56 protein-coding genes (2 of these 56 running past the window's edge) are annotated in these 55457 nt (G+C 66.0%); 25 read left to right on the top strand and 31 right to left on the bottom strand.

Annotated features, from left to right (window positions below):
- Both KM295_RS01220 and KM295_RS01215 read left to right on the top strand, forming a co-directional pair.
- Positions 1-773, top strand: partial view of a S49 family peptidase gene (locus KM295_RS01220; protein WP_256028041.1) — the 3' portion only. The gene continues 241 nt to the left of window position 1, outside the view; only the last 773 of its 1014 coding nucleotides appear in the window; the start codon falls outside the window, past its left edge; it ends in the stop codon at positions 771-773.
- Positions 766-1857 carry a DUF4350 domain-containing protein gene (locus KM295_RS01215; RefSeq protein ID WP_256028040.1) on the top strand — a complete coding sequence of 364 codons (1092 nt, stop codon included), beginning with the start codon at positions 766-768 and terminating at the stop codon, positions 1855-1857. Before KM295_RS01220 ends, KM295_RS01215 begins: the two co-directional genes overlap by 8 nt.
- Positions 1858-1875: 18 nt before the next feature.
- On the opposite strand, the gene KM295_RS01210 is transcribed toward KM295_RS01215, so the two are convergent.
- Complete coding sequence (locus tag KM295_RS01210; protein ID WP_256028039.1) at positions 1876-2343, bottom strand: MGMT family protein; 468 nt, start codon at positions 2341-2343, stop codon at positions 1876-1878.
- 118 nt (positions 2344-2461) lie between these two features.
- Here KM295_RS01210 and hemB point away from each other — a divergent pair, with 118 nt between their 5' ends.
- From hemB to hemL, 4 genes are all read left to right on the top strand, one after another.
- Positions 2462-3442 (top strand): porphobilinogen synthase, encoded by a 981-nt coding sequence (gene hemB / locus KM295_RS01205; RefSeq protein ID WP_256028038.1) that lies wholly within the window; start codon positions 2462-2464, stop codon positions 3440-3442.
- Positions 3443-3773: 331 nt separating this feature from the next.
- Complete coding sequence (locus tag KM295_RS01200; RefSeq protein ID WP_256028037.1) at positions 3774-5477, top strand: ammonium transporter; 1704 nt, start codon at positions 3774-3776, stop codon at positions 5475-5477.
- Positions 5478-5485: 8 nt separating this feature from the next.
- Positions 5486-5932 carry an Lrp/AsnC family transcriptional regulator gene (locus KM295_RS01195; protein WP_256028036.1) on the top strand — a complete coding sequence of 149 codons (447 nt, stop codon included), beginning with the start codon at positions 5486-5488 and terminating at the stop codon, positions 5930-5932.
- A 388-nt stretch (positions 5933-6320) separates the two neighbouring features.
- Entirely contained in the window at positions 6321-7661 is a 1341-nt protein-coding gene (gene hemL, locus KM295_RS01190) for a glutamate-1-semialdehyde 2,1-aminomutase (RefSeq protein WP_256028035.1), read from the top strand.
- A gap of 39 nt (positions 7662-7700) precedes the next feature.
- Here hemL and KM295_RS01185 read toward each other — a convergent pair whose 3' ends face one another.
- From KM295_RS01185 to KM295_RS01175, 3 genes are all read right to left on the bottom strand, one after another.
- A complete protein-coding gene (locus KM295_RS01185) occupies positions 7701-8447 on the bottom strand; it encodes a fumarylacetoacetate hydrolase family protein (RefSeq protein WP_256028034.1) in 747 nt (248 codons plus the stop codon).
- 71 nt (positions 8448-8518) lie between these two features.
- On the bottom strand, positions 8519-8767 hold the full coding sequence (locus tag KM295_RS01180; RefSeq protein ID WP_256028033.1) for a glutaredoxin family protein: 249 nt from the start codon (positions 8765-8767) through the stop codon (positions 8519-8521).
- A gap of 57 nt (positions 8768-8824) precedes the next feature.
- Positions 8825-10261, bottom strand: coding sequence for an Hvo_1808 family surface protein (locus KM295_RS01175; protein WP_256028032.1), 1437 nt, complete (start codon positions 10259-10261; stop codon positions 8825-8827).
- Positions 10262-10357: 96 nt separating this feature from the next.
- Here KM295_RS01175 and KM295_RS01170 point away from each other — a divergent pair, with 96 nt between their 5' ends.
- Both KM295_RS01170 and aspS read left to right on the top strand, forming a co-directional pair.
- Positions 10358-10936 (top strand): cysteine hydrolase family protein, encoded by a 579-nt coding sequence (locus KM295_RS01170; protein ID WP_256028031.1) that lies wholly within the window; start codon positions 10358-10360, stop codon positions 10934-10936.
- Positions 10937-11008: 72 nt separating this feature from the next.
- The gene (aspS, locus tag KM295_RS01165) at positions 11009-12313 is read left to right on the top strand and encodes an aspartate--tRNA(Asn) ligase (protein WP_256028030.1); all 1305 of its coding nucleotides are present in this window, start codon (positions 11009-11011) and stop codon (positions 12311-12313) included.
- Positions 12314-12326: 13 nt separating this feature from the next.
- On the opposite strand, the gene eno is transcribed toward aspS, so the two are convergent.
- A complete protein-coding gene (gene eno, locus KM295_RS01160; protein WP_256028029.1) occupies positions 12327-13595 on the bottom strand; it encodes a phosphopyruvate hydratase in 1269 nt (422 codons plus the stop codon).
- A 211-nt stretch (positions 13596-13806) separates the two neighbouring features.
- Here eno and KM295_RS01155 point away from each other — a divergent pair, with 211 nt between their 5' ends.
- The 3 genes from KM295_RS01155 to KM295_RS01145 are packed head-to-tail and all read left to right on the top strand — an operon-like array spanning position 13807 to position 16405.
- Complete coding sequence (locus KM295_RS01155; RefSeq protein ID WP_256028028.1) at positions 13807-14997, top strand: UxaA family hydrolase; 1191 nt, start codon at positions 13807-13809, stop codon at positions 14995-14997.
- Complete coding sequence (locus tag KM295_RS01150; RefSeq protein WP_256028027.1) at positions 14994-15302, top strand: UxaA family hydrolase; 309 nt, start codon at positions 14994-14996, stop codon at positions 15300-15302. The genes KM295_RS01155 and KM295_RS01150 overlap by 4 nt, the downstream gene beginning before the upstream one ends.
- A complete protein-coding gene (locus tag KM295_RS01145; RefSeq protein ID WP_256028026.1) occupies positions 15299-16405 on the top strand; it encodes a UxaA family hydrolase in 1107 nt (368 codons plus the stop codon). The genes KM295_RS01150 and KM295_RS01145 overlap by 4 nt, the downstream gene beginning before the upstream one ends.
- A 170-nt stretch (positions 16406-16575) precedes the next feature.
- Here the strand turns inward: KM295_RS01145 and KM295_RS01140 are convergent, their stop codons facing one another.
- The 4 genes from KM295_RS01140 to KM295_RS01125 all read right to left on the bottom strand — a co-directional run bounded on the left by KM295_RS01140 (position 16576) and on the right by KM295_RS01125 (position 20147).
- Complete coding sequence (locus KM295_RS01140; protein WP_256028025.1) at positions 16576-17334, bottom strand: HpcH/HpaI aldolase family protein; 759 nt, start codon at positions 17332-17334, stop codon at positions 16576-16578.
- A gap of 82 nt (positions 17335-17416) precedes the next feature.
- On the bottom strand, positions 17417-17860 hold the full coding sequence (locus KM295_RS01135) for a universal stress protein (RefSeq protein WP_256028024.1): 444 nt from the start codon (positions 17858-17860) through the stop codon (positions 17417-17419).
- 41 nt (positions 17861-17901) lie between these two features.
- Positions 17902-18873 carry a C-terminal binding protein gene (locus KM295_RS01130; protein ID WP_256028023.1) on the bottom strand — a complete coding sequence of 324 codons (972 nt, stop codon included), beginning with the start codon at positions 18871-18873 and terminating at the stop codon, positions 17902-17904.
- A gap of 98 nt (positions 18874-18971) precedes the next feature.
- Positions 18972-20147, bottom strand: a complete 1176-nt coding sequence (locus KM295_RS01125) for an enolase C-terminal domain-like protein (RefSeq protein WP_256028022.1) — start codon at positions 20145-20147, stop codon at positions 18972-18974.
- Positions 20148-20241: 94 nt separating this feature from the next.
- On the opposite strand from KM295_RS01125, the gene KM295_RS01120 reads away from it, so the two are divergent.
- Positions 20242-20631, top strand: a complete 390-nt coding sequence (locus KM295_RS01120) for a cupin domain-containing protein (RefSeq protein ID WP_256028021.1) — start codon at positions 20242-20244, stop codon at positions 20629-20631.
- Positions 20632-20742: 111 nt separating this feature from the next.
- Positions 20743-21918, top strand: a complete 1176-nt coding sequence (locus tag KM295_RS01115; protein WP_256028020.1) for a mandelate racemase/muconate lactonizing enzyme family protein — start codon at positions 20743-20745, stop codon at positions 21916-21918.
- A 33-nt stretch (positions 21919-21951) separates the two neighbouring features.
- Here KM295_RS01115 and KM295_RS01110 read toward each other — a convergent pair whose 3' ends face one another.
- From KM295_RS01110 to KM295_RS01100, 3 genes are read right to left on the bottom strand one after another with little or no spacing between them, the layout of a single operon-like run.
- Positions 21952-22536 carry a hypothetical protein gene (locus tag KM295_RS01110; protein ID WP_256028019.1) on the bottom strand — a complete coding sequence of 195 codons (585 nt, stop codon included), beginning with the start codon at positions 22534-22536 and terminating at the stop codon, positions 21952-21954.
- Between the two features lie 55 nt (positions 22537-22591).
- Positions 22592-23269: a DsbA family protein gene (locus KM295_RS01105; RefSeq protein WP_256028018.1), complete on the bottom strand. Its 678-nt coding sequence runs from the start codon at positions 23267-23269 to the stop codon at positions 22592-22594.
- A gap of 17 nt (positions 23270-23286) precedes the next feature.
- On the bottom strand, positions 23287-24303 hold the full coding sequence (locus KM295_RS01100) for an ABC transporter substrate-binding protein (protein ID WP_256028017.1): 1017 nt from the start codon (positions 24301-24303) through the stop codon (positions 23287-23289).
- A 221-nt stretch (positions 24304-24524) separates the two neighbouring features.
- On the opposite strand from KM295_RS01100, the gene KM295_RS01095 reads away from it, so the two are divergent.
- Complete coding sequence (locus KM295_RS01095) at positions 24525-25634, top strand: mandelate racemase/muconate lactonizing enzyme family protein (protein ID WP_256028016.1); 1110 nt, start codon at positions 24525-24527, stop codon at positions 25632-25634.
- A 21-nt stretch (positions 25635-25655) separates the two neighbouring features.
- On the opposite strand, the gene KM295_RS01090 is transcribed toward KM295_RS01095, so the two are convergent.
- From KM295_RS01090 to dctP, 4 genes are all read right to left on the bottom strand, one after another.
- The gene (locus KM295_RS01090; protein WP_256028015.1) at positions 25656-27056 is read right to left on the bottom strand and encodes an FAD-binding oxidoreductase; all 1401 of its coding nucleotides are present in this window, start codon (positions 27054-27056) and stop codon (positions 25656-25658) included.
- Positions 27057-27250: 194 nt separating this feature from the next.
- Positions 27251-28549 (bottom strand): TRAP transporter large permease, encoded by a 1299-nt coding sequence (locus tag KM295_RS01085; RefSeq protein ID WP_256028014.1) that lies wholly within the window; start codon positions 28547-28549, stop codon positions 27251-27253.
- A gap of 1 nt (position 28550) precedes the next feature.
- Positions 28551-29102 (bottom strand): TRAP transporter small permease, encoded by a 552-nt coding sequence (locus KM295_RS01080; RefSeq protein ID WP_256028013.1) that lies wholly within the window; start codon positions 29100-29102, stop codon positions 28551-28553.
- Between the two features lie 195 nt (positions 29103-29297).
- Positions 29298-30494 carry a TRAP transporter substrate-binding protein DctP gene (gene dctP / locus KM295_RS01075; protein WP_256028012.1) on the bottom strand — a complete coding sequence of 399 codons (1197 nt, stop codon included), beginning with the start codon at positions 30492-30494 and terminating at the stop codon, positions 29298-29300.
- 300 nt (positions 30495-30794) lie between these two features.
- Here dctP and KM295_RS01070 point away from each other — a divergent pair, with 300 nt between their 5' ends.
- The 5 genes from KM295_RS01070 to KM295_RS01050 all read left to right on the top strand — a co-directional run bounded on the left by KM295_RS01070 (position 30795) and on the right by KM295_RS01050 (position 35222).
- Positions 30795-31892: a Gfo/Idh/MocA family protein gene (locus KM295_RS01070; protein WP_256028011.1), complete on the top strand. Its 1098-nt coding sequence runs from the start codon at positions 30795-30797 to the stop codon at positions 31890-31892.
- A gap of 16 nt (positions 31893-31908) precedes the next feature.
- Positions 31909-32682 (top strand): HpcH/HpaI aldolase family protein, encoded by a 774-nt coding sequence (locus KM295_RS01065; RefSeq protein WP_256028010.1) that lies wholly within the window; start codon positions 31909-31911, stop codon positions 32680-32682.
- 78 nt (positions 32683-32760) lie between these two features.
- Positions 32761-33810 carry an NAD(P)-dependent oxidoreductase gene (locus KM295_RS01060; protein WP_256028009.1) on the top strand — a complete coding sequence of 350 codons (1050 nt, stop codon included), beginning with the start codon at positions 32761-32763 and terminating at the stop codon, positions 33808-33810.
- Positions 33811-33915: 105 nt separating this feature from the next.
- A complete protein-coding gene (locus KM295_RS01055; RefSeq protein WP_256028008.1) occupies positions 33916-34647 on the top strand; it encodes a fumarylacetoacetate hydrolase family protein in 732 nt (243 codons plus the stop codon).
- Between the two features lie 143 nt (positions 34648-34790).
- A complete protein-coding gene (locus KM295_RS01050; RefSeq protein WP_256028007.1) occupies positions 34791-35222 on the top strand; it encodes a universal stress protein in 432 nt (143 codons plus the stop codon).
- Positions 35223-35263: 41 nt separating this feature from the next.
- On the opposite strand, the gene KM295_RS01045 is transcribed toward KM295_RS01050, so the two are convergent.
- Together KM295_RS01045 and xacF are read right to left on the bottom strand one after the other, a co-directional pair.
- Positions 35264-36481, bottom strand: a complete 1218-nt coding sequence (locus KM295_RS01045; protein WP_256028006.1) for an inorganic phosphate transporter — start codon at positions 36479-36481, stop codon at positions 35264-35266.
- A gap of 182 nt (positions 36482-36663) precedes the next feature.
- Positions 36664-38112 carry a 2,5-dioxovalerate dehydrogenase gene (xacF, locus tag KM295_RS01040; protein ID WP_256028005.1) on the bottom strand — a complete coding sequence of 483 codons (1449 nt, stop codon included), beginning with the start codon at positions 38110-38112 and terminating at the stop codon, positions 36664-36666.
- A 129-nt stretch (positions 38113-38241) separates the two neighbouring features.
- Here xacF and KM295_RS01035 point away from each other — a divergent pair, with 129 nt between their 5' ends.
- A complete protein-coding gene (locus KM295_RS01035; protein WP_256028004.1) occupies positions 38242-38421 on the top strand; it encodes a hypothetical protein in 180 nt (59 codons plus the stop codon).
- A gap of 28 nt (positions 38422-38449) precedes the next feature.
- On the opposite strand, the gene KM295_RS01030 is transcribed toward KM295_RS01035, so the two are convergent.
- Positions 38450-39313: a fumarylacetoacetate hydrolase family protein gene (locus KM295_RS01030; RefSeq protein WP_418904724.1), complete on the bottom strand. Its 864-nt coding sequence runs from the start codon at positions 39311-39313 to the stop codon at positions 38450-38452.
- A gap of 133 nt (positions 39314-39446) precedes the next feature.
- Positions 39447-40466 carry a phosphotransferase family protein gene (locus tag KM295_RS01025; protein ID WP_256028003.1) on the bottom strand — a complete coding sequence of 340 codons (1020 nt, stop codon included), beginning with the start codon at positions 40464-40466 and terminating at the stop codon, positions 39447-39449.
- 356 nt (positions 40467-40822) lie between these two features.
- Between KM295_RS01025 and KM295_RS01020 the strand changes: the two genes are divergently transcribed.
- Together KM295_RS01020 and KM295_RS01015 are read left to right on the top strand one after the other, a co-directional pair.
- The gene (locus KM295_RS01020; RefSeq protein WP_256028002.1) at positions 40823-41425 is read left to right on the top strand and encodes a hypothetical protein; all 603 of its coding nucleotides are present in this window, start codon (positions 40823-40825) and stop codon (positions 41423-41425) included.
- A 94-nt stretch (positions 41426-41519) separates the two neighbouring features.
- A complete protein-coding gene (locus KM295_RS01015; RefSeq protein ID WP_256028001.1) occupies positions 41520-42578 on the top strand; it encodes an ArsA family ATPase in 1059 nt (352 codons plus the stop codon).
- Here KM295_RS01015 and KM295_RS01010 read toward each other — a convergent pair.
- Complete coding sequence (locus KM295_RS01010; protein ID WP_256028000.1) at positions 42575-43885, bottom strand: glycerate kinase type-2 family protein; 1311 nt, start codon at positions 43883-43885, stop codon at positions 42575-42577. The genes KM295_RS01015 and KM295_RS01010 overlap by 4 nt on opposite strands.
- A gap of 1 nt (position 43886) precedes the next feature.
- The gene (locus tag KM295_RS01005; RefSeq protein WP_256027999.1) at positions 43887-44714 is read right to left on the bottom strand and encodes an SDR family oxidoreductase; all 828 of its coding nucleotides are present in this window, start codon (positions 44712-44714) and stop codon (positions 43887-43889) included.
- Between the two features lie 450 nt (positions 44715-45164).
- Here KM295_RS01005 and KM295_RS01000 point away from each other — a divergent pair, with 450 nt between their 5' ends.
- Complete coding sequence (locus tag KM295_RS01000; protein ID WP_256027998.1) at positions 45165-45839, top strand: HAD family hydrolase; 675 nt, start codon at positions 45165-45167, stop codon at positions 45837-45839.
- Between the two features lie 105 nt (positions 45840-45944).
- Here KM295_RS01000 and KM295_RS00995 read toward each other — a convergent pair whose 3' ends face one another.
- The 4 genes from KM295_RS00995 to KM295_RS00980 form a co-directional block, all read right to left on the bottom strand.
- Positions 45945-46469 carry a phosphate-starvation-inducible PsiE family protein gene (locus KM295_RS00995; protein ID WP_256027997.1) on the bottom strand — a complete coding sequence of 175 codons (525 nt, stop codon included), beginning with the start codon at positions 46467-46469 and terminating at the stop codon, positions 45945-45947.
- Positions 46470-46640: 171 nt separating this feature from the next.
- Positions 46641-47384 (bottom strand): endonuclease V, encoded by a 744-nt coding sequence (locus tag KM295_RS00990; protein ID WP_256027996.1) that lies wholly within the window; start codon positions 47382-47384, stop codon positions 46641-46643.
- Positions 47385-48320 carry a rhomboid family intramembrane serine protease gene (locus tag KM295_RS00985; RefSeq protein ID WP_256027995.1) on the bottom strand — a complete coding sequence of 312 codons (936 nt, stop codon included), beginning with the start codon at positions 48318-48320 and terminating at the stop codon, positions 47385-47387.
- 74 nt (positions 48321-48394) lie between these two features.
- Entirely contained in the window at positions 48395-49120 is a 726-nt protein-coding gene (locus KM295_RS00980; protein WP_256027994.1) for a hypothetical protein, read from the bottom strand.
- A 266-nt stretch (positions 49121-49386) separates the two neighbouring features.
- On the opposite strand from KM295_RS00980, the gene KM295_RS00975 reads away from it, so the two are divergent.
- On the top strand, positions 49387-50145 hold the full coding sequence (locus tag KM295_RS00975) for a 23S rRNA (uridine(2552)-2'-O)-methyltransferase (RefSeq protein ID WP_256027993.1): 759 nt from the start codon (positions 49387-49389) through the stop codon (positions 50143-50145).
- Positions 50146-50155: 10 nt separating this feature from the next.
- Here KM295_RS00975 and KM295_RS00970 read toward each other — a convergent pair whose 3' ends face one another.
- Positions 50156-50557 (bottom strand): Ig-like domain-containing protein, encoded by a 402-nt coding sequence (locus KM295_RS00970; protein ID WP_256027992.1) that lies wholly within the window; start codon positions 50555-50557, stop codon positions 50156-50158.
- Between the two features lie 112 nt (positions 50558-50669).
- On the bottom strand, positions 50670-51335 hold the full coding sequence (locus tag KM295_RS00965; protein WP_256027991.1) for a helix-turn-helix domain-containing protein: 666 nt from the start codon (positions 51333-51335) through the stop codon (positions 50670-50672).
- Positions 51336-51429: 94 nt separating this feature from the next.
- Between KM295_RS00965 and KM295_RS00960 the strand changes: the two genes are divergently transcribed.
- Entirely contained in the window at positions 51430-53079 is a 1650-nt protein-coding gene (locus tag KM295_RS00960) for an NADH-quinone oxidoreductase subunit D (RefSeq protein WP_256027990.1), read from the top strand.
- Positions 53080-53134: 55 nt separating this feature from the next.
- On the opposite strand, the gene KM295_RS00955 is transcribed toward KM295_RS00960, so the two are convergent.
- The 3 genes from KM295_RS00955 to proB form a co-directional block, all read right to left on the bottom strand.
- Positions 53135-53527, bottom strand: a complete 393-nt coding sequence (locus KM295_RS00955; RefSeq protein ID WP_256027989.1) for a DUF8147 domain-containing protein — start codon at positions 53525-53527, stop codon at positions 53135-53137.
- A 79-nt stretch (positions 53528-53606) separates the two neighbouring features.
- Complete coding sequence (locus KM295_RS00950) at positions 53607-54962, bottom strand: glutamate-5-semialdehyde dehydrogenase (protein WP_256027988.1); 1356 nt, start codon at positions 54960-54962, stop codon at positions 53607-53609.
- On the bottom strand, positions 54955-55457 hold the 3' portion of the coding sequence (gene proB, locus KM295_RS00945) for a glutamate 5-kinase (protein ID WP_256027987.1). Its footprint extends 346 nt past the window's final position; 503 of the gene's 849 nt are visible here — the last part of the coding sequence; the start codon falls outside the window, past its right edge — the gene reads right to left on this strand; its stop codon occupies positions 54955-54957. Before proB ends, KM295_RS00950 begins: the two co-directional genes overlap by 8 nt.

The raw sequence follows: 55457 nt of genomic DNA, 5'->3' as shown, positions 1-55457 counted from the left end.
CCGACATCGAGGCGGTCGTCCTGCTTTTGAACAGCGGCGGGGGAAGCGCGGCGGCCAGCGAGGAGCTCTATCTCAGCGTCAGCCGGACCGCAGAGGAGATGCCCGTCGTCGCGGCCGTCGACGCCGGCGCGCTGTCCGGGGCGTACTACGCCGCCGCCCCGAGCGACGAGATATACGCGAAGCCGGCCTCCAGCGTCGGGAGCGTCGGCGTTATCGTCCCGATGCCGCCGGACGTCGAACCGAACGACATCATCCTGACGACCGGACCCTCGAAGGCCGCCCCGGACGACACCCGGGAGTTCGCCTACCAGCGGGCGGAGATCGGCAACGCCTTCGCGAACGCCATCTACGAACACCGCGGCGAGGAACTCGAACTCGCACAGAGCGAACTCACGGAGGCGAACTCCTATACGGGGACGCGGGCGAACGAACTCGGGCTCGTCGACCGGATCGGCGGGCGAAAGCGCGCGATCACGAGGGCCGCCGAGCTGGCCGGGCTCGAGGAGTACGCCGTCACCGTCCTGCGGGGTGAGGGCACCGTCCGGTTCGTCGCCCAGGCCAACTACGTCGCCGCCGACACGCCCGACAAAGAGCTCGTCTCGCCGTCGTATCTCACGGGACAGGGAACGCCGGGCACGGGGGCGGGGAACTACCTCGCGATCCCCGCGGAATACGCGGTACCGGCGGATACGGCGGTCCGCGACGAGTCGAAGCCGGAGCCGACGACCGACGGAACCGACGGGCGGTCGGCGGGGGGTGAGACCGATGAGTGACGGGCCGCCGGAGGACACCGCCGACGAAGCGGAACCCTCGGACGCTACGGCGATCGATCGCGACCGGAACGCCGGAACGGGGACTCCCGCCGAACCGGGCCCCCCGGACGGTGCCGACGAACCCACGGACGGACCCGACGATACGGCTCCCGACGTGCGCAGTCGTCTCGTCGTCGGTGTCGTGATCGTGTTCGGCGTTCTCGCCGTCGCGGCGATCGCCGGCGCCGTCGTTCCCCCGGGCCCGACGACACAATCGATCGAGGATGCCCCCGATCCTACCGAGCCGCCGGACCCGTTCGTGAACGACGTCCGTGTCGATCGAACCGCCGCCGAGGGGGACGTGACCGTCCCGTCGAACCTCACCGTCGGCGGCGGCGCCGATCGACGCACGGTCCTGATAGAGCAGACGGGAGCGTTCGAACAGGCCGACATCAGACCGTTCGTCGCCGCGACGACGACGGCCGGCCACAAGGTTCGCTTCCGGAACGGCGGCCCCGACGCCGATAGCGACGCCGAGGACCTCGAGGATGCGCTGGCCGACGCCGACGCGTACGTCCTCGTCGCACCCCGCTCCGGGTTCGACGAGGAAGAGGTAGAGGCGATCAGGGAGTTCACCGACGACGGCGGCCGGCTGATCCTCCTCGGGAGCCCCGACCGTATCGAGGTCGCGAGGGCCGTACTCGGGACGTCCCTGCAGACGGTCCAGACCGACATGCGGACGGTCGCGGGCGAGTACGGTATCGTCTTCGGGAACCGCTATCTCTACGATACGGCCGACCACGACGCCACGTACCGGCACGTGTTCGCGGAACCGACCGCGGCGGCCTCGGAACTGGAACTCGACCGCGTCGTTCTCCCGACCGCGACCCGCGTCGAGTCGGAGGACGCGACGGTACTCCTCCGGACGCCGGGGACGACGGAACTCTCCGACGGCGGGTCCGCCGACACCTACCCCGTCGCGGTCGAGGACGGGAACGTCATGGCGGTCGGGAACGTCCGGTTCCTCTCCGAGACGAACCACAACGTCGCCGACACCGAGGAGTTCCTCGGCTACGTGGTCGAGTTCGCGCTAGGAGGTCGATAGCGCCGTCCCGTCCCGGCCTCAGAGCCCCTCGATGGACCGGAGCCGGACCTCGACGGACGGCGGCGCGGCGCTCGGTCCGTCGGTGACCCGGTGGTCGGGAATGAAAAGCGGCGCGGAGTTCTCCGAGAGCGCCGTCCGAACCAGGCGGCGATCGGCCTCCGTCTCGGGGTCGAGACCGGCCGTCATCCGCGTGAGCGCCTCGACGGTGATCTCTTCGCCGTACGGGACGGTCCGGAGGGTTTCAAGGATCTCCCGGCGGTCGGTCGGCATCGTCATCGCGACGTCGACGTCCTCGAAGTCCTCTGCCGTTCCTTCGAGGTACGCGTCCATCCGGTCCAGGAGTGGGTGGTCCGTCCCCGCCTCCGGGTCGGCCGTCTCTGGGAACGAAACCGACAGGACGCGACCGCCGGCGGCACCGAACTGGACGTACCGCTCCAGATACGACGACTCGCGGGCGTAGATCCCCGCTTCGGGCTGGGCGTTCATGCCGGTCCTTCGGCGGGCGGCGGCTTGAAGATACGGCATCCCCTGCCGTTCGTGTGGGTCAATAACATGGGCGGATCGACAGCGACGGGTCTTTTGGCGACGATGTCTCACGTCCGGTATGGATCTCACCGAGCGCCCCAGACGCCTCCGAACCGACGGCGTCCGCGGGCTGGTCAGCGAGACCGACGTGCGTGCGGACGATCTCATCGCGCCGATCTTCATCGACGCGACCGCCGACGAACGGGCCGAAATCGAATCGATGCCTCGCCACGAACGCGTACCGGTCGAGGAAAGCGTCGCCCGCGTCCGCGAGATCACCGACACCGGCGTCGAGGCCGTGATGGTGTTCGGGATCCCCGAGTCGAAGGACGCCGAGGGGAGCCGTGCATGGGCCGAGGACGGCGCCGTCCAGCGGGCGGTCCGCCGGATCACTGCCGAGACGGACGTCTACGTCGCGACCGACGTCTGTCTCTGTGAGTACACCGACCACGGCCACTGTGGGATCGTCGAGGAGAACGCGGCGACGGATCCGGAGCTGACCGTCCGCAACGACGCGACGCTGGATCGACTTCGGCGGATCGCCGTCTCCCACGCCGACGCCGGGGCCGACATGCTCGCCCCCTCGGGCATGATAGACGGGATGGTCGGCGCGATCCGGGACGCCCTCGACGGGGCCGGCTACGAGGACCGATCGATCATGTCCTACGCGGCGAAGTACAATTCGGCCTTTTATGGGCCTTTCCGCGACGCTGCCGACGGGGCGCCGGCGTTCGGCGACCGCCGCCACTACCAGATGGATCCCGCCAACGCCCGGGAGGCGGTCCGGGAGGTCCGCCTCGACGTCGAGCAGGGCGCCGACGTGTTGATCGTCAAACCTGCCCTGGCGTATCTCGATATCGTCTCGACGCTTCGGGCGGAGTTCGATCACCCGATCGCCGCCTACAACGTCTCCGGGGAGTACGCGATGCTGCAGGCTGCCGCCGGGAACGGGTGGCTCTCGCTCGAGGAGGCCGCCTACGAGTCGCTTCTGTCGATCAAACGGGCCGGTGCGGATCTAATCTTGACGTACTTCGCCGAGGACATCGCCGACAGGCTCTAGTTCGGCTCCGATCGCCGACCGTCGACCGCGCGCGAGCCGAACTCCCGGCCGAACGGTCGGGAATGCTCCGTTCTGGGGTAACAAACGTCCAAGAATAGACTGTATAGTCTGTCTATTTCCGGACGGTTTACGTCCTTATATTGCTATTATTATCCCCTATATCAGACGGTCGTTCACTTAGGAAGTAAGAAAAACGCCAATGTAAACTCCAAGATTTATATAGGTCTGTTCCATGAGGATATCACGTAATGCAAGCTACGAACGTAGCGGAAAAACTCGAAAGTATGGACGTTCATGAAAATACTTGCGGTAGTGTAACCGAGGTGGAAAGATGATCGAGGCGATCCCGATGCAGGCCAGCGCCGAAGCGATGGAGGCCGCGATCAACGAAACGTGGATCCTGACGGTGACGTTCCTCATTTTCTTCATGCACGCCGGCTTCGCGATGCTGGAAGCGGGGCAGGTGCGCTCGAAGAACGTCGCGAACCAGCTGACGAAGAACATGCTGACGTGGTCGGTCGGTGTCACGGTGTTTTTCGTCATCGGCACCGGATTCGAGAGTCTGATGAGCGGCGCCGGCTTTTCGCCGGCTGCCGGCGCGGGCGGGTACGTCGGCTGGTTGTACGGGGCTGTCTTCGCGATGACTGCGGCGACGATCGTCTCGGGGGCCGTCGCCGGACGCGCGAAGCTCCGTGCGTACATCGCCTACACGTTCCTTCTGGCGGCCGTGATCTACCCGATGATTACGGCGTTCACCTGGGCGGCACCCGAAACCGGGCTCGTCGAACAGCTCGTCGGCGCCCCGTTCGCTGACTTCGCCGGCGGGATGATCGTCCACGGTATGGGCGGAATCGCCGGACTCACCGCCGCGGCCATCCTAGGACCGCGGATGGATCGGTACGACGGCGACGGCTCGGTGAACATCATCCCCGGCCACTCGATGACGTTCGCGGTGCTGGGAACGCTCATGCTCTGCTTCGGCTGGTACGGGTTCAACGTCGGTACTGCGGGTGCCTTCGACACCGGCGGCGCCGGTGCGAACACGCTCGGTCAGGTCGCAATGACCACGACGGTCGCCATGGGCATGGGCGCGGTCGGCTCCGCCGCCGTCTCGCTTTTCAGATCCGGCAAGGTCGACACCCTCTACACCGCCAACGGGATGCTCGCCGGACTGGCCGCGATCACGGCGATCCCGAACACGACCACCTGGTGGGGCGCGTTCGTCGTCGGCATCCTTGCGGGCGCACAGTTGCCGATCGTTTTCAGCTTCGTTTCGAACCAGCTCAAGATCGACGACGTCTGTGCGGTCTTTCCCGTTCACGGTAGCGCGGGCGTACTCGGTGCGCTCCTGATGCCGTTCGTCGCGCTGCCCGGCACCGTCGATTCGATCGCCACCCAGTTCATCGCTCAGTTGGTCGGCGTCGTTATCATCGGCGGGTGGACGATCACTGCGACCGCCATCGTCTGGTACGTGTTCAAGGCCATTGGACAGGCCCGCGTCTCCCCCGAACACGAGCAGGACGGCCTCGATGTCTCCGAACACGGCGTCGACACCTACCCCGAGTTCGGTGGTCGCGACTCGCTGGCGACCGACGGCGGCCCGGAAGCCTCCGAGGACGTCATCCGGACCGACGGCGGCTACACGGAGCCGTCCGACGACCGCATCCGGACCGACGGCGGTCAGCCCGAAGACGATATCAAACTGGTCATGGCCTTCATCCGCCCGGACCAGCTCTCGGACGTCAAGGAGGGGCTCGCGGAGATCGGCGCGCCCTCGCTTACGGTCACGAACGTCTCCGGGCGGGGATCCCAGCCCGCAAAGACCGGCCAGTGGCGCGGCGAGGAGTACAGCGTCGACCTCCATCAGAAGGTCAAAGTCGAGTGTGTCGTCAACGACATCCCCGCGGCGGACGTCGCCGAGGCGATAAGCGACGCCGCAAAGACCGGCGAACCCGGTGACGGTAAGGTGTTCGTCCTCCCGGTCGAGGAGGCTTACCAAATCCGGACCGGCGAGGTCGGTCCCGACGCGGTCTGACCGTGTCGATGACGAAGTCGCTGGACGAACAGCTCGTCGCGGCGCTGTGCCGAAACGGTCGCGCCGACGTCCGCGATCTCGCGGCGGCGACCGACGCGGCGCCGACGGCCGTCCAGAAACGCCTGGCGGCGCTGGAGGAACGCGGGACGATCGAGGGATACGCCGCGACGATCGACTACAGCCAGTTCGGCTACGAGACGGTGATCTTCCGGCTCGTGGTCGAACTCGGCACGATCGACGAGGTAACCGCCCGGCTCCGCGAGCAGCCGTCGTTCGTCACGGTCTATCAGATGAGCGACACAGACACCGTGTTCGCGGTCGGGAAGTTCGGCACCGAGGCGGCGATGACGAGCTGTCTCTGTGGCCTCCACGACGACACCGACATCCGTCGTGTCGAGACCGACCGCGTTCGATCGGTGCAACTCGAAGGCGGCTCGCCGATCGTCGACGGGTGAGACGGACGGGTGGGGATGGCCCTCGAACGTTTCGGGGTGGCGGATACGTTTTTACTATCCCGGCCTCGGCCCGACGGGCCGACCACCGTTTCGGAAGAAACATGACGGGGGTCCGGGGGGACCCCCACGGAGGAACCGACGGTTGCCAGCCGTTCCGGTTCGCTTTCTGCGGTGCTGTGCCGATAGCCGCGAGCGCTCGCGGCGAATACGTCTCGGTCTTTCGTTATCAAAAATCGGCCGAACGGCGCAATAATGTCCATCGACTGCCCGAACACTCACTGTCTGTCCGATACTCTGTCCTAAAACAATGCGAACGTACCATCCCCCGCCGATCGATCCTCCACGACGGACGATAACGCCTTTCCCGTCAGGGAGAATACGGTCGGACATGAACCACGAAGCCTCACGGTCGCTGTACGATCGGGCGCTTTCGGTCATGCCCGGCGGCGTCAACTCGTCGGTCCGGGCGGCTCCCCAGCCGTACCCGATCTTCGTCGATCACGGCGACGGCGGCCACGTCGTCGACGCCGACGGCAACCGGTACATCGATTGGATCCAGGGGCTCGGCCCCCTGCTTTTGGGCCACGACATGCCGGAGAAACTGCAGGCGGCGATCCAATCTCGGGCCGCCGAAGGGCCGATGTACGGGATGCCCAGCGAAATCGAGGTCGAACACGCCGAGTTCGTCTGCCGGCACGTCCCTGGGGTGGAGATGATCCGGTTTGTCAACAGCGGGACGGAGGCGACGGTGTCGGCCTGCCGGCTCGCGCGGGCGGTCACCGGTCGGGACAAGATCGTCATCATGCAGGGCGGCTACCACGGCGCCCAGGAGTCGACGCTCGTCGAGGGCGACGCCGACGGGACGGAACCGTCGAGCCCGGGCGTCCCGCAGGCCTTCGCGGAAAACACCGTTCCGGTCCCGTTCAACGACCCCGAGGCCGCCGAGGCCGCTTTCGAGAAACACGGCGAGGACATCGCCGCCGTCCTCGTCGAACCGGTCCAGGCGAACATGGGCATCGTCTATCCGGTCGACGGCTACCACGGGATGCTTCGGAACCTCTGTGATGAGCACGGCTCGCTTTTGATCTTCGATGAGGTCATCACCGGGTTCCGCGTCGGCGGGCTGGGCTGTGCTCAAAGCGAGTTCGACGTCGACCCCGACCTCACGACCTTCGGCAAGATCATCGGCGGCGGCTTCCCGGTCGGCGCGATCGGCGGCAAGACCGAGTATATCGAGCAGTTCACGCCGTCCGGCGACGTCTTCCAGGCCGGGACCTTCTCCGGGAATCCGGTGACGATGGCCGCCGGCCTCGAGACGCTGAGGTTCTGTGCCGAAAACGACGTCTACGAGCACGTCAACGGGCTGGGGCGACAGCTCCGTGAGGGGCTTTCGGAGATCGTCGCCGACTACGCCCCCGAGTACACCGTCGTCGGTTCGGATTCGTTTTTCAAGCTCGTCTTCACGCGGTGCGACGGGGAGCCGCAGGGGGAGTCCTGTCGGAACGGCTGCCGGCAGGATCCGGACTGCGACCGCTACGGGGGCTGTCCCAAGCGGGGGACCGATATCTACCGCGCCGAGACCGACCGGTACGCGCGGCTGTTCCGGCCCGCGATGCGCGAACAGGGAATCTTGGTCTCACAGAACCAGTTCGAGTCGAACTTCGTCTCCTACGGCCACACCGAGGCCGACGTCGAGGAGACGCTGGAGGCCTACAAGGAAGCGCTTTGATTTTCCTTCCTGTGATCGAGGGAACGAACGTCCCTCTCCTCACTCACCGTCCGGCGAACTGACGCCGTGTTCGAGGGTCCCGATCCCCTCGATTTCGATCTCGACCGTATCGCCACCGGAGAGCTCCCCGGTTCCCGACGGCGTTCCGGTCGCGATCACGTCGCCGGGTTCGAGCGTGAGATAGGCCGTGATCTCCTCGATCAGTTCGGGGACGGAAAACGCCAGCTCGTCGATCGAGGCGGCCTGTCTCCGCTCGCCGTTCAAAAACAGCTCGATCGAGGCGTCCTCGGGCACCTCCTCGGGGGTCGCGACCGCCGGTCCCAGCGGCGCGCTGCCGTCGAAGGCCTCGGTCCGCACCCAGTTCCGTTCGAGGTCGGCGTCGTCGCGGTTCGTGACGTCGTTCATGCAGGTGTATCCGTGGACGACGTTCTCGGCGTCGGCCGCATCGACGTTCCGGCACTGTTCGCCGATCACGACCGCCAGCTCCCCCTCGTAGGTGATCTCCTCTTTTCGCGGCAACAGCTCGATCGTCGCGCCGTGGGGGGCGACCGCGTTCGGGGTCTTGAAGAAAAGCGACGGCCGCTCGGGGATCTCCTCGTCGACCTCGTCCGCGTGGGCCGGATAGTTGAACCCCACACACACGATCTTCGAGGGCTCACAGGGTGCGAGCAACTCGATTTCGGGATCGTCGATATCGTAGCTTCGCCCCGCCGCTTCGAGCCGGCTGTCCCCGTATATGCCTCTTCTGACCGTCCCCGCCGGATCGCGGAACCGAACGTAGCGCATGGCGTGTAGGGTGACGGGGGAGCAAAAAAGTCTGCCGGGACCGGGCTGGAACGGGGACCGACGGGGCCGGACTAGCTCCCGTAGGTCTCCTCGAGGTACTCGACGATGTCGTCCGACTCGGGCATGCCGTCGACGCTGTGGTCCTCGTCGATGATGACGGGCACGCCCGTCTGGCCGCTTACTTCCTTCACTTCGGTCCGTTCGCCGTGCGATCGCGGCACCTCGATGCTGTCGTACTCGAGGCCGAGTTCGTCCAGCTTGTCGATTACCTTCGCACAGTACGGACAGCCGGGAAGTTCATAGAGGGTGATGTTTGCCATCGACGAGCCGTAGGCGACGGAGCCTAAAGAACACGACGCTATCGTGTCCGGCCGGCGTCAATCCGCCGCGATCGGGTCGACGTCCGCCGGCGCGTAGACGTCACCGAGGTCGGCTGCGGTCGGTGCTTTGACGATCGTGACAGCGTTTTCGTCCCGTTCGATCCGGACGGCGCCCTCGAAAGGAGTTCCGACCCCGTCGAACGTCCAGACGGTCCCGCCCTCGAGGGCCCGTCGCTTTCCGTCCCAGTGTGCGGCCACCGCTCCGTACCCCTCGGCGAAGGCCGTCGCGTTCGCTTCGTCGACGAACGTCACGTTCCAGACGTAGGCCGTCTCGTTGCCGCGCTCGTAGGCATGTAGCCGGTCGGCGTACCAGCCTTCGGCGTACTCGACGTCGTAGCTGTAGGGCTGTTCGGAATCGAGCCCGTCGGGGCCCTGGTTGCGGAAGGCGTCGCGGTCGACGACGCCCGGCGAGTCGCCGGCGTAGGCGGTGTAGGCGAACATCGTCGCGAGGCCGGCCTCGCCGACCGTCGCCGCGTCGGGTCCGTCCTCGACGGTGACCCGCTCCCACGCCGGAGCGTTTCGGTCCTCGACGGTCGCCTCCCCGTAGGCGTCCTGCCGGTATGTTTCGGGGTGGATGAGTTCGGCGCTGGCGGTTGGGGGGTCGCCGTGGATCGAATCGACGGTCGTCCATCCGCCGCGGTCGCGGTGGTACTCGACGAAGCTCGGCCCCTCCGCGTAGGGGAAAAATCCGAGGAAGTACACGCCCCAGTGGAAGTCCTCGGGGAGCCCGCCGGTCGCGGTGTCGACCTCGATGCACTCCCAGGCGCCGGTCTCGCAGTTTCGCTCGTAAGCCTGCTCGACGACGGTGGCGTCGCCCTCGATCAGCCCGCTGTTTGCGTTGATCGAATCGAGCGTCGAGCCCTCGGCCGAGAGCCCGAAGTGCTGGTCCTGGAGGACGTGTACCAGCTCGTGGGCCAGCGTCAGTTCGTCGTCCAGCGTCGCCGGGTCGTTTCGGCTGACGATCACGAGCCGCTTTTCATTCGGCTGGTAGAAGCCGAGGACGACCCCGCCGCGGTTGTTCCGGCGGACGTCGACGACGTCCTCGTCGGGGCCGACGAGAAACAGCGCCTCGTGTTGGACGTTATCGAGCCGCCGTCGGTCCTCCGTGGGTTCCGTCCAGACGTCGCCGTACTCCTCGCGGAACGTCTCTTTGTCCACGATTTCGACGTCGACGTCCGTCTCGAACCGGAGCCCGCGCAACAGCTGTATCCGGGCCATCGCCCGCGAGACGACGGCTTCCGTCTCGTCGGCCGAGAGCCCGTCCTCGGCGTCGATATCGATAGACTCGTTGTACCGGTAGCCGTCGTAGTAGCCCAGCGAGACGTCGTCGGTCGGCGAGGGGCCGGCTGCGCCGGAGGGCTGATAGCCGACGGTACAGCCGGCCAGCGCGAGGACGACGGCGAGCGCCAGCACCGCGGCGGGCCGTCGAGTCATTACTCCCTGTCGGGGCTGCATCGACAAAAGGATACGGCAGCCGGTCGCCGTCCCACCGGCGCAAACGGTTTGCCGATCACGACCGAACCGGTCGGTATGAACCTCGATCCGGACGAGACCGCGGTCGTGGTCGTCGACATGCAGAACGGCTTCTGTCACCCCGACGGCTCGCTGTACGCCCCCGAGAGCGAGGCTGCGATCGAACCGTGCGCCGACCTCCTCGAGGACGCCCGCGCGGCCGGCGCGTCGGTCGTCTTCACCCGCGACGTCCACCCGCCCGAACAGTTCGAGGACGCCCACTACTACGACGAGTTCGATCGGTGGGGCGAACACGTCCTCGAGGGCTCGTGGGAGGCCGAACTAATCGAGGAACTCAGGCCCCGCGAGTCGGAGCTCGTCGTCGTCAAACACACCTACGACGCTTTCTACCGGACCGAACTCGAGGGATACCTCGAGAGCCACGGCATCCGTGATCTCGTGATCTGTGGAACGCTGGCGAACGTCTGTGTCCTCCATACCGCCGGCTCGGCCGGCTTGCGGGATTACCGGCCGATACTCGCCGAGGACGCCGTCGGGGCGATCGAGGAGGACCACCGCGAGTACGCCCTCGATCACGCCGGGTGGCTCTTCGGGGAGGTCGAACCGCGTTCGGCGATCGAGTTCGTGTCGGGGTAGGCCGCTTTCCCTCCTCCCTGTTTCCCCGCCGTGTTTCCCCGCGTTTAAGTCTGCCCGCCGAGAATCGAACGTATGGACGATCGAACGTACACGGCAGACGCGACGCCGGACGAGACGGTCACCGTCGCCGGCTGGGTCCACGAGATCCGCGATCTCGGTGGCATCGCCTTCCTCATCCTGCGCGATAAGACCGGGCGTATCCAGATCAAATTCGAGAAAGAGGAGATGGACGACGAGCTCGTCGAGACCGGCCTCGACGCGCCCCGGGAATCCGTCGTTTCGGTGACCGGGGCGGTCGAAGAGGAGCCCCGGGCCCCGACGGGTGTGGAGGTCACCCCCGATTCGGTCGAGGTGCTCTCGGCCGCCGACACCGAACTCCCTCTGGATCCGACCGGGAAGGTCGAGGCCGAACTCCCGACGCGGCTCGACAACCGGACCCTCGATCTCCGCCGGGAGGCCGGCCAGGCGATCTTCGAGATCCGAAGCGAGATGCAACGGGCGGCCCGGGAGGCGTTCCGGGCGGTCGACGCGACCGAGATCAACACCCCGAAGATCGTTGCGACCGGCACCGAGGGCGGGACGGAACTGTTCCCGATCACCTACTTCGGGCGGGAGGCATTCATGAACCAGAGCCCCCAGCTTTTCAAACAGCTCGTGGCGGGCTCGAACGTCGAGCGCGTCTTCGAGATCGGCCCGATCTTCCGCGCCGAGGAGCACAACACGCCCCGGCACCTCAACGAGGCGACCTCGATCGACTTCGAGGGGGCCTTCTGTGATCACCACGAGGCGATGGACGTCTGTGAGTCGGTCGTCGTCGCCGCCTACGAGGGCGTCGCCGAGAACTGCACCGAGGAACTCGGGGCGCTGGATCTCGCCGAGGACTTCTCGGTTCCGGAGACCCCGTTCCCGCGGCTCACCTACGAGGAGGCGATCGAACGGATCAACGCGACCGGCGCACTCGACGAACAGCTCGTGTGGGGCGACGACCTGCCGACCGAGGGCGAGAAGGCCCTCGGCGACGACGTCGGCGGCCACTACTTCATCACCGACTGGCCCGCCGACATCAAGCCCTTCTACATCATGGATCACGACGACGACGAGACGCTCTCGACGGGCTTCGATCTGATGCACCCCCGGATGGAACTGGTCTCGGGCGGTCAGCGCGAACACCGCCGCGAGCAGCTCATCGAGGGTTTCGAGGCGCAAGGACTCGACCCCGAGGCCTTCGAGTACTACACGAAGATCTTCAGATACGGGATGCCGCCCCACGCCGGCTGGGCCATCGGCGGCGAGCGACTGCTCATGACGATGCTCGAGTTGGACAACATCCGCGAGGCGGTGTTGTTCCCGCGCGACCGGCAACGGCTTTCGCCGTGACGGCCGCGCCTTTTTAAACCGGATCCGACGCGTTCGGTAGCGTCGGTCCCAGTTCGTCGGCGATCTCGAACAGCCGGTTGTACTTCACGAGCCGTTCCGAGCGGGCCAGCGAGCCGACCTTCAGCTGGCCGGCGCCGCGGGCGACCGCCAGATCGGCCATCGTCGAATCACACGTCTCGCCGGAGCGGGCGGAGACGACCGGCGACAGCCCGGCTTCCTGGGCCCGCTCTATGACCCCGAGCGTCCGGGTGATCGTCCCCGCCTGGTTCATCTTGACGAGTACCGCGCTCGCCGCGCCGGACTCGATCGCCCGGCCGAGCCGGTCGCGGTCGGTCACGAGGAAGTCGTCGCCGAGCAACTGGACGCCGTCCAGCCGACCGGCGAGCTTTCGCCATCCCGCCCAGTCGTCCTCGAAGAGCGGGTCCTCGATCGAGACGATCGGATAGCTCTCGGTCCACCCGAGGACCCGGTCGATCATCCCCTCCCGGTCGAGCGAGACGCCGTCGGTCTCGAGGCGGTACCGTTCGGCGTCCTCGTCGTAGAAGTGCGTCGCCGCCACGTCGACCGCGAAGGCGACGTCGTCGGTCGCCGGCTCGAACCCTGCATCGAGGATCCCCGCCCGGAGCAACTCGAAGGCCTCCTCGATCCCCTCCATCGGCGGCGAGAACCCCCCCTCGTCGGCGACGAGCGGCCTGACGCCGCGTTCCTCGATCCGGTCTCTGACGGCCCGCCGGACGGTCCAGACGGTCTCGATCGCCTCCTCGTAGGTGTCTGCACCCCTCGGAACGACGAGAAAATCCTGGATCTCGACGCCCCCGTGGGCGTGGAGGCCGCCGCTCAGTATATTCACCATCGGTCGCGGGATCGCCCCCGGCTCCTCCGGTGCGAGGTATGTGTAAAGCGGTTCGTCGCGAACCGCGGCCGCGGTGCGGGCGACGGCGCCCGACACCCCGAGGACGGCGTTCGCGCCGAGCCGCGAGAGGTCCTCGGTCCCGTCGGCTTCGAGTAACGCCTCGTCGATCGCCGCCTGCTCGGTCACGTTCCGGCCGACGACGGCCGGTTCGAGTTCCGCCTCGACCGCCTCGACCGCCTCGGTGACACCCAGCCCACCGAACCGGTCGCCCCCGTCGCGGACCTCGACCGCCTCGTGGCTTCCCGTGCTCGCTCCGGCGGGGACGGTGAACGTTCCCGACCCGTCCGGCGTGTGGACCCGGGCCCGGACTGTCGGGTTCCCGCGTGAGTCCAGCACTTCCCAGGCGTCGATCGCTTCGATCGTCGTCATGGGAGTTCCCTCGGGCAGTGGTCTGTTAAATGGTCTGCTCTCCCATCGTTCGGCGTCCGTGGAATCGACCGGCCCTCGGCTGCCGTACCGAATCGCAGCGAACTGCCTGCAGGCCAACGTCGCGTCCGCGCCCCCGAAACCACGTGAACCGCCTCGAGCCCGGACCATCCCTGTCGAAAGGGTAAAGCTTCAGGAAACGAAACGAATCACCGTGACATTCACATTCACCGGATACCGTCGGCCAGACGGACGGATCGGGGTACGGAACCACGTCGCCGTACTCCCGACGTCCGTCGCCGTCAGTAGTATCGCCGAACGGATCGCCGAGACGGCCGGGGACGGCGTCCGGGCGACGCCACACCAGATGGGAACCTCCCAGCCTGATCGAGCCCGCGAACAGACCGAGCAGGTTCTCGCCGGCGTCGGCAAGAACCCCAACGTTGCGGCGGCCATCGTGCTCGAACTCGGGACCGAGTCGATCGACGCCGACGCGATCGCCGACGAGGTCTCGAAATCGGGGATCCCGGTCGAGACGCTCTCGGTGCGTTCCGTCGGCGGCACGGGCCCGGCGATCGAGCAGGGCCGCGAGACAGCCACGGCGTTCCGGAGGGACAGCGAGGACGTCCGCCGCGAGGAGGCGGACGCCTCCGAGATCGTCTTCGGCGTCGAATGCGGCGGCAGCGACGCGACCAGCGGGATCGCCGCGAACCCGGCCGTCGGCGAGGCCTGTGACCGGCTGATCGAGGCGGGCGGCACGGCCTGTTTCAGCGAGACGCCGGAGTTCATCGGCGCGGAACACATTCTCGCTGACCGCTGTACCGACGAGGAAACCAGAGAGCGCCTGTTGAACCGCGTCGACCAGCGCGAGGCCCAGGCGGAGCTGATGGGCGTCGATCTGCGCGGTGCCCAGCCGACGCCCGGAAACCAGGAGGGCGGGCTCACCACCATCGAGGAAAAGAGCCTCGGCGCGATCGTCAAGGGTGGGACGACCCCCGTCGAGGGGATGGTCGATTACGCCGAGCCGCTCCCGGTCGGTGGAGGGCTCGTGTTGATGGATACGCCCGGATACGACGTCGAAAGCGTTGTCGGAAAAGTCGCCGGCGGCGCCCAGATAATCGCCTTTACCACCGGGCGGGGCAGCACCACCGGCAACCCGATCGCGCCCGTGATCAAGGTGACCGGCAATCCCCGAACCTGGGACCGGATGGCATCGAACATGGACGTAAACGCCAGCACGATCGTCGAGGGCGACTCGATGAGCGAGGTCGGCGGACGGGTCTACGAGACGATGGCCGCGGTCGCCGACGGCCGCCGAACCGCGGCCGAACACCGCCGGCTCGAGGAGTTCGCGATCAACGAACTCCAGCCCAACGAGCTCGCAGCCGAGGGGATCCGCGGATGAAGGGCGAAGTGCTCGGCGACGGGGTCGGCTTGGTGTTACACGCCGACGACAACGTCGCGACCGCCCTGCAGGATCTGGAGGCCCAAGACCCCATCGACGGCGACACGACGGCTGTCGAGTCGGTCCCGTTCGGCCACAAGGTCGCCCTCGAGCCCATCGCCGACGGCGACGAGGTCGTCAAGTACGGCGAGGTTATCGGTCGCGCGAGCGGGTCGATCGCCCCCGGCGAGTGGGTACACACCCACAACTGCGAGAGTACCCGCGGTCGTGGCGACCTCGCCGAGGAGGGGGTGGCGGAGTCGTGAGCCGAAGCGAACCCGCGACGACCAGCGGCTACCGGCGATCCGACGGTCAGATCGGCGTTCGGAACCACGTCCTCGTGTTGCCGTCGGTGATCTGCTCACACCAGATCGCCGACCGGATCGCCGACCAGGTCGGGACCGCGGTCAGCGCCCCCCACGACCACGGGTGTGCGCAACTCGGCTCCGACAACGAGCGAACCGAGCGGACGCTCGCGAACCTCGCTGCCAACCCGAACGTCGCGGGGTCGGTCGTCGTCGGGCTGGGGTGTGAGGAGGTCCAAAGCGACTCGCTGGCGGAGACGATCGCCGGGAACGGCCGTCCGGTTCGCGAGCTGTCGATCCAGGGCGTCGGCGGCACCGACGCGTGTCTCGAACGCGGTGTCGAGATGGCCGAAGAGCTAGTCGAGGCGGCGTCGCAATCGACACAGCCGACCGACCTCGGCGATCTGACCGTCGGGATCGTCGCGAGCGATCTCGCGGATTCGACCGTCTCGACGGCCGCCCCCCGGGTAGCGGCGTTCGTCGACGAGGTCATCGACGCCGGCGGGCGGGTCGTCGCCGCCGGCAACGAGCCGATGCTCGCGGATCCGGATGCCGCACTCGAGGCCGTCGAGCCGGCGGCCCGGGCGGACGCCGAGCGACTCCTCGATCGGAACCTCGAGGAACCGGCCAAGGTCGGTCGAGTCCGCCGACGCGCCGAGGAGATTTCGTTTGCCGAGGCTACCGGGGCGTGGGGCGACCACCAGGTTCAGGATCTCCTCGAGTACGGCGCGCGGGCGACCCACGACTCCGGTGTGGCGCTCGTCGATGCCCCCTCCGAGTTCGCCTCCGCGACGACGGCGCTCGCCAGCGCCGGAGCGGGGATCGTCATCCATCTCACCGCCGACGGCGTCCCCGCGGGTCACCCTGTCGTCCCGGTCGTGAAGGTAACCGGCGACTCGGAGACGGCGGCGGCGCTCCCCGAAGACATCGACGTCGACGCCGCGACCGATCCGTCCGGCACCCTCCGTCGGACGGTCGAAGGGATCGTGGCCGGGGAGGATTCGGCTCCCGAGCGCCACGGTCTGACGACGTTCGCGATCGACCGGATCGGCCCCTCGATGTAGTCCGGTCGCGAGGACGCTCGGTTTTCGTTTTTCGCTTCCCGCTTATGCTTTCGACCGGCGGCTCGACTGAGGCCCCAGTGTGTGAACAGAAAATTCCTTCGAGGCGTCGTTACAGGCGGACGCCCCGGTATCGATCGTCCCGGTTCCCGTTCGGTCGGGTCCCCACCGGCTCACGGATCGACGGCGTCGACGAGATCGCCCATCGCGTCGTGGAGGATCGCACAGTCGACGTAGAGGGCGACGTACTGGGCGCCGGCGCGGATCCACTGTTCGGCCATCTCCGGCGTATCCGCGTACGTCCCCACGATCGTGTCCGTCCCCTCGACGCGTTCACAGACCTCCTCCATCTTCGCTTCGACGCGGGGGTCCCGGACCTGTCCCGGGATCCCGAGCGACTGTGAGAGGTCATACGGGCCGAGAAACAGCACGTCGATCCCCTCGACGTCAGCGATCTCCCCGACGTTCTCGACGCCCTCCTCACCCTCGATGTGGACGATCACCGTCGTCTCCTCGTTTTGGCGGTCGGTGTAGTCGTCGCCGCCGACGTAGTCGCCGGCCCGAACGTACCGCGAGAGCCCCCGCTCGCCGATCGGATCAAACCGCGCCGCCGCCGCCGCGTCCTCCGCGTCGGCCCGCGTTTCGATCTGGGGGATCTGGACGCCGCCCGCGCCGATATCGAGCGCGCGCTGGATCTCAGGTTCGCTGCTCTTTCGGACGCGTACGATCGGGCTGGCGCCACCCCGTTCGGCGGCGGCACACAGCGAAAGCGACGTTTCGGCCGTCAGCGGCCCGTGTTCCTGGTCGATGATCACGAAGTCCATCCCCGCGATCCCGGCGATTTCCGCGACCATCGGGGAGTCGATGATCTGGAAAGTTCCGATCGTCGTTTCGCCGTCCTGCAGTCGCTGTCGAAGCGTGTTCGATTCCATCGTCGTGGTATCCGAACCCGAGAAAATAAACGTTGCGTCCGGCCCCGACGAGCGCCGCGTCCCGTCCCGACCTCGGGGGCGGTCAGTCCGTTTTGTTCACCGTCACGAACCCGTCGAAGTTGAGTATCACGTGCTGTGCGCGGTCCCCGAAGATCGCCTTCCCCGTCGGCGAGCGTTGCTTGCCGGCGATAAACACCTGATCGCACTCCTCCTCGTGGGCGAACTCCGAGATCACTTCCGGCATCGCGTCGACGATGCCGGCCGATCGGTACGAGACGTCGCGGTCGCCGACCACCTCGGCGGCGAACTCCTCGGCGATCTCTTCGGCGTGTCGTTCGGCCGCCTCGATCGATTCGATGTTTCGCCCGAGGCTCGCCGCTTCCTGCAGCCGTGTCTGATAGTTGTCCCGATCGACGAAGCGTGCGAAGACGAGTTCGATACCGAACGCTTCGGCGAGTTCGACGGCGTGGGAGCCGAGTTCCCGTGCCGCGTCCGAGTCGTCCGCGACGACTAGATATCTGTCCATACTTACCCCGGCGTGACGGAGGTAAATTACTTTTACGACGTCTACAGGACGTCCGGGTTGACCGGGTTCGTCGGTTCCTCCCCCTGGAGGATCCCGACCAGGTCAGAAAAGAGGGTCTTCCGGAGTTCGACTATCGACGGCTCCGAGTACCACGCCGCGTGGGGTGTCATGATAACGTCCTCCCGATCGACGATCGGCTCGTCGTCGGCCGGCGGCTCCTCCGGGAGCACGTCGAGGCCGGCCCCGGCGATCTCGCCGGCCTCTAGGGCCGCGTTCAGCGCCGGCACGTCGACGACCGCTCCCCGAGAGGTATTGACGAGGATCGCGGAGTCTTTCATCCGTTCGAACTCGGACGAGCCGAACATCCCTTCGGTCTCTTCGGTGAGCGGGGTATGGACCGAGACGAAGTCGGATCGATCGAGCAGCTCCCCGAAACCGACCTTCTCGACGCCCTGTGCTTCCATCTCATCGGCGTCGATGTAGGGGTCCTGGGCGAGCACCTCGAGGCCGAACCCGGCAGCCTTCTCGGCGACCCGGCGGGGGATCTTCCCGAAGCCGGCCAGCCCGAGCGTGCTCTCGGAGAGCCGGGGGATCGGCGCGCCGATCTCCCAATCCCAGCCACCCTCCTTTATGTCCCTGTCGTAGGCCGTGACCGAGCGAACACACGCCAAAAGCAACGCGAACGCGTGGGTCGACACCTCGTCGATTGCGTAGTCCGGAACGTTCAACACGACCGTCCCGTTCTCCGTCGCCGCCGGAACGTCGATGGTGTCGACCCCGATACCGTACCGACCGACCGCTTCGAGGCCGTCGGCCCGCTCCAGGACCGACCGCGAGATATCCGCGAAGGTCAACGCGAGGGCGTCGGCGCCGGTCTCCTCGATGGCCTCGCTGACCGCCTCGGCCGATTCGAGCTGCCGTTCGACCAGTTCGATCCCCGCCTCGGACGTTATCTCGCGTTCGATGTCGAGTTCTCCGTATATTTGGTCCGTTACCAGTATCGTTTTTTCCATCGGTGTGTAGGTTCGATTGAGCGTCCAAAAAAGGTTGTGTAGTCGGGTCTCGTCCCGCGGCGATCAGCCGTCGCGTTCGATCGACCGCTGCCGACCGGTCACTCGTAGGTGTGGACGCTGCCCGTCGCGTTCGACTCGATGTAATCCCAGTCGTACTCGACGCCGAGGCCGGGGCCGTCCGGCACCTCGATGCACCCGTCGTCGTCGATCGTGTCGATGTAATCCGAGTAGTCGCCCTCGTACACCGGCGGGATGGGATTGGGACACTCCGGGTGGACGAGCGCCAACTCGTAGTAGTTGGTGTTCCGGGTCGCGGCCACACAGTGCCGCTGGGCCGGTCCCGGGGCGTGGTACTCCACGTCCAGACCGAACCCTTCGGCGACGCGGGCGATCTTGATCGCGCCGGTGATGCCGCCGTCGTACTCGGGATCCGCGCGCACGAAGTCGGTCGCCCCGTTCGCGACGAAGTCGGTGTGGGGTTCCAGCCCCCGGACGTGTTCGGTCTGTAACAGCGGCGTCTCGAGGTGCTGGCCCAGACGTTTGTGGCCGTGCTGGGAGATCCCGCCGTCGCGGTAGGGGTCCTCGTACCAGTAGAAGTCCTGCTCGTCGCAGGCCTTCCCGACGGTCAGCGCGTCGCCGAACGTCTCGTACTCGCAGGCGGGATCGAGCATCAGGTCCATCTCGTCGCCGACCCGCTCGCCGACCGCGTGGACGGTCTCGACCTCCCGGTCGATGTCGCGGGCCTCGTCGCTGCCGCCCCAGCCGTGGATCTTAAAGCCGGTGTAGCCCATCTCGAGACACTCCTCGGCGAAGTCGGCGAACGCCTCCCCCGAGTCGAGCCCGCCGTTGTCGTCGCCGTGATACGTCGAGGCGTACGCCGGGATCCGATCGCGGTAGGTGCCGAGCAACTCGTGGATCGCCGCGTCGTGGTGTTTGCCCGCGAGATCCCACAGCGCGATGTCGACGGGGCCGATACCCATCCGGTCGTATTTGCGGAGCGCACGCTTCATCTCGCTCCAGTGGCGCTCTCTGTCCAGCGCGTCCCGGCCGACCAGGTAGTCACCGAGGAGGTTCAGCTGTGCCGCGGCCGGCGAGTTCCCGCCGACGTACTCGCCGGTGACGCCGGCGTCGGTCTCGATCCGGAGCGCAAAGAGCTTCCGATCGGTGGTCGCCCCCGGCTCGTAGACGAGGTTGAACCCCGTCTCGCTGGTGCCGACGTCCTCCAGCGGGTAGGCGAATTCGGTACTCTCGATTCGGGTGATCGTCGGACCCATACCGGGCCGATGCGGGCCACGTATATAAAACGAAATCTTCGAGAACGCGTCGACAGCCTCGGGATTTATTTCGATGTCGGTACTGTTCGTACGCATGTCCGACGACTACAGTATGCTCGCGGTCGAGGAGGCCGAACGGAAACCGTCCAGCGTCTCGGGGACGCCCCACGTCGATCTCGTTTCGGAACTCGGCTGTGAGGAGATGCGCCCGAAGGTGTGGTTTCTCTCGCCCGGCGACGAGATGAGCTTTCACCGACAGACCGAACAGGAGGAGTTCTACTACGTTCTCGAGGGTCCCGGCCGGATGAAAGTCGGCGCTGACGGGGAGACCAGCGACGTCGCCGAGGGGACCGCCGTCCGGGTACCGCCGGAGACGCCGCGCCAGATCCTCAACGACACCGACGACGGCGAACACGTCTGGCTCGTCGTCGGCGCGCCGCCGACCGAGGACGACGGCCGGCCCGCCTTCGACGACGACGCCTGACACGGATCGGGGCAGTTCGGTAGCCGTTCCTCCGTCGAGCGGCCTTGAGATGTGGTGTCACTCCCGGTACGGATCGGTGGCTTTAATTTCTCCGTCGGGAGGTGACTAGCCATGTCGGACGTACAAATCACCGACGTAGAGACGTACCTCGTCGCCAATCCCTGGAAGCCGTGGGTCTTCGTCCGCCTCCATACGGACGCGGGCGTGACGGGTATCGCCGAGGCGACGACACACGACAAACCCCGGACGATCGCCGCGGCGATCGACGAGATGTCGGATTTCTTCATCGGGAAGGATCCGTTCGATACCGAGGCGATCTGGCTGGAGATGTACCGCGACGAGTGGTTCTCGAAGAACGTCGTCAACACCACCGTCTGCTCGGCGATCGACATCGCCTGCTGGGACATCAAGGGGAAACTGCTCGATAAGCCGGTCTACGAACTGCTCGGTGGGTCCGTCCACGGTGACGAGCTCCGGGCGTACGCCAACGGCTGGTATACGGACACCGGCGGCGAACCCGAGGGCTTCGCGGAGGCCGCCGAACAGGTCGTCGACGACGGCTACGACGCGATGAAGTTCGATCCCTTCGGGACGGCCTGGCAGTCCGTCCCGAAGAAGGACGTCAACCACTCCGTCGAGATCGTCCGGGCGGTCCGGGAGGCGGTCGGCCCGGACGTCGATCTCCTCATCGAGTGTCACGGCCGCTTTACGGCCGGGCAGGCGGTCGACATCGCGCGGAAACTCGACGAGTTCGATCCGACCTGGTTCGAGGAGCCCTGCCCGCCGGACTCGATCAACAGCCTGCGGGAAGTGGCCGACAAATCGCCCATCCCGGTCGCCACGGGCGAGCGCCACATGACCAAACACGAGTTCTACGAGCTGGTCACCCGGACCGACGTCGACATCCTCCAGCCCGACCTGATGAACACCGGCGGGATCACCGAGGGCAAGAAGATCGCCGGCCTCGCGGAGGCCGACCACGTCGACATCGCACCGCACAACCCGCAGGGGCCGGTCGCGGGCGCGATCTACTCGCACTTCTGTACCTCGATCCCGAACTTCAGGATCCAGGAGATGTTCCAGACCTACGACGCCGACTGGGTCGAGGACCTGCTCGTCGATCCCCTCGAGGTCGAGGACGGCTTCGTTCAGATGCCCGAGGGCCCCGGCTACGGCATCGAACTCAATATGGACGTCGTCGAGGAACACGAGTACACCGAGGATCGGGTCCACACGATCAACCTCTTCGAGCGGGACTGGGAATCGCGGGCGATGGACAAACGGTAGCCGACGGTTTTTCCCTTGCCGTTCTCGAGGGTGCTATCCCCCCGTCGGAACGAGACACTGATCGGGGGCGGCCAGCCGGTGGAGCGAAACGAGCAACAGAAGCATCGACAGGACCTGGATCTCGAGCCCGCCGAACGGGAGGATCGCCAGCGTTCCGGCCGCCCCGACGCCGAGCACGGCGAGTACTACCGAGCCGCAGGCCGCACACCCGCCGGTGGCGGTCACCAGCAGGACGCCGAGCGAGCCCGTCCCGACCTCCCCGCCGATCCCCCGCTGTCTGAGACGGCCCACGATCGAACTCACTGTCACGCCGGTCAGCCCGGCCAAAAGCACGAGTAGCGTGTCGGTCGCCGGATCGACCGTCCCGCCGACGAAGGGGAAAAGCGCCGACAGCACCCGAAGCCGGGTCGCTAGGTCGGCGTTCCCGAACACCACCACATCGAGTACGAGCCGCGCGTTCTCCGGGAGGACGAAAAGCGCAAGCGACACCGCCGCGACCGCGAGGGCGAAAAGAAGCGAGCCGGGCGTCGACAGGACGCTTCGGATCTCCCCGGCGATCCGGTACCAGTCGGTCGTCGTGGTCGGCATCCACCGGTCGATCGAACGCCGGACGTTCATCGGATACCCTCCCGTCGGGCCGGTGTCCGCCCTCCGAAGGTCGTTTTGCCGGAACTCATAGATCGAGCGCCCCCTCGAAGACGTCGTACGGCTGTGGCCCGACGACCTGCGTGACGTACTCGCCGCCCTCGAACAGGACGAACGAGGGGACGACCGAGACCTCGCTGTCCTCGGCGGTCGATTCGGTCGCCTCGATTCGGTCGTCGTACCGTCCCTCGTCGACCGCCGTCAGGACCGACTCCGGTTCCACCGGCAGCGATTCCGCCTCGGTCGCGATCCACTCTCTGATTGACCCCTCGTCCAGTCCGGACTGTTCCTCGTAGAACCGGCTTTTCAGTTGCCAGAACGCCGACGGTTCGGCCTCGTGGACGGCATACAGCGCGTTTATCGCCAGCCGGCTCCAGGCGGGTTCGACCCACGGGACCGCGCGGGCCAGGTAGGTGACCCGGCCGGCCTCGACCGGACCGTCGCGCAACTGCGGGAACGTCTCGGCCGCGAACGTCGCACACGACGAGCAGGAGGGGTCGTCGAAAGCGACGACGATCCCCTCGGCCTCCTCGATCGGCGGCCCGAGACGCGGCGGCTCCGCGGGCGTGTCGAGGGCGGGGTGGTCGGCCGTCGCGGCGCCGTCGTTGCCGCCGTCGTCGTCGCCGCCGTCGTCGTCGCCGCCGTCGTCGTCGCCGAGACAGCCGGCGGTACCGACCGCGGTGCCGGCCGCCAGCGCCGACGCCACAAACGTTCGTCGCCCGATCACGCTTCTTCGATTCCCAGGTCGGCGGCGACCGACCGGTAGGTCTCGCGGGCTTCGCCCGAGACCGGCCGATCCGAATAGAGGTCCCACTCGTCGGCGAACCATCCCGTCTCCGTCCCGACCTTGAGGTTGGCGGACCAGTTGAGAAACTCGGCGGCCAGATACGGGTTCGCGGCGTCGGCCGGCACTGCGAGCGTACTCTGTGCGTAGATGCGTCCACCGGGGTTCCCGTACCGGATCGGCGTGTAGTCCTGCGAACAGAGACACATCCGCGGGTGGGGCAACACGCCGACGTCGAGTTCGCCCTGTTCGAACTTCGTCCAGGCGTCGAACCAGTGTGTCCAGTAGTTATCGACGATTGGCTCCTGTTCGAGCAGCGCCTCCCGGACCGCATCCGGATCCTCGGGATCGAAGGGGTCCTGTCCGGTGTAGAGGGCGCCGATCTGTCCGAGCAACACCGGATCGGCCGGCATCGAGACGCGCCCCTCGTGGGCTTCGTCCCAGAGCAACGACCAGTCGGTCGCCTCCGAGAGCACATCGAAGTGGTACGCGAGCGACATCGCTACCGGCGCCTGCGGGTAGCCGTAAAAATCGCCGTCCTGACCGTAAAACGATAGCTCCTGTCCGCGAAGCGGAACCTCCGGGGGCCACACCGGCATCACGTCGGTCGGGAGCGGCTGGAGCAGCCCTTCCTCCATCGCGTTCGCGAACTGTCGCGAGAAGAGATGGACCACGTCGGGGGCTTCGCCGTCCCGCAACCGCCGTTCCTGCTCGAACGAGGGAACGACTATCCGGTCGAACCCCTCGAGGTCCTCGGCGTGTTTGAAGCCCATCGCCTGATCGCCCCAGTACCGCTGCCAGGTCCACAGCTCGATCTCGCTCGCGTTCCGGTCCGGCGGCCACTCCTCGACGCTCGAGAGGTCCTGTCCGGAGCCCCTCGCAAGACATCCCGCCATAGAGACGGTTACGGACGCAGCTGTCGCCTTGAGGGCGTCCCGTCTCGTGAGGTAGGTCATACGGTATAATTGTTTCAAAAACATATATATCTATTCCTAACGTGCGCGAGTCTCACCGATATACGGCTTCAACCGGCAAAAAATGAGACTTACATCGACGGGGTCGGTCCGTCGTTCGATCGGCGGAACCGTGAGGGACACCCCGTCGGTTCGCTTGGGCTACCTCGCCCGCCCGTGCCGTGACCCGACGTTTTATTCCTCGGTCGGATGTACCCGATCCCATGGAGATTACTGACGTCTCCGTCGAGAAGTTCCGGGTCGAATTCGAGGAAGCAAGCGGGATCTCCCGCGGGCGGTCGTCCTCGACTCGGCCGGCCGCGCTCGTGGTCGTCGAGACCGACACCGGGCTGACCGGTATCGGCGAGGGGTACGGCCCCAACGCGTCGATCATCGAAACCGTCATCGAGGAGAAGTACCGCCCGAAGCTCCTCGGGATGGACCCCCGCGACATCGAGTCGATCTGGGCCGAGATGGTGACGAAAAACACCTACTGGGACCAGAAAGGACCGGGCATCTCCGCGGCCAGCGGCGTCGACCTCGCGCTGTGGGACCTCCTCGGGAAACACCACGACGAGCCGGTGTACCGACTGCTCGGCGGCAACGCGCACGGCGATCGGCGACCGCGGGCCTACGCCTCGGACCTCTTTTGGGACGATCCGGACGCGATGGCGGAGACGGCCGCCGGATACGTCGAGGAGGGGTTCACGGCGGTCAAGACGCACCTGGGTCGCGGCCTTGAGGCCGACCGCGAGCGCGTGCGGGCGATCCAGGACGCCATCGGCGACGCCGAACTGATGGTGGATATGAACTGCGGGTACGAACCGCCCGAGGCCCGCCGCGTCGGGCGGATGCTCGCCGAGGAGGACGTCTACTGGTACGAGGAGCCGCTCTCGCCGTACGACGTCGAGGGACACGCCGAACTCCGCGAGGCGCTTTCGGTGCCGATCGCGACCGGCGAAAACGAGTACACGAAGTGGGGCTTTCTCGAGTTGTTCCGGGAGGGGGCGATCGACTACGCGATGCCGGACGCCATGCGCTGTGGCGGGATCACCGAGACACAGAAGATCTGTGCCCTCGGCGAAGCGTTCGAGACGGTCGTCACCCCCCACAGCTACACGACGGGCGTCGGCCTCGCCGCGACGATCCATCTCGTCCTCTCCTCGCCCGCCTGCCGGTGGATCGAGTACGACGTCACCGACTACCCGCTGTACGAGTCGCTTTTCGTCTCGCCGCCCGAACTCGACGAGGAGTGTCGGATCGAACTCCCGACCGAGCCGGGGCTCGGCGTCGAGATTCCCGACCGGATCAAAAGCGAGTACGGCGTCGAGTGACCGGTTCGGATAGACGGAGCGCTATCCCTCGCGGTCGGGCAGCACCTTCCCGGGGTTCATGATGCCGGTCGGGTCGATCGCTTCCTTGATATCGGCCATGACGTCGACGGCTTCGGCGTGCTCTGTGGACATGAACTTCCGTTTGCCGATGCCGACGCCGTGTTCGCCGGTCGCAGTCCCGCCCATCCCGATCGCGGTCTCGACGACCCGCTCGTTGACCTCGTTCGCGCGCTCCATCGCCCCCTCCTCGTCGGGGTCGACGATCGGGAGATAATGGAGGTTCCCGTCGCCCGCGTGGCCCACCATCGGCGTGAACACGCCCACGTCGTCGGCGACGCGTCCGACCGCCTCGACGATCTCCGGGTACTTCGAGATCGGGACGACGACGTCGCCGATGAACGCGGGTTGGTAGTTCTCCCGGTACGCCCGCGACGCCGAGAGGGCGTCGTCTCTGGCGCTCCAGATATCCTCCATCTCCTCGCCGGAGCGGCTGAGCCACTCGTTGGCGCCGTTGTCCTCACAGATCTCCTTTACGAACTCGACGTCCTCGTCGATCCCGCTGTTGTTGCCGTGCAGTTCGATTATCAAAAGCGGCTCGACCGGGAACACCTCCTCTCCGCGGTAGTCGTTGACGAGTTCGACCGACTGCTTGTCGATGAACTCCATCGCGCCGGGTTCGAGCCCGAACCGGATGATCTCCGAGACCGCGCTGCTTGCCTCCTGTGGCGTCGGGAACGTGACGAGCGCCGCCCGCTTCCGTTCGGGGATCCCGGAAAGCGACAGCGTCGCCCCGGTGACGACCCCGAGGGTCCCCTCGCTGCCGACGAAGAGGTCCTTGAGGCTGTAGCCCGCGGAGGTCTTGATCACGTCGCGACCGCACTCGATCGTCCGCCCGTCCGGGAGGACGACCTCCAGCCGCAGGACGTGATCGCGGGTCTCCCCGTACCCGACCGCGTTGATCCCGCTGGCGTTGGTCGCGATCATCCCGCCGATCGTCGCCGCATCGCCCGAGGAGATCCCCGGCGCGAACCGGAGCCCGTACCGGGCGAGGTGTTCGTTCAAATCGTCGTAGACGACGCCGGGGCCGACGACCGCCTGCAGGTCGTCCGGCCGAACCGAGATCGACTCCATCTCGTAGGTGTTCAGCACGATCCCGCCCTCGGTCGGGATCGCGTTCCCCTCGACCCCGGTGCCCCCGCTCCAGGGCGTCACCGGAATCTCGCGCTCGTGGGCCGCCTCGAGGATCGCCGAGACCTCCGCCGTCGTGTGGGGCCAGACGACGACCTCGGGGAGGTGGTCCTCGTGGGGGCTGGCGTCGGCGGCGAACTGTTCGCGGACGCTCTCTTCGAGTGCGAGCTGCTCGTCGTCGAGCAGGTCGGTGAGGAAGTCGTACGTACCCGGCGTCGCGTCCTGTGTTACCATACCGCCGGTTGGTGAGGAGGGTTTGTGTTCGTTTCGATCCCCGGTACCCTCCCGTGGGGGCGGGGCTCATCGTCCGACGGCGACACGGCCGGGGTGGCCACGGTCCGGCTGCTTTTGGTCGGTCGGGTCCGCGACGGATCGGCCGTTCTCGTGAAAAAATCGAACCGCGAAAAAAGGGGGACGGACCGGTCAGATCAGATGAAGCCGGTCGCCCGCGGGAACCAAAGCGTCAGTTCCGGGATGTTGATCAACAGCAACAGTACGATGATGTCGACGATGAAGAACGGGACGATCTGCTTTGCGATCGGCCAGACCGGGACCTCCGAGACGCTGGAGGCGGCGAACAGACAGATGCCGACCGGCGGGGTGATCAGCCCGAAATTCAACGTCACGATGAACATGATCCCGAACTGGAAGGGGTGGATCCCGAGCGTCGATGACATCTCGGCGATCGTCGGCCCCAGCATGATCGCCGCGGCGCCGATCTCGAGCCAGGTCCCGACGAACAAGAGCAGAAGCGAGATGACGAGCATGAACCCGAGCGGACCCAGACCCAGCCCCTGGATCGCACCGATGAGCGTGTCGGTGACCCCCGAACGGGCGAGCACCCACGTGAGGATGCTGGCGAATCCGATGATGATGTACAGCTGTGCCGACCGCTCCATCGCCTCTCTGAGCGCTAGATACATCCCGTTGAGGCTCAACGACCGATAGACGACGACACCGAGGAAGAACGCGTATCCCGAGGCGGCCGCTGCCGCTTCCGTTGGCGTCATGTATCCGCCTGTGATCCCGATCAGGATGATTGCCGGCATGGTCATCGCTAGGAGCGAGTGGCCGAGCAACATCGGGTACTCCTTCCGGTCGACCTCGACCTCGTACCGGGGGAGGTCGTACCGCACCGCCATGATCGCGACGAGAACCATGAGCGACAGGCTCAGCAGGATGCCGGGAACGACCGCCGCCGCGAACATCCCACCGATCGACGTCTGTGTCACCGCACCGTAGATGACGATAATGATGCTCGGGGGGATGATCGGGCCGACCAGCGAGGACGCTGCGGTGACGGCCGCGCTGAAGTCCCGGTCGTACCCTTCGTCGGCCATTGCCGGGACGAAGATCGACCCGAGCGCGGCCACGTCGGCGACGGCCGCGCCCGTCAGTCCCGAGAACAGCAGGCTGGCGACGATGTTCCCCTGTGCGAGCCCGCCCCGGAACCGGCCGACAGTCACGTTCGCCGTCCGGATGAGGCGGTCGGTGATGCCGGATTTGTTGACCAGTTCACCCGCCAAGAGGAAGAACGGAATCGCAAGCAGTACGAACTTGTCCAGGCCGCCGTACGCGCGGGAGATACCGATCGTCAGATTCTGATCGACGAATACCAGGAACAGGAATCCGATCATCCCGATCGCGAACCCGATCTCCACGCGGGAGAAGATGAACACCAAAAGCAGGGCCGCGAGTATCCCTGCTGTGGCCATTGTGGACACCATATTAGTCTTCCTCCTCGATCTCCACGGCGCCGTACCGTTCACTATAGTCCTCTTCGAGCTGGGTTGGGTTGTAGTTGATCTGAACGAGCTTTGAGATGCACATTATCACGAATAACACGCCGCTGAGCGGCAGGATCAGGTATATATAGAACATGTCGAGGTCGAATCCGCTGCCGAATATCGGCTCGAATATGCGGTGTAGCGACGTCGACACGGATCGGAACCCTGCCGTCGTCGCGTACGCCCATCCGTAGTAGGTGTACACGGCCCCGAACGCGGTGATGAGAAGCAACTGGAGCGTCCGGATGCGCCGCCGCATCCGCACCGAGAGCTTCTCGATGACGAACTCGACTTGGAGGTTTCTATCGGTCCACACCAGTGGGGGCAAAAGCAAAAGCGACATCCAGATCGCAAGCGTCCGGCCGAGCTCACCTCCCCACGGAGGGACCCAATTGAACACGTATCGGGACACGACCTGTCCCGCGATCGTCAACACGAGTATGATCATCAGCGCCATCGCGATCGCCCAGAGCCCTCGCGCGAGCAGGTCCATCGCCTTGAACCAGCGTTCGAAGACGTAATCGAAACGGTCGAACACCGTACGCGCGGCGTTACCTATCGGTGCGAGAGCTCGATCGATATACTTTGCGGTGGTTGCGGAAATGGCTAACATAGCTCTGTCTGTCGGGTGTATTCGTACATCATACAAATATGATTATATTTCGGTGGGCTACGATCTATCCAGCCGTTACTGGAGTTCGGGGTTGTATCCCACCTGCTCGACTGCCTCTGTGATGGACTCCTCCTGCATCCCGATCCAGGAGGTGTCGTCGACCTCCTCCTCGATGATCTGCGTGACGGGTTCCTGGGTCCGCTCTCTGAACGTCTCCATCTCGCTGGCCGACGGCTCGTAGATCTGGATGTCGTACTCGTTGCGGAAGGTGTTCTCGAGCTGGACGCGCTGGATGCGGTTGACCATCCGGGAGTGCATCGAACCGAGCTGGGCGGCCTCGTTGACCATCGTCTGGTAGGCCGGGTGGAGGTCGTTGTACCACTGACCGGAGGCCAGCGCGAAGTTGATCGAGAACACGTGGCCGTCCTTCATGATGTAGTCCTGGACTTCCTGGAGGTTAGCCAGGATGATCGTCGGGATCGCGTTCTCCTGGCCGTCGACGACGCCCGTATCGAGGGCCTGATAGAGCTCCGTCCAGTCGATCGGCTCGGGGGTGGCGCCGAGCTGGCGGGTGATCTCCATGTGGGCCTCGATGTCCATGTTCCGGATGGTGAGCCCTTCGAGGGAGTCCGGCCCCTCCAGCGGCTCGTTGGCGCTGTAGTGTCGGAAGCCGCCGTTGTCGTACCAGCCGACCGGGACGACGTCCATCTGCTCTTCCATGTGATTCCGGAACTCGATCCCGAACTCGGTGTTGTCCCACACGTAGTTCGCGACGTCGACGCTCGGGTACGCGTACGGTATCGCCATCGTGTTGATGTCCGGGAGGAACGGGGCGACGTGCCCCTCGGCGATCCCGGCGACGATCTCGATCGCGCCGGCCTGGGCCTGCTCGATCGATTCGACGTCGCCCGCGAGCTCCCCGGCGGGGGCGATGTTGACGGTGAATCGCCCGCCGGATTTCTGCTCCATGTAGTTCTTGAACGTCAGTGCCTGCCGGTGGTTGTGGAGTGTGGGGTCGGGGGTACCGAGGTGGTGCCACGTCATCTCCAGTTCCGGGAGGTCTTCGACGTTCTCGACGGCCTCCTGTCCACCGCCGCCGTTGCCGTTACCGTTACCGTTGCCGCCGTTGCCGTTACCGTTGCCGCCGTTGCCGTTACCGTTACCGTTGCCACCGTTACCGTTACCGCCGGTACAGCCGGCAAGGACGCTCGCCGCTCCTGCGGCTCCTGCTACTTTCAGAAAGGTTCGCCGTCGTGTACTACGATCTGGCATACGACCGAGGTATGCGACTCCCAATTAATATAATTTTCCATGCTGTTTGATAGATAGTGACCTATCTGCCTGTTTTTGATATATTTCCATTAACAATATGCGGGATATATTCGACACCCCCTCTGTTGTACGCGGTTTTTGACTGGTTTTCCGCTCGTGCGCGCTCCTCCATTGACCAGTAACTTAAAACCGCTCCAGGGTGAATCGGGCCGCGTACGCGTCGCGATACGGACCGGTCACGGTGCGCCGATCACGGCCCGCCGTGGGTCGGTCGTTTCGACGATACGCGCCAATCTAACCATGACTTACAAAGCAGGCATCATCGGAACCGGAGGCGTCGCCGGGATGGGTCTTCTCGGCATGCACGACGAGGAACAGATCGGCTCGGAGAAGATCGAGGCGAGCCACGCCGGCGGCTACGACGCCGCCGACGGTATCGAACTGGTGGCGATCGCCGACATCGACGAGGAGAAACTGGCCCGCTTCGGCGAGGCGTGGGAAATCCCCGACTCCCGGCAGTACGTCGGCCACGAGGCGATGCTCTCGGCGGAGGACCTCGACGTCGTCTCGGTGTGTACTCCCTCCTTTCTCCACGCCGATCACGTCATCGATACCGCGGAATCGGCGTCGTCCCCCGACCTGATCTGGTGTGAAAAGCCGGTCGCCTCGGCCGTCGGCGACGCCGAAGCGATGATCGACACCTGCGATCGGGAAGGGATCGAACTGCTCGTGAACCACTCGTTCCGCTTTACCGACAAGCTCCGACAGCTCCGCGAACTGGTCCACGAGGAGAACATCCTCGGGGAGGTCCACTCGGTGAGCACCCAGTTCCGGATGGAACTGCTCCGGAACTCGACGCACCTGCTTGATACGCTGGTGTACCTGCTCGACGCTCGCGCCGAGCGCATCAGCGGCTACATCACCGGCGAGAACGAGGCCGTCGACGCCCTGGAGGCGGACACCGACGTCGACGACTCCGGCGGCGGCGGGTTCGTCGTCATGGACGACGGCACCTTCGCGACGGTCGACTGTACGATGCCCCGCGAGGACTCCTCGATGAACCTGAACTTCATCGGCTCCGAGGGGAAACTCTACATGAACAACGACGACGGCGAGTGGCGCTACTGGGCGCTCGAGGACGGCGAGCACGTCGAACGCTCGCTGGAGGGAATCGAGGGCTCCTGGACGTGGGACGACGACTACGAGCGCGCCTTCGCGAACGCGGCCGAGCACATCGTCGACGTCCTCGAGGGACGGGCGGAGAACGACTCCACGGGCCGGGAGGCGATGCGGTCCCTGGAGATCATCGTCGGGTTCTATCTCTCCCATTACACCTCCGGTCAGGTGACGGTTCCACTGGAGCGACCCCTCCGGGACGTCGAAATCACATCCTGGTAACCACACTCATCAAACCATGACAGACAACACGTTTCAGGACGGACTCGAAGCCGGCGTTCCCCAGCTCGGGCCGGGCGCAATAACCTGTTCGCCGACGATCGTCGAGACCTACGGTCGGGTCGGGCTCGATTTCGTCTGGCTCGATCTCGAACACAGCGGGATCAGCCCGACCGACAGCACCGCGATGGAGGACCTCGTCCGTGCGGCGGCGGTCGGCGGGACCGAACTCGTCGTCCGGGTCACATCGAGCGAGCCGGCCGTCGTCCGGAAGGTGCTCGATGCGGGCGTCCGCAACGTCGTCGTCCCGCGCGTCGAAACCGCCTCGGAGGTCAAGCGGGTGGTGAAAGCCTCACGGTTCGACTACGACGACGGGCCGGGCGAACGGGGCGTGGGTATCGGTCGCGCCAACTACTGGGGCGAGGACATCTCGGCCGACTACCGACGTCGGGAAGACCGGTCCGTATCGGTCGGCGTGAACATCGAGAACCACACCGCGATCGAGAATCTCGATGAGATCCTCTCGGTTCCCGAACTCGGGTTCGTCCTCCTCGGCCATCAGGACCTGTCGGTGTCGATGGGGGCGATGCCCGACGATCCGGCGGTTCAGGACGCGATCGAAACCTACCGGGAGACCGCCGACGCCGCCGGCGTCCCGTACGGACGGGCCGTCGGGATGGACCCCGACGCGATCGAAGCGGCCGTCGAGGCCGGCTACCGGATGCTCCTGGTCGGCGACGAACTCGGCGCCGTTCGGCACGCCTTCGGCGATCGGATCCGACAGTACGAGTAGCCCCACCGCTTTCGGGCCGGCTGCTCCGGTTCGGTCCCCCGTAGCAAAGTATATTTGTGAGACCGAACACGGGTATCTATGACTCCGGACCCGAACGGATCGACGGAGGAAGAGGAGTTCGCCGTCGTCGTCACCGACGACTGGCGTCAACTGCCAATCGAGGACTTCGAGATGGGGCTGGAGCCGCTCTACGAGGCTCCGGGGGTGACGGTGCGGTTCGACGAGACCGGGCCGCTCGAGGAACGGCTCCGGGGGGTCGACGCGGCGATCGTCGGGGAGAACGACCTCATCACCGACGGGACGATCCCAGACGACGGCCGGCTGCGGATCGTCGGTCGGCTCGGCTCGGGGTTCGACAACTACGATCTCGAGGCCTGTACCGACCACGGCGTCGTCGCGACACACGCTCCACAGGGACCGACGGAGTCGGTCGCCCAGGGCACGCTCGGCATGCTCATCGCCTGTGCGCACAACTTCGTTCGGTACAACCGGCTGGTCCGCGAGCAGGGCTTCGAGGGCCGGTTCGCCAATATCGGCGTCGAACTCAAAGGGAAAACGGTCGGGATCGTCGGGATGGGCCGGATCGGCCGGGAAGTCCGCGAGAAGCTCCGCCCGTTCGATCTCGACGTCCTCGCCTACGACCCGTACGCCGAGGCCTCGGAACTGCCGGCCGATACAACCCTCGTCGATCTCGACGAGCTACTCGCCTCGTCCGATTTCGTCACGCTTCACGTCCCGCTCACCGACGAGACCCGCGGGATGTTGACCGCCGACTCGTTCCGGCGGATGAAGGAATCCGCCTACCTGATCAACACGACGCGGGGCGGGCTGTACGAAGACGAGACGCTCGCACGCGCGATCCGGGAGGGCTGGATCGCGGGCGCGGCGATCGACGTCTTCGAAAACGAGCCCGACGTCGGGGGAAACCCGCTTTTCGAGCTGGAGGACTGTCTGTTCACGCCGCACATAAGCGGCGTCACGATCGATTCGCTCACCCGCATCGGCAACATCCTGGCCGAATGCGTCCTCGCCGTCCACCGGGGTGAACTCCCCGACAACGTCCTCAATCCGGAGGTATACGGGCGGTCTATCCCGGATGAACACCTCTCGCCGTCCTACCGCCCCTGACGCGTTTCGCCGACGTTCCGGAGCGAGCCGAGTGGTCACGTCCGACGCCCGGGTCGAGGCCCGGTCTTCGAAAACGATTTCATCCCCCGCGGCGACCGGTCTATTATGCACCGAGTCAGATTCCGAGACCCGGCCGGGGCGGTCCGGACCGGACGTTGGGACGGCGACGAGATCGTGTTTTCCACCGAAACGTACGCCCCCGAGGAGGTCACCGTCCTCCCGCCGACCGATCCCTCGAAGATCGTCTGTGTCGGGCTCAACTACGCCAACCACGCCGAAGAGGAGGGCATGGAGATCCCGGACCGGCCGCTTTTGTTCCTCAAGCCGCCGAACGCCGTCGCGGGCCACGGCGACACGATCACGCTCCCCCGCGGCAAGGAGACCGTCGAGTTCGAGGCCGAAATCGCCGTCGTGATCGGCGAACAGTGCCGGAACGTCGACGCCGACGACGCGATGGACGTCGTCGAGGGGTTCACCTGTCTGGACGACGTCTCGAACCGCGACGACCAGCGGGTCGAACAGAACTGGATCCGCGGGAAAGCCTTCGACGGGGCCGCCCCCGTCGGTCCGGTGATCGCGACGCCCGATGAGGTCCCGGCGGACGCCTCGGTCTCGCTGCGTCTCAACGGCGAGACCAAACAGTCCTCCTCCCGCGAGGACTTCATCTTCTCGGTGCCGGAGCTGATCGAGGAGATCACCCGGTACATGACGCTGGAACCCGGCGATATCATCTCGACGGGGACGCCGGCGGGGGTCGGTCCCCTCTCGGACGGCGACACCGTCGAGGTCGAGGTCGAGGGCGTGGGCACCCTCGAACACGACGTCCGCGCGCCCTGAGGACCGACGGCACCCTGATTACCGACGGCCCGCGTGCGTGATAGACGGCGCGTATGCACCGTCCGTCCGGGCCGAAACCGTGTTTCTCGAATCGCCTCCCGGTCGGCTGGAAGATATATACGCATTCCCCGTCGATTTCCCGCATGCAGCCGTCACACGTTCTCGTGCCGATGGACGGATCGCCGCTGGCTCAGGAGGCCTTCGAGCACGCACTCGCGGTATTCGACTGCAAGCTGACGGTTCTGAACGTTATCACACCGCTGGATTCCCCGCTGAGCGAAGGGGGCGTTCTGGACGTCGACGATACACGGCTCGAGACTGCACGGAAACAGAGCGAGGAACTGATCGAACGGGCCAGCAACCGGACCGAGACGGTAGCCCGGGACATCGAGACGGCCGTCGAAATCGGCGATCCGGCCGAGGCGATCCTCGCATACGTCGATGCACACGATATCGACCATGTCGTGATGGGCGGCCACGGCAGCGAGGGGGGACGGATCGCACGACGGCTGCTCGGTACCGTTGCGACCGCCGTCGTCGGTGAAACACCGGTAACCGTCACGGTTGTCCGGTGACAGTCACCGTAGCCGTTACACGCGTACCCCGGATCCGGCTTTCACCGAATCCCGGGAAGTGCCGAGAAGGCCCGATAGAGCCCGAAACCGATGGCGATCGACGTCGAGAGCGTGATCAACCAGAAGGCGAGGGTTACGCCGATCTTCCGTCGGGAGACCCCAGCCGACCCCGCCGCGAGTCCGCTGCCGATCACGCCGGAGATGATGATGTTGTTGAACGAGATCGGGATACCGAGCGCGATCGCGATCTGTGCGATAATAAACCCAGGGACGAGTGCCGCAACCGACCGCCGGACACCGAGTTGTGCGTACTCCCGGGACGTCGCCTGCAGGAGACGCGGTGCGCCCATCCACGCACCGGCGAGAATCCCCGTCGCGCCGAGAGCCAGCAGGACGATCCCCGGCAATCCGAGTTCGACCCCATAGAGGTTCTCCAGCGGTCCAGTCGCAAGCCCGACCTGGCTTCCGCCGCTGGAGAAGGCGACGACACTCCCGAGGACGAGCAGGAAGGTTCGGATCCCCTGCTCGACGGACGCCTGTGTCTTACGGCGGATATAGGTGAAGCCGGCTCCGGCGACAAGCAGTGTAACGATCACGGCGACAACGTCGACCCCGGCAACCGTCGGGCGGCCAACAGCTATCGCGATGGCTTCGGCAAACGATCCCTGGGCGCGATCCGGGTGTGGGATCACCCCGAGACGGATGTTCGCGAGAATGCCCCCGACGACCGCTGCGAGCAACGGGACACCGACCGTCTCGGGCACCTCATCGCGTCTGAGAAGTGTCGCAGTAAGGAAGGCGAGTCCGCCGGATACCGGCGGGACGAGTAACCAGAACGTCCCGATACGCCGGTAGGTTCCGAACGCTGGATCGCCGCCGAGCGAGAGCCCGACACCGACCATCGCGCCGGTCGTCGCAAAGGCCGCAGGAACCGGATAGCCCGTGTAGACGCCGAAGATCATAAACGACGCCGCCACGAGCAGCCCGGTACTCGCCGCAAGCGGCGTGATCGTGACCCCGCCGATCAGGTCCGCCCCGACCGTTTCCGAGATTGCGCCTCCCTGGGTCAGTGCCCCCGCTGCCGCGAAAATCCCGATAAGAAACGCCGCACGCATCGTCGAGATCGCGTTCGCACCGATCGCAGGGGCAAACGGTGGCGAGTTGCTGTTCGCACCGAGTGCCCAGGCCATGAACAGGCCAGCGAGCGTCGCAAAGAGGACGAGAATCCAGAACGCAAAAGTCACTGCCGGACCCTCCATACCCGCGTCCGGGGATCGATGTCGTCAGGTCCGGGGACCGAGCCGACGGCGGTGATGGAGCACACCACCCCACTCATTGCCGTAGCGGTATCGTCATGGTCCCGCATTCGGGGTGGTGTCTTATGAGTTGGTGTGGTTTTTAGGCCGCTTCGAAACCCCACCCGAAGACCCGTCGTCGACAGTCAGTAGTTCAGATAGACGGTCTTCTCGGCGGTGTAGAAGTCGATCCCGGCGTCGCCCTGCTCGCGGTAGGTGTTCGTCGAAGATCGCTTGTAGCCGCCGAAGGGGACGTGGAGTTCGACGCCGGTTGTCTTGTCGTTGACCTTCGCGACGCCGGATTCGGTCTCGTCGACGAACCGGTGGGCCTCGTCGAGGTCCTGGGTCACGATGCTCGAAGAGAGGCCGTACTCGACGCCGTTGGCCACCTCGAGGGCCTCCTCGAAGCCGCCGACCTCGATAACCGACAGCACGGGGCCGAACACTTCCTCCTGGGCGATCCGGTCTTCGGGGTCGACGTCGGAGAACACCGTCGGCTCGACGAAGTAGCCGTTCTCGTAGGTCGATCCCTCTGGACGGCCACCGCCCGTCTCGAGAGTCGCGCCCTCCCCGTTGGCGATGTCGATGTACTCGAGGGTCCCATCCAGCTCCGACTCGCTGATGTGGGGGCCCATGTCCGGATCCTCGAGCCCCGGCCCGATCTCGATCGACTCGGCGTGCGCCACGATCTGGTCGAGGAACTGCTCGGAGACGTCCTCGTGGACGATGGCACGGGAGCAGGCCGTACACGCCTGGCCGGTGACGCCGAAGGCCCCGCCCGCGACGATCTCCGTCGCCTGATCCAGGTCGGCGCTGGGCATGACGATCGTCGGGTTCTTCCCGCCCATCTCACACTGGACGCGCTTTTGATCGCCCGACGCGGTCTCGTAGACGCGCTCGCCGACCGCCGAACTCCCGGTGAAAGAGACCACGTCAACCGCGGGGTGAGAACTGATCGTGTTCCCGACCTCGCTCCCGGGGCCGGTGACGAGGTTGACGACGCCGTCCGGAACCCCGGCCTCATCGAGCGCCTCGACCAGTTGTCGGGCCGGTCCCGGTGCCGCCGAGGCCGGCTTGAGCGCGACCGTGTTCCCGGTCGCCAGCGCCGGAGCGATCTTCCAGGCCGGGATCGCGCTGGGGTAGTTCCAGGGCGTGATCAGCCCGGCGACGCCGAGCGGTTCCTTGCGTACCGAAAGCTCCGTCTTCTCGCCGCTGGACTGTTTGTTCGGGCCGCCGATGTCCCTGGCCTTCTCGGCGTAATAGTAGAACAGATCGATGGACCGGCCGACCTCCCCGGCCTCCGATCGGGTCTTGCCCTCCTCGCGGACGAGCGTCTCGACGAGTTCCTCCTTGCGGCTCTCGAGGATCCCGGCGGTCTCTCTGAGTATCCGGCCCCGCTCCGGCCCCGGCGTCTTCGCCCATCCCTCGGCGGCGTCGTTGGCGGCCTCGATCGCCCGTTCGGTGTCGGCCTCGGTCGATCGCTGATAGGTCCCGACGACCTCGGTCGTGTCGGCGGGGTTTCTGACCTCGATCGTTTCGTCGCTTTCGCTTTCGACCCACTCGCCGTCGATGTAGTTTCGGTAGTCAGCGCTCATCGTACAGTAATTCCGTTCCGTCGTACTAATATCCGACGTTGACGGACCGTCCCCTGGATGGCCGTTCCCCGCCGCTTTCGCGTCGGGTCGCGACTGTACTGTTCTTTGCCGATAGATCGGGTAGCCGCTATGGAAGTCACGGATGTCGAGACTTCGTCGTCGACGCCGACCGGCGGAGCCGGTTTTTTCGGCGTAGAGACCGACGGAGGGATATCCGGGATCGGCGGGACGCACAAACACTACCCCATCGGCGAGGACCCGTCGAACCGAAAGACGGCCACAATCTCTTCGACGGGGGCGGCGCGCTGAAGCGGCCCTGAACTCGGAAAAACTCGTTTCAGACCTCGGTAACGTCGTTTCGCAGCGTTCCGATCCCGTCGATCGTTATCTCGACGGTGTCGCCCGGACTGAGCGTGAAGTCCGACTCCGGCACGAGCGAGGTTCCGGTGAGAAGCACCATCGATTCGGGGACCGCGTCGTGGCGGGTGCAGTACTCGACCAGTTCCTCGGGCGTCCGTACCAGATCGGACGTCGAGGCGGACTCGTCGTACATCGTCTCCCCGTCGCGTTCGATCCGCATAGAGATCGTCCGGTCGAGGGGATCGACCCCCTCGGCCGCGAGGACACACGGGCCGATCGAACACGACCGGTCGTAGACCTTCGCCTGGGGGAGATAGAGGGGGTTCTCGCCCTCGATCGTCCGGCTGCTGACGTCGTTGCCGATGGTGTAGCCGACGACCTCCCCGTGGTGGAGGACGATCCCCAGTTCCGGCTCCGGGACGTCCCACGCCGAGTCCGCCCGGACGCCGATCGCGTCGTCGGGACCGACCGTCCGGCTCGGCGTCGCTTTGAAGAACACCTCGGGCCGATCGGCGTCGTAGACGTCCAGATAGACCTCCGGTTTCCCGCTTTCCTCCTCGCGGGCTTCCTCGCTGATCTGGTAGGTGACGCCCGCCGCCCACACCTCCTCCGGGACGAGCGGGCGGGCGGGATTCGCCTCGACTGTCGCCATATCGACCGGTTCCGCCTCGTTTAGCAATCGTTCGGTGAGCTCCGTCACCGACCCCCCCGAGATGCTCGCGGCCGCGGCCAGATCGGTGAACGACTCGACGTCGGGTCGGGCAGCGGTCAGATCGTATCCCTGATCGTCGACACGGGCTATCAGGCGGCTGTCGGGCGCCGCAGTTCGGTAATATCGCACACCTTTCGATCGCCGCTCGCACAGATAAACGTTACTTCGGACGCCGATCCGTTACTCCGGTGGTCGAGTCGGGTCGAGTCGGGTGTCCCGCCGTCGGTGCCGGTCTGTCCCGTCCGGATCGGCGTGGCGGCTCTCAGGCCGTCTCTGTCCGGACGAGCCGCTCGAAGGCGTCCAGATCCCGGATCGGGTCGGTCAGCGTCCGCTTTGCGATCCGACGCAGGGTCTCTTTGGTCTCCGTCCGCTCGACGTACTCGACCGGCGACTTGCCGTCGACCCGGGCAAGCATGAGCACGCCCAGTTCCTCGACGGTCTCGGCCTCGATATCCCAGGTGACACGCCCATCGTAGGCGTCGAAGAACGCTCTGGCCGCCTCGCGGTACTCGGCGCCCCGGTCGGCGTTGTAGACCGACTTGATAAAGAGGTGATTGAGCATGAACGCCGTATCGAAGGTCGGATCGCCGCGGTGGGCGACCTCGAAATCGAGGATCCAGACCCGGAACGTGTCGTCGTCCTCGACGAGGACGTTCTTCGGGCTGTAATCGCCGTGGACGAGCGTCCGTTTCGAATCGAGCAGCCGTTCGGTCGCCGCCTCGACCGCCCCGGCGACGTCCGGGTGTCGGCGGGCGACCGTCCGGTGGTAGGGGTCGATCCGGAGCTGATCGAAGGGGAGTTTGCTCTCGAAGGGGGCCAACCGCTCCGGCTCGTCGGCCGCCCCCTCGTGGACCGTTCCCAGTACGTCCCCGACCGCCTCGGCGACGCGGACGTCGACGCTCCCCCCGAGGAGGTCGGCCTTCCACATCCGGGCGTCGTCGGGCGCACACTCGAACCCGACGACGTCGTCTTCGTCGTCCTCGAAGCGGACGCCCGGCACCGTCGCCGGTAGCTCCGTCGGCGCCAAAAGCGCCTCGTAGGTACGGGTGGCGGCCGCCTCGTTGTGGACCCGGTCGACGTCGGCGGGCCAGTCGGCCTCGACGTCCAGGTTCGGGCGCGGCTGTTTGAGCACGAGACAGTCCTCCCCTGTTCGGACCATCACGACGCGGTTCGAGACGCCGCCGCCCAGTTCGGCGGCCTCGACGACGGCGGACGGGTCGGCTATCTCCCCGCGTCCGGCGAGATACGCCGCGGCGGTGTCCGGCGATAGGGTAAACGACATGTCAGCCATGACCACGGTCGGACTGTTAAAACAGGGGGTATCGATACGGCCCTGTGGGGGCTCTTTCGATCGCGCCTCCTGTCCGAACATTCGTGTACGTGCTCGCACGCAAGCACAATTTAGTAGAGAATCGGGCGGCCGTATGCGGTCATACTGTCGGCGATAGCGATTCCGGGGGGATTCCTACCCCGCGGAATAGCTTCACGAAATTACAGCCGACAGCATCGACAGCCGCCCCCGGCTGATGGTTCTCCTCGCCGTTTATATGCTCTTACTAGGTAGCTTCTGTATTTTGATGGTATCAGATGGTATTGAACGACGAATTTATATACATGCGGCCCCTCCCTACAGTTACAATGAGCGAATACACCTCGCCTGTCACGATGGCGTTCGAGTTCCAGCGCAACGCGATCGAGGGCACGCACGAAGCGATCGAGAACAGCCTCCAGATGCAGCAGAACGTCGGCGAAACGTTCATCGACAGTTTCGGCCCGGTACGCGACGTCTCCAAGCGGAGCACCGACCTCGTCCGGACCGGCGTCGAGTCGTACTTCGAAGCCGTCGAATCCGCCGTCCCCGCCGGGAGCGGTCTCGAGGACGTCCGCGAGACGATGCACGAGGGCCTCGATACCCTCGAGGAGAGCCAGCTCGAGGCGATCGACCAGCTCGAGGCGAACCTCCAAGAGGGCGTCGAGTCCGGCGAGGAGTTCCTCGATGAGTTCCTCGCGGCCCTCGAGGAAGGGGTCACCACGCTGCTCGAGAACCACGAGAGCCTCGAGAGCCAGACCGTCGAGGCCCTCGAGGACCTCGAAGAGGGGCTCGAGGAACTCCGCACGGAGTTCGAGGCCCGCGGCGAGGAACTGCAGGAGCAGCTCGAATCCCAGGCCGAGGCCGTCCAGGAGCAGCTCGAGGACGTCACCGAGGGCATGCAGGACGCCGCGGTCGATTCCTCGGCGTAACCACCGCGTAACCACCGCGTAACCCTCGACACTTTCACCTTGTTTTCACGCTCCGTACCGACGGGTACACAAACGGCCGTCCCCGACGGCCGGTATGAGCGAACTCACCGTCGAGCCGGTCGAGTCTATCGAGACGGCAGACCCGCCCGCCGGCGTCGACGCGCCGGAATACGTCCTCTACGGCGGGAAGGGTGGCGTCGGCAAGACGACCTGTGCCGCCGCGACGGCGCTGGCCAGCGCCCGTGGTGGGACGCCGACGCTCGTCGTCTCGACGGATCCGGCCCACTCGCTTTCGGATACCCTCGAGACCGACATCCCGGCGGAGCCGACCCGAATCAGGGAGTACAGCCCGCTTTTCGCCGTCGAGATCGATCCCGAATCGACGGCGTTCGAGGGCCCGTTTGCGGCGGGGGCCGACGATACGGTCGACACCGAGTTCGACGGGACGGGGCTCGGCGGCCTCGGCGAACTGCTCGGCGGCGAGACGGGCCATCCGCTCGGCGGCGCGATGCCCGGCGCCGACGAGGCGGCCGCCATGCAGCTACTTATCGAGTATCTCGACGACCCGCGGTTCGAGCGCGTCGTCGTCGATACCGCCCCGACCGGCCACACCCTCAGACTGCTGGAGTTACCCGAGGTGATGGATTCCATGATGGGTCGGCTGCTCGCGTTCAAACAGCGGCTCTCGGGGATGGCCGGGAGCCTCGGCGGGTTCTTCGGTGACGACGACACGGTCGAGGACGGAACGGCGAGCCTGAAGGAACTTTCCGCGAAGATCGAAAAGCTACGGGCCGCCCTCGAAGATCCCTCCCGGACCGACTTCCGGGTCGTGACGATCCCCGAGGCGATGAGCGTCACCGAGAGCGAACGCCTTATCGACCGGCTGGAGGGGTTCGGGATCCCCGTCGGAACGGTGGTCGTCAACCGCGTCAGCGAGGACCTGACCGCCGCCGCGGGGCTCGACGAGGAGTGGTTCGTCGCCCCCGACACCGAGAACTGCGAGTTCTGCCGGCGGCGCTGGGAGGTCCAGCGGGAGGCTCTCTCGCGGGCCCAGGACCTCTTCCGGGGGCGGGAGGTAAAGCGGATACCGCTGTTTGCGGAGGCGGTCCGCGGCGAGGCGATGTTGGGCGTCGTCGCGAGCTGTCTCGACTAGCGGTCTCCGTCGTTTTCGGGCACGACGAGGACGCGGAGGTCGTTTACGTTCGTCCCGGTCGCGCCGGTCCGGAGCAGCCCGCCTTTCGGCTCGAGAAAGCCGTAGCTGTCGTTTTTCTCCAGCGCCCGGCGGGCCGCCGCCGGGTCCTCGACCGTCCCCGCGTCGACGAGCGCGCCGGCGGCGTCGGTGCTGCCGTCCTCGCCGTCGGTGTCGACGGCGCCGAGGATGGCCGATTCGGGGAGCCCATCCGCGGCCGCGAGAGCGAACTCCTGGTTGGGACCGCCGGTCCCGTCGCCGGTCACCCGGACCGTCGTCTCCCCGCCCGAGAGGACGACCCCGGGCGGGGCGAGTGGATCGCCGCTCTCGGCCGCCTCGGCCCCGATCGCGGCGTGGATCCGCCCCGCAGCGGTCGCTTCGCCCTCGATCCGCGTCGAGAGGACACACGTCGAATAGCCCCGGTCGGCCGCGATTTCTCTGGCTGCGTCGACCGCGTCGCGTCCGGAGACGACGACGTGGTTGTCGACGTCGACGTCCGCGGGCGCCTCCGGGTCGGCCGCCCGGAGGTACTCCCCGACCGCCGGCACGTCGAGGTCGTACCGATCGAGCACCTCGAGCGCGCCCGCCGGGTCGGTCCCCGTCGGAACCGTCGGCCCGCTGGCGATGACTGGAAGTTTGTCGCCGACGACGTCGCTGATAAGGACGCCGACGACCGTCGCCGGGGCCGCGGCGGCCGCCAGCCCGCCGCCCTTGATCTCCGAGCAGGCCCGCCGGACGACGTTTATTTCGTCGATCGACGCCCCGGCGTTCAGGAGGCCGTCGGTGGCCGCCTGCATCTCCTCGACTGCGAGTCCCGCGACGGGCGCACAGAGCAGAGCGCTGCCGCCCCCTGCGATCGCCGCGATCACGAGCGTCCGCTCGTCGGCCGCCGCCGCGGCGTCGAGGACGGCACGCGCTCCCGAGACGCTTCCCTCCCCCGGTGTGGGGTGTTCGCCCCGCCGGACCGTCACGCGCTCGGGGTCGGCCGTCGGCTCGTTCGTCACGACGACGCCGCCGTCCACGCGGTCGCCGAGAAGCGCCTCGAAGGCCGCCGCGAGGTCGTCGGCCGCCTTCCCGCCGCCGAGGATACGGAGTGAATCGTACGCCGCGAGGTCGTATTCGGCCCCGCGGATCCGGAGGGTATCGCCATCGAGCGAGCAGTGTCGCTCGACGGCCCGGTCGGGACGGGCGGCCTCGATGCCCGCCGCCAGACAGTCCAAGGCGAGTTCGTGGGCCGGCGTCGCCGCCAGCCGGTCACGGTGTTCGAACATATCAGGAACTGAACCGACGGATCGCCGCGAAGATCCGGTCCTCGATGCGGTCGGGGAGGTAGCTCGCATAGACCAGAAGCTGGGCGGCCCGCCCGACGACGTAGCGCGGTTCGGGATCCGGCGTGACGGCGGCCTCGACGATCGCCTCCGCGACCGCCGCCGGGTGGACCGCGAGCGGGCCGTCCCCGCCGATGAGCGTGGCGTCCTCCTGGAACTCATAGAGGTCCTCGTAGGCCTCGGTCCGTTCCAGCCGGCCGAGTTCGTCGCCGACACGGTCCCGGAAGTTCGTCTCGACCGGCCCGGGCTGGACGACGCTGACCGAAATCCCGAACGGCTCGAGTTCGCGCCGCAACGAGTCGCTGTACCCCTCGATAGCGTATTTCGACGCCGCGTACGCTCCCATCCCCGGCGCGGCGAGCCGACCGGCGACCGAGGAGACGTTGACGATCGTTCCGTCCCCTCGTTCGCGCATGTGCGGCAGCGCCTCGCGGATCAGCCGGTGGGGTCCGAAGACGTTGACGTCGAACTGCTTTTCGAAGCGCTCGTCGTCGATGTCCTCCAGGGGACCGTGCTGGCCGTAGCCGGCGTTGTTCACCACGGCGTCGAGCCGCCCCTCTGCCTCGACGATCCGATCGACGACACGCTCGATGTCGTCGGGATCCCGAACGTTCAGCGTGCCGATCTCACAGCCTGCTTCCCCCAGCGTCTCGATATCGGCGGGGTTGCGTGCTGTCGCGTAGACCTGCCACTCTTCGTCCAAGAACGCGTACGCCGCCGCCCGGCCGATGCCGGACGAACAGCCGGTGATGACGACCGTTCGATCGCTCATGTTCGGGTGCTCGCGCGGATGGTAGTTAGGCGTTGGTATCCGACGATCTGCGGGCCGATCGGTCGGGTTCCCGGAGCCGAAACCCGATATCCCGACCCATCGACGCGAGCGGACGAACGACTACGGGCGATCCGCCGCGATCGGTAGGGGATATGATCGGCAAACTCCCGTCCGAACTGCTCGGAGACTCGTCGTGGGACTGTCCGGGGCGTCTGACGAGCTGGTCCTTCAGGGGCCCGCCTACGGTGAGGACACGGTCGCGATCCGACTCGAAGACGGTATCGGTGGTGAACTACCCCACTCTACTCGCTCGTGCTCACGCCGAAGCCGGAAGCCCGGCGCTGCTCGGGGGTGGGGTCTTCGCCTCGAATTAGGTAACGGCTCCGTCCCCGTTTCCGTTCTGTTCCGGTATCGATAGTCTCAACAGGTGTTTCCCGCAAGAGAACAGTAATGAGAGGTGGGGTGTACGACGGACTCCTTTTGGACCACGATGGTGTCCTCGTTCCGCTCGCCCCGAGATCGGTGCTGGAAGCCGCCGTCGTCGAGGCGTTCGCCGCCGCGGGTATCCCGGATCCGCTGCCGGAGGACGTCGACGCCGTCACGATCGAAGTCTCGCCGGCGGAGTTGCGCGCCGTCGCCGATCGCTACGACGTCGATCCCGACCGGCTGTGGCGGTTCCGCGAGGACCGGATCGAGGCGGCACTCCGGGACGAAGCGACCGACGGCCGGAAGGTTCCGTACGAAGACGTGGCTGCCCTCGAGCACGTCGACGCGCCGGTCGGGATCGTGAGCAACAACCAGAAACGAATCGTCGAGTTCGTGTTGCGGACACACGGACTGATAGAGCGGGCGGGGACGATCCACGCCAGACCACCGACACGCGACAGCCTACACGAAAAAAAGCCCGATCCGACGTACCTCGACGCGGCGGCGAGCGACCTCGGCTGTTCGAACCCGCTGTACGTCGGCGACAGCGAAAGCGACATCGTCGCCGGACAAAGGGCGGGGTTCGACACCGTCTTTCTGCGCCGCTCTCACAACGCCGACCGGGAAATCGATACCGACCCGCTGTTGGAGGCGAAGAGTCTGCGGACCGTCGTCGAAACGCTGGAGCCGGCGGACTGATATCGTCGAATCCCCTTCGCTCGGCGTGCTCGGAGCGGTCCCGAAATCCGACCGGCGCACAACGGACCGGACGGCCCGAACGACCACGGTCCCGAGTGTGGAGTGCTATTGACCGGATATCAACGGCTTGTCGCCGCCGTAGACCCGTTCGACGAGGAGGAGACTCACCAGAGCAAAGATGATGAGCGCGTACGATCCGGCAGCGAAAAGGGCGTCCTGAACGGTTGCGTATTCGCCCGTCCGGAAAATGATTGCTTTCCGCACCATCGCGATAACGCCGGTATAGATGACCAGTCGAACGATCCGTCGGGTGTCGGTCTCCTCTACGTACGCGAGGACCGTCTGGTACACCTCGACGATGATCAACAACAGGAGTCCCGTGTCGATAAATCCGATGACAACTATCGGATCGGTGATCTGACCGCTTCGGGTGGCCACGGTGATCTGTAGTATCAGATCGATCACCCCGATCGCAAAGAGCACGGCAAAGACCGTCGCGGCAACTAGTTCGATACCCTGGACGAACCGATCGATCGCTGCCGAATAACTCTCCGAGATGGTCTTCACCGTTTCCGGGTCGGGCGTAACGGAGGCCGCTTCCTGGGCCGCCGGTTCGTTCTCATCAGTCATAGATATCGGAACAGGCTCTCGATCGAAAGCCGTGAGTACTCCTTTCATCGAGACGTACGGGCGTAATCGGTATAGTCTGTGGGGTCACGGCTGTCTACGGGTACAAAAACGTTAGCTTCCAGCGATCGGATCTCCGATCGAATCCCCGGGTTCCTACCGGTCGCTCCCAACCTACACCTCCGATTTCAGCTCGTCGGCGTACTGATCGGCCAGCCGTACCGGCCGCGGGAGTTTGTACTCGCCGCCGCAGGCCGAAAGACACGCCACGGCCGTCGCCGCCGACAGCCGGTGGCCGGGCGAGACGTAGAGGGGGTTGATCCGCTTCGATTCGGGGAACTGCCGGCTCTGGTAGGCGTGGCCGACGACCGTCCCCTCGGGTGCGCTCATCGAGTCGTCGGCCTCGATCGACACGGTCTCGCCGGCCGGGAGTTCGTCGGTCGGCCCCCGCGGTCGCCCACAGAGCAGGCTCTTTGCGACGCCGATGGAGGGGGTATCGAAACAGACGCCGGCGTGGGTGGCGATCCCTGCCTCCCGGTAGTGGATCCGACCGCTCCCGTCGAAGATCAAAAGGTCCGGTTCGACCTCGAGCGATTCGAGCGCCGCGATCACCGGCGGCCCCTCCCGGAACGCGAGCAGCCCGGGCACGTACGGCATCGGCTGGGACCGGACGGCGCTCGTCCGCTCTATCACCTCCCCGCCGCGGAGGACGACCGCCGCCGATACCGCCCGACCCCCCGGGAACGCCTGATCGACGCCGGCGACCGTCGATTCGCCGCTCCGGATCGACTCGGGGGTCACCTCGGTTGCGTCCTCGAAGGCTGCCGCGTCGGCGACCTCGAGTTGCATCGCCTCCATCGCGTCGCGGTCGTCGCTGTCTACCTCCCGGGGCCGGAACCGGTCTTCGACGACCTCCATCTACGGGAACCGTCCCGGGCCGCCGGGACCGCCGGGACCGCCGGGACCGCGACCGGGCCCGAGGTTCAGCTGTCTCGGGCCGCGCCCGATCCGGTCTTTGATCCGGTTGCCGTACCACAGCCCGACGAACAGCCCGACGAGGTGGGCGAAGTGGGCCACGCCGCCGAGGATCCCGCCGTTCGAGACGAACGCGAAGATCGAGAAGGCCGCAAACAGCACCGTCAACGTCCGGATCGACATCGGGATGAAGAAGAAAAGCAGCACCTTCAGCTCCGGCGAGGTCATCGCCAACACGCCCATGATCGCCATTATCGCGCCCGACGCGCCGAGGACGGCGACCGTCTCGCCGGTCACGAGCCCGACCCCAACCTGTCCGAGGCCGGCGAGGATCCCGCTCCCGAGAAACAGGATCGCGAACTTCCGCGAGCCGACCTGCCGCTCGACGAGCGGCCCGAAGAAATACAGCGCGATCGCATTAAAAAGCAGATGTGCCGAGCCGCCGTGGGAGAAAACCGAAATGATCCACGTCCAGACGTACTCCGGGTGAGCCGTACTGAGGGTGAATATGCCACGCCATGTGGCGATATCGACCCGAAACTGCATGATCGTCTGGACAAGGAAGACGACCACCATAACCGCGAGAAAGAGATACGAGAGGTTGTTCCGGAAGTACGCAAGCGGGCCGCCGGGTCCCGTGTCGAGCCCTACGCGACCGAGTAGGTTCCCGGCGCTCTTCGTTGCTCGGCTCCCACCGGATCCCGTGTCGATCGTGTCGTCGAACCCGCTGTCGAAGACCCCGTCGGGATCGTTCCAGTTTTCGAGGCCGGGACACTCGTGGTTCTCCGGTAGCCGGTGCTCGCTGCAGTACGTTCCGCCGCAATGCCGGCAGTTGTACGGCATGTTCTCGTCGCGACCACACACGTCGCACGTCGCCATTACCGATCCTACTCGCCCCGCGAGCAAAATCGTTGGGATCACGTCACTGTCCGAACGGCGACCGCGACGCCGGGTCAGAGGAACGGGAACTCGCCGTAGCGGAGATAGACCATCACCACGACGATCAGAAACTGGAACGTCCCCTGTACGCCGGCCAGTTTGGCGTTGCGCTGACCGATCCGCTGGATGAGCCCGGCGTCCGGCTCGGCCGCGTTCATCTCCCGGTAGACCCGGATCTCGCCCGGAAGGATCAGCCCGAACCCCTCGAGGTTGAGAACGGTCACGATGACCAAGGCGGCGAGGATCGCCGGGCCGGGGATTCTGAGCCCACCGACGGTCACGGCGACCCACGCGGCCGACCCGAGGAGACTCACCGCGAACGGTGCCACCCACCGCGGATCGCGCCAGGCGTCGAACTGCCAGCCGATCAAAAGCAGGGCACCCGGGAGGTTGACCAGCGTAAACAGCGCCAGCCACGCGTCCGGGCTCGGCAACAGCTCCGTTCGGATCGCGAGCGTGATCCCGGAGAAGATCGCGACGACTGCGATCGTCGGCAGGAGAAACGCCGACTTGGGGGTGAACCGCCGGAAGAACTCCGAGGCCGACTCCTCGTCGAGTCCGCCGATAACCGGCCCGACGACCAGCCCCATGAAAATATCGATGCCCGTCCACAGCACGCCGGCCATCACGTGGACGAACGTGTGTTGTGTGGTCGTCCCCGCTGTCTGTACGTAACCGAAGACGGCCAGCGGGAGGAAGACGACGGCGACGGCGAAGGCGGGGTTCGCCGCTCGTGCCATACCGCCGACCGTCCCGCGGACCGATGTCGCTGTCGTTGTCGATGTCGTTGTCGTGGACATCCCTGTTCGAATCACGCTTTCGTCTCCGTAATAAAATTCACGCTGGGGCAGGTGTCGGCCTCGGGCGATCCGAACCGGAATCTCAGCGACGCTTCCGGCGCGCCATCCGATGTGCCTTTCCGGATCGACCGCGTGCGTACTGGTATGAAATCCGTTTCGCCCGCCGACCCTGCCCAGCGGCTCCCGAGGATTTCGGTGAGCCACCCATGACGGGAAAAGACGAGTACTACAACCGGGCCAAACAGGAGGGCTACCGCTCGCGGGCCGCCTACAAGCTCAAACAGCTCGACGGGGAGGCGGAGCTGATAAACGGGGGCGATACGGTCGTCGATCTGGGGGCCGCCCCGGGCGGGTGGCTCCAGGTCGCGACGGAGCTGGCCGGCGAGGGCGGCACCGTCGTCGGCGTCGACCTCCAGCGGATCGATCCGGTCGACGGCGTCGAGACGATCCGCGGCGACATGACCGACAAGGAGACCCGGGAACGCATCACCGACCGGGTCGGCGAGGCCGACGTCGTCGTCTCCGATATGGCCCCGAACATGACCGGCGAGTACTCGCTGGATCACGCCCGGTCGGTGTATCTGGCCCGGACCGCCTTCGAGACGGCGCTCGAGCTCCTCGCGCCCGGCGGCGATTTCGTCGCCAAGGTCTTCGAGGGTCCCGATACGAACGACCTCCGGGCGGACATCGACGAGGAGTTCGAGTACGTCCGGACGATTCACCCGAACGCCTCACGGGATTCCTCCTCGGAACTGTATATGGTCGCCAAGGGGCGGCTCACTGCGCCCGTCCGGGAGGGCGATCGACTCGAGATCGAGATCGAGGACGTCGGCAGCGAGGGTGACGGGATCGGGAAAGTCGAGGGATACACGCTCTTCGTTGCCGACACTGAGCCGGGCGATACCGTCGAGATCGAGGTGACGGACGTCAAGCCGCGGTTCGGGTTCGCCGAACGGATCGAGTAGGCTCGACGGGTCAGTCCGACAGTCCCTCCGAAACCGCCACGACCCCGTTACCGCACTCGACGACGACCGTCTGTGGGGGACGATCGCCGACGTTACAGTTCGCCGTCACCTCGTCGGTCTCGACGGTACCGTCGGAACGGCCCTCCTGGACCGACCGGAAGGACGCCGAAACCCGCACCTCGTATCGGCCCGGTGGGACGATCTCCAGTTCGCTCTCGACGTCGTCCGGGCCGAGTTCGTAGGTCCCCTCGTGTTCGGGGGGTTCGCCCGGCCGCGACACCGAGACGGTCAACCGCCACCGCCGGTGTTCGTCGTAGTTCCGGAAGTGGAGTTGCTCACACCGGGTCCGCACCGTTCCGGTATCCAGCCTGGTCGCGTTCGATGCAGTGGTGTCGGCGTATTGCTGCTGCATATCCGTTACATGGAGTATCGAAGTAAAAAACGGCCCGTAGAGTTAAACAGGAGTTTCAGTAACGGGGCTCTTTTATGTCCCGAAATCGCGTTCGTGTCCCGTCTCGGTATTCTCATGAGGGTGTCGTCGCGGCGTAGGTCCGCATCGCCGTTCGTTCGGCCCGCCGGAGGTGCTCGGCGGCGGTGCCCGGCGCACACCCGATCGCCTCGGCGACGTCGGCCACGCTTCCCTCCCGGGGCTCCTCGTAGTAGCCACACTCGACGGCTGCCGTGACAGCTTCGGCCTGCCGTGCGGTCAGATCGCGCCGGTTTTCGATCCGTCGGGCATCGTAGCCGCCGATATCACGGAGATCGACCGCGATCTCCGCCGGGATCGCCTCGATCGCCGTCTGCAGCGTCGTCGTGGGGCCGACGAGCGTCACCGTTATCTCGCCGTTCGGGCGATAGACGACCGGCAGGACGATCACGAGCCCGGCCCGCCGGAACGCGCCCGTGATTCCCCGATCGTGTTCGTCGAGTTCCTCGCGGACGTACACCGAGAACGTCCCGTCAGACTGCGTCGAAAGCGCGTACTCTTGCACCGACGGCACCCCACACAGCCGTTCTCCGTAGGGATCCGGCGGCCATCCATCGACGTGAAACAGCGCCGTGTGGATCCCGTCGCCGAGCGTCGATCCGAGCAGCCGTGCGGCCCCGTAGCCGTCGGTCTCCGCGAGGAACCGGTGCATCGGGTGTCGGTCCGACCGCTCCTGTGTGAGCGATAGCGTCGCGTACTTCATACGCCGGGATGCGCCGAGATACACTTAAAATATCCTCACTGATGAGGCAAAGCGATCAACTTCGGTCCCGAGAAAACCCCGTCACGATCGAACGATGCGACAGCAGAGCCGTCACCGGTCGGAGCCGCGATCTTCCGAAGCGTTCGACGCACTGCTCGGCGACGCCGCCTTCGGAACGGGGACCCACAGTAACGCGCCCGCGGTGGTCGTTCGGGCTGATCGGGTCGTCGACGCCCTCACGACGCTGTGCGAGGAAGCCGGCCTCGATCACTGCTCGTGTGTGACCGCCCAGCAGTACCCGGACCGCTACGAGACGATCTATCACCTGACGAGCTACGACGACCGGACCCGCGAACTCTCGGTCGTCGTGCCGACCCCGCCGGATTCGCCCGCGAGCGAGTCCGGGTCCTCCGTCTACCCGACGGCGGAGTGGCACGAGCGTGAGGCGTACGATCTGGTGGGGCTCGCCTACGAGGACCACCCGGATCTACGGCGGATCCTGTTGCCCGAGACCTGGCAGGGCCATCCCCTCTCCCGCGAGTACAACCCCGAAAAACCGCAGGTCGTCCCCTTCCGCGAACATCAAAACCCCCTCGCGGAGGACGAGCGAACGGACGCCGACACCATGCTCGTCAACGTCGGGCCGCACCATCCGGCGACCCACGGTGTCCTCCATCTCCAGGTCACGCTGGACGGCGAGCAGGTGGCGGACGTCGAACCCGACATCGGCTACATCCACCGGTGTGAAGAGCAGATGTGTCAACAGGGGACCTATCGACACCAGATCATGCCCTACCCCGACCGCTGGGACTGGGGCGGCGGCGGACTGTTGAACGAGTGGGCCTACGCGCGGGCGGCCGAGGACCTGGCCGACATCGACGTCCCCGAGTACGCACAGGTCATCCGGACGATGTCAGCCGAGTTGAGCCGGATCCTCTCGCATTTTCTCGCTGTCGGCACCTACGCGCTCGACGTGGTCGGGGAGTTCACTGCCGTCTTCCAGTATGCGATCCGTGATCGGGAACTCGTTCAGGACATCTTAGAGGAGTTGACGGGACAGCGACTGATGTTCAACTACTTCCGACTCGGTGGCGTCGCCTGGGACCTCCCCGTGCCCCGCGAGGAATTCTTCGAGATGGTCCGGGCGTTCCTCGACGGGCTTCCCGGGAAACTCGCCGAGTATCACGACCTCCTCACCTCGAACGAAATCCTCCAGCGGCGGACGGCCGGTGTCGGGGAACTGCCGCCCGAAACCGCCAAAGACTACGGCTGTACCGGTCCGGTCGCTCGCGGGTCGGGGATCGACTTCGATCTGCGGCGGGACGATCCCTACGGCTACTACGAACGACTCGACTGGGACGTCGTCACCGAGGACGGCTGTGACAACTACGCCCGGCTGCTCGTCCGGCTCCGAGAACTCGAGGAGTCGGCGAAGGTCGTCGAACAGTGCGTGAATTTACTGGAGGACTGGCCGGACGAGGACCGGGAGATCCAATCGAACGTTCCCCGGACGCTGAAACCCGACGCCGACGCCGAGACGTATCGTGCCGTCGAGGCCGCCAAGGGCGAACTCGGTATCTACCTGCGCTCTGACGGCACCGACACACCCGCGCGGTTCAAGATCCGCGGCCCTTCGTTTTCGAACCTGCAGGCGCTGTCGACGATGGCCGAAGGCGAGTACGTGCCCGACCTGATCGCCACGATCGGCAGTCTCGATACGATCATGGGCGAGGTCGACCGGTGAGGGGGCGATCCGTTCCCGCCTCCGCCCGCGACTTGCGGTGTCACGGACACGCACGTCACTTCAGTCGTGCTTTCTCGGCCTCCGATCCGGCTCGAGCGATCCAGACGAACGCGGCGACCGCTGCCCCGAGAGCCACACTGAGGACGGCGACCCGATCGAACGACAGCACGGCCCTCGTCGAGGCGATCGAATACCTGACGAACCAGAGGAAAAAGAGCACGTAACTGATCGCGGCTATCCCCGTCAGAGCGCTCCGAACGCCCCGCCCCGGCCGGGATCCGAGCATGTAATACACCCCGATCGCGCCGCCGATCCCGGCGAGGAGCGCGATCGGAAGCACGTAGAACACCGACGGGAAGTCGCTGCCGAACACCTCGAACCCGAGGACGCCGGCGACGAGGAAGACTGTCCCGCCGACACCGAACGAAACGAGGCGTCTGGGAAACATCGGTACTGATCTCCCGTCCCCCAGACGCAAAACCGTTCGGGCGTTCAACCGAGACAGCAGCCGTCAAACGCCGGATCCACTACTCGCCCGAGCGCTCTCCGGGCGTCCACTCGGCGTCGAGTTCCCGGTGGGAGAAGGGGAAGGCGTCCTCGCCCGAGTAACTGGCGACGAGGTGGCCCTCGCCCTCGAGGTAGTACTTGTAGGTCGTCAGTCCCTCCAGGCCGACGGGGCCGCGGGCGTGGATCTTGCCGGTCGAGATCCCGACCTCCGCACCGAGCCCGTAGCGGTAACCGTCCGCGAACCGCGTCGAGGCGTTGTGGAAGACCGAGGCGGCGTCGATCCCGGTCATGAACGTCTCGGCGGCGTCGGTATCCTCGGTGACGATCGATTCGGTGTGCTTCGAGCCGTTCTCGTTTACGTGTTCGACCGCCCCGTAGACGTCTCCGACGACCTTGATCGAGAGTTCCAGATCGCCGTACTCGGTCCGCCAGTCCCCGTCGGTCGCCGCGCCCACGTCGACGATCTCCCGGGTCGTCTCGTCGCCTCTGAGTTCGACGCCCGCTTTCTCGTAGCGCTCGACGAGACCGGGCAGGAAGTCGGCGGCGACCGCCTCGTCGACGAGGAGCGTCTCGACGGCGTTACAGACCGCCGGGTACTGGACCTTCGCGTCGAAGGCGATGTCTTCGGCCATCTCCAGATCCGCCTCGCTGTCGACGTAGACGTGACAGACGCCCTCGGTGTGGCCCAACACGGGGATCTGGGTGTTGTCCTGGATGTAGGAGACGAAATCCGAGGAGCCTCTCGGCATCACGAGATCGACCTTGTCGTCGAGTTCGAGCAACCGGTCGACCTCCTCGTGGGCCTCGATCAACTGCGCCCACCCGGCCGGCAGGTCGGCGGTCGCCTCCCGGATGATCTCATAGAGGATCCGGTTGGACTCGCTGGCCTCGCTGCCGCCCTTGAGGATGACGGCGTTGCCGGATTTCAGCGCGAGGGCGGCGATCTGGACCAGGGCGTCCGGGCGGGACTCGAACACCGTCGCGATTACGCCGATCGGGACGGCGACCCGGTACAGTTCCAGGTCCGCGTCGAGTTCCCGCGCCTCCAGCGTCGCCCCGAGGGGATCGTCCTGTTCGGCGACTGACTCGACCATCCCGGCGATATCCTCGAGTTTCGCCTCGTCGAGCTTCAGCCGGTCGACGAGCGCCTGGGTGTACTCGCCGCGTTCGAGCATCCCTTCGGCCGCCTCGACGTCCTCGGCGTTGGCCGCGAGGATCTCGTCTTCGCGTTCGCGGATCGCGTCGGCGATCGAGTTCAGCGCCGCGTTGCGCTCGCTTTCGTCGACGTTCGCGAGTTTCAGCGCCGCACGCTGTGCCTCCGTGACCTGCCTGTCGGTCTCGTGATCGTAGTCGTGATCGTGATCGTGTTCACTCATCGGTCTCCCCGTCCGTCGGGACGAATAGCGTCCCCGTCGGTTTAGCCCCGGCGATCCGCGCCAGGACGTCGCGTTCGGCCGATCCGGCGATGATCGCCGGGACCCCGTGTTCGCTGACGTCGCGGGCGCTCTCGACCTTCGTTCGGATGCCGCCGAAGCTCGCGGCCGGGCTCCCGTTGACGATCCGTTGGACCGCGTCGTAGTTCGCCCCGACGGCTTCAATCAGTTCGGCGTCCGGGTCCTCCTTGGGGTTGCCCGTGTACACGCCATCGACATCGGTCAGCGTCACCAAGAGATCGGCCTCGATCCCGATCGCGACCGACGCCGAGAGCATGTCGTTGTCGCCGATCTGTAGCTCCTCGGTCGCCACGGCGTCGTTCTCGTTGATGACCGGGATGACGCCCCACTCCAGAAGCGTCTCGACGGTGTTTTTGAAGTTCTGGAACCGCTCGGGCGTCTCGAAGTCCTTGCCGGTCAACAGGATCTGGGCGACCG

It is taken from the genome of Natronomonas aquatica (genome assembly GCF_024449025.1).
GTDB classification, from domain to species: Archaea; Halobacteriota; Halobacteria; order Halobacteriales; family Haloarculaceae; genus Natronomonas; species Natronomonas aquatica.
Note: the sequence above shows the minus strand (reverse complement) of the source record. Positions and strands in the feature narration are given on the sequence as shown.

Excerpts from the sequence above, each read along its gene's own strand:
- KM295_RS01215 (WP_256028040.1), top strand. The coding sequence starts at position 766 with ATGAGTGACGGGCCGCCGGAGGACACCGCCGACGAAGCGGAACCCTCG.
- KM295_RS01210 (WP_256028039.1), bottom strand. The coding sequence starts at position 2,343 with ATGAACGCCCAGCCCGAAGCGGGGATCTACGCCCGCGAGTCGTCGTAT.
- hemB (WP_256028038.1), top strand. The coding sequence starts at position 2,462 with ATGGATCTCACCGAGCGCCCCAGACGCCTCCGAACCGACGGCGTCCGC.
- KM295_RS01200 (WP_256028037.1), top strand. The coding sequence starts at position 3,774 with ATGATCGAGGCGATCCCGATGCAGGCCAGCGCCGAAGCGATGGAGGCC.
- KM295_RS01195 (WP_256028036.1), top strand. The coding sequence starts at position 5,486 with ATGACGAAGTCGCTGGACGAACAGCTCGTCGCGGCGCTGTGCCGAAAC.
- hemL (WP_256028035.1), top strand. The coding sequence starts at position 6,321 with ATGAACCACGAAGCCTCACGGTCGCTGTACGATCGGGCGCTTTCGGTC.
- KM295_RS01185 (WP_256028034.1), bottom strand. The coding sequence starts at position 8,447 with ATGCGCTACGTTCGGTTCCGCGATCCGGCGGGGACGGTCAGAAGAGGC.
- KM295_RS01180 (WP_256028033.1), bottom strand. The coding sequence starts at position 8,767 with ATGGCAAACATCACCCTCTATGAACTTCCCGGCTGTCCGTACTGTGCG.
- KM295_RS01175 (WP_256028032.1), bottom strand. The coding sequence starts at position 10,261 with ATGACTCGACGGCCCGCCGCGGTGCTGGCGCTCGCCGTCGTCCTCGCG.
- KM295_RS01170 (WP_256028031.1), top strand. The coding sequence starts at position 10,358 with ATGAACCTCGATCCGGACGAGACCGCGGTCGTGGTCGTCGACATGCAG.
- aspS (WP_256028030.1), top strand. The coding sequence starts at position 11,009 with ATGGACGATCGAACGTACACGGCAGACGCGACGCCGGACGAGACGGTC.
- eno (WP_256028029.1), bottom strand. The coding sequence starts at position 13,595 with ATGACGACGATCGAAGCGATCGACGCCTGGGAAGTGCTGGACTCACGC.
- KM295_RS01150 (WP_256028027.1), top strand. The coding sequence starts at position 14,994 with ATGAAGGGCGAAGTGCTCGGCGACGGGGTCGGCTTGGTGTTACACGCC.
- KM295_RS01140 (WP_256028025.1), bottom strand. The coding sequence starts at position 17,334 with ATGGAATCGAACACGCTTCGACAGCGACTGCAGGACGGCGAAACGACG.
- KM295_RS01135 (WP_256028024.1), bottom strand. The coding sequence starts at position 17,860 with ATGGACAGATATCTAGTCGTCGCGGACGACTCGGACGCGGCACGGGAA.
- KM295_RS01130 (WP_256028023.1), bottom strand. The coding sequence starts at position 18,873 with ATGGAAAAAACGATACTGGTAACGGACCAAATATACGGAGAACTCGAC.
- KM295_RS01125 (WP_256028022.1), bottom strand. The coding sequence starts at position 20,147 with ATGGGTCCGACGATCACCCGAATCGAGAGTACCGAATTCGCCTACCCG.
- KM295_RS01120 (WP_256028021.1), top strand. The coding sequence starts at position 20,242 with ATGTCCGACGACTACAGTATGCTCGCGGTCGAGGAGGCCGAACGGAAA.
- KM295_RS01115 (WP_256028020.1), top strand. The coding sequence starts at position 20,743 with ATGTCGGACGTACAAATCACCGACGTAGAGACGTACCTCGTCGCCAAT.
- KM295_RS01110 (WP_256028019.1), bottom strand. The coding sequence starts at position 22,536 with ATGAACGTCCGGCGTTCGATCGACCGGTGGATGCCGACCACGACGACC.
- KM295_RS01100 (WP_256028017.1), bottom strand. The coding sequence starts at position 24,303 with ATGACCTACCTCACGAGACGGGACGCCCTCAAGGCGACAGCTGCGTCC.
- KM295_RS01095 (WP_256028016.1), top strand. The coding sequence starts at position 24,525 with ATGGAGATTACTGACGTCTCCGTCGAGAAGTTCCGGGTCGAATTCGAG.
- KM295_RS01090 (WP_256028015.1), bottom strand. The coding sequence starts at position 27,056 with ATGGTAACACAGGACGCGACGCCGGGTACGTACGACTTCCTCACCGAC.
- KM295_RS01085 (WP_256028014.1), bottom strand. The coding sequence starts at position 28,549 with ATGGTGTCCACAATGGCCACAGCAGGGATACTCGCGGCCCTGCTTTTG.
- KM295_RS01080 (WP_256028013.1), bottom strand. The coding sequence starts at position 29,102 with ATGGACCTGCTCGCGCGAGGGCTCTGGGCGATCGCGATGGCGCTGATG.
- dctP (WP_256028012.1), bottom strand. The coding sequence starts at position 30,494 with ATGCCAGATCGTAGTACACGACGGCGAACCTTTCTGAAAGTAGCAGGA.
- KM295_RS01070 (WP_256028011.1), top strand. The coding sequence starts at position 30,795 with ATGACTTACAAAGCAGGCATCATCGGAACCGGAGGCGTCGCCGGGATG.
- KM295_RS01065 (WP_256028010.1), top strand. The coding sequence starts at position 31,909 with ATGACAGACAACACGTTTCAGGACGGACTCGAAGCCGGCGTTCCCCAG.
- KM295_RS01060 (WP_256028009.1), top strand. The coding sequence starts at position 32,761 with ATGACTCCGGACCCGAACGGATCGACGGAGGAAGAGGAGTTCGCCGTC.
- KM295_RS01055 (WP_256028008.1), top strand. The coding sequence starts at position 33,916 with ATGCACCGAGTCAGATTCCGAGACCCGGCCGGGGCGGTCCGGACCGGA.
- KM295_RS01050 (WP_256028007.1), top strand. The coding sequence starts at position 34,791 with ATGCAGCCGTCACACGTTCTCGTGCCGATGGACGGATCGCCGCTGGCT.
- KM295_RS01045 (WP_256028006.1), bottom strand. The coding sequence starts at position 36,481 with ATGGAGGGTCCGGCAGTGACTTTTGCGTTCTGGATTCTCGTCCTCTTT.
- xacF (WP_256028005.1), bottom strand. The coding sequence starts at position 38,112 with ATGAGCGCTGACTACCGAAACTACATCGACGGCGAGTGGGTCGAAAGC.
- KM295_RS01035 (WP_256028004.1), top strand. The coding sequence starts at position 38,242 with ATGGAAGTCACGGATGTCGAGACTTCGTCGTCGACGCCGACCGGCGGA.
- KM295_RS01025 (WP_256028003.1), bottom strand. The coding sequence starts at position 40,466 with ATGTCGTTTACCCTATCGCCGGACACCGCCGCGGCGTATCTCGCCGGA.
- KM295_RS01020 (WP_256028002.1), top strand. The coding sequence starts at position 40,823 with ATGAGCGAATACACCTCGCCTGTCACGATGGCGTTCGAGTTCCAGCGC.
- KM295_RS01015 (WP_256028001.1), top strand. The coding sequence starts at position 41,520 with ATGAGCGAACTCACCGTCGAGCCGGTCGAGTCTATCGAGACGGCAGAC.
- KM295_RS01010 (WP_256028000.1), bottom strand. The coding sequence starts at position 43,885 with ATGTTCGAACACCGTGACCGGCTGGCGGCGACGCCGGCCCACGAACTC.
- KM295_RS01005 (WP_256027999.1), bottom strand. The coding sequence starts at position 44,714 with ATGAGCGATCGAACGGTCGTCATCACCGGCTGTTCGTCCGGCATCGGC.
- KM295_RS01000 (WP_256027998.1), top strand. The coding sequence starts at position 45,165 with ATGAGAGGTGGGGTGTACGACGGACTCCTTTTGGACCACGATGGTGTC.
- KM295_RS00995 (WP_256027997.1), bottom strand. The coding sequence starts at position 46,469 with ATGACTGATGAGAACGAACCGGCGGCCCAGGAAGCGGCCTCCGTTACG.
- KM295_RS00990 (WP_256027996.1), bottom strand. The coding sequence starts at position 47,384 with ATGGAGGTCGTCGAAGACCGGTTCCGGCCCCGGGAGGTAGACAGCGAC.
- KM295_RS00985 (WP_256027995.1), bottom strand. The coding sequence starts at position 48,320 with ATGGCGACGTGCGACGTGTGTGGTCGCGACGAGAACATGCCGTACAAC.
- KM295_RS00980 (WP_256027994.1), bottom strand. The coding sequence starts at position 49,120 with ATGGCACGAGCGGCGAACCCCGCCTTCGCCGTCGCCGTCGTCTTCCTC.
- KM295_RS00975 (WP_256027993.1), top strand. The coding sequence starts at position 49,387 with ATGACGGGAAAAGACGAGTACTACAACCGGGCCAAACAGGAGGGCTAC.
- KM295_RS00970 (WP_256027992.1), bottom strand. The coding sequence starts at position 50,557 with ATGCAGCAGCAATACGCCGACACCACTGCATCGAACGCGACCAGGCTG.
- KM295_RS00965 (WP_256027991.1), bottom strand. The coding sequence starts at position 51,335 with ATGAAGTACGCGACGCTATCGCTCACACAGGAGCGGTCGGACCGACAC.
- KM295_RS00960 (WP_256027990.1), top strand. The coding sequence starts at position 51,430 with ATGCGACAGCAGAGCCGTCACCGGTCGGAGCCGCGATCTTCCGAAGCG.
- KM295_RS00955 (WP_256027989.1), bottom strand. The coding sequence starts at position 53,527 with ATGTTTCCCAGACGCCTCGTTTCGTTCGGTGTCGGCGGGACAGTCTTC.
- KM295_RS00950 (WP_256027988.1), bottom strand. The coding sequence starts at position 54,962 with ATGAGTGAACACGATCACGATCACGACTACGATCACGAGACCGACAGG.